Below are 41402 nucleotides of genomic sequence, written 5' to 3'. Positions count from 1 at the left end.
GAAAGACTTAAAAAAAACTTAAAAAAAGTTTAAAAACATAAAAGAAAAATAAAAATTTAAAAATATTTAAAACATTTATATATTGATATCGAAGTTACCACCGGAATACTCATTTAATGATTTAACATTAATATCTGTTTTTATAGCTGCTTCAATAGCTTTTAAAGTAGCCCTTGCACCAGATAAAGTAGTTACATATGGAATTCCAAGTTCAATTGCAAGACGTCTGATGATATATCCATCAAGTGCAGCTTGCTTACCATATGAGGTATTGATAATCAAATCAATTTCCTTATTTAAGATAGCATCACGAATATTTGGTGTTCCCTGTGAAACCTTTTTAACCTTTTCAATCGGTACGCCCTCAACTGCATCAGCAGTACCTGAAGTTGCACAGATTTCAAATCCTAAATCATGGGCCTTCTCCATAAGAGGCTGTATTTTCTTCTTATCCTTATCGCGAACACTTATAAATATCTTACCTGATTTTGGAAGATCCATACCTGCTGCAAGTTGTGATTTATAAAATGCAACACCAAAGTTATCATCAATACCAATTGTCTCACCTGTAGACTTCATCTCAGGTCCAAGAATGGTATCTGACTCAGGTAGTTTTAAGAATGGGAACACTGATTCCTTAACAGCCACATGATCTATTTTGATAGGTTTTGTAAGATTAAAGTCCTTAAGTTTGTAACCGATCATAAGTAAAGTTGCTATTTTTGCTATTGGAACGCCTATAGCCTTACTTACAAATGGAACTGTCCTACTTGCACGAGGGTTTGCCTCAATAATATATACCATTTCTGTATCCAATTTTACGGCATATTGAATATTCATTAAACCTACAACATTAAGTTCTAATGCAAGTGCACGAGTATCCTCCCTAATTTCATCAAGTAAATGTTTTGGTATGGTATGAGGAGGAATTATACATGCAGAATCTCCGGAATGAACACCAGCTTCCTCGATATGTTCCATAATACCTGCAATAAACACATCTTCACCATCACATAAAACATCCACATCAAGTTCTACAGCATCCTCAAGGAATTTGTCCACCAATATAGGATGTTCCGGTGAAACCTTTACAGCCTCCTGCATATATTCCTCAAGCTCATCGTTATCGTATACAATCTCCATTGCACGTCCACCAATAACATATGATGGCCTTACAAGTACCGGAAAACCAATTTCAGATGCAACTTCCTTAGCCTTTTCAAAGGAATGGGCAAGTCCAAACGGTGCTTGATGTATTTTAAGCTTGTTTAAAAGTTTTGTAAATCTTTCCCTATCTTCTGCAATATCAATACTATCATAAGGAGTACCCAATATTTTAACACCTGAATTTGCAAGAGGAACTGCAAGATTGATTGATGTCTGACCACCAAATTGTACAATTACACCATCAGGTTTTTCTCTTTCGATGATACCCATTACGTCTTCAAAGGTCAAAGGTTCGAAGAACAGTTTATCAGAGATATCATAATCAGTACTTACAGTTTCAGGGTTATTGTTAATAAGAATTGTTTCAATGCCCTGTTGTTTTAAGGCAAGTGAGGAGTGTACACAGCAATAATCAAACTCAATACCTTGACCAATTCTGATTGGTCCTGCACCAATAATGACAATTTTTTTATCCTTATCCTCACTTAACTTAAGCTCATCACCCTTATCGTAGGATGAATAGTAATATGGGGTTTTAGCCTCAAATTCTCCACCACAGGTATCTACCATCTTATAGGAAGGAAGTACTTTTAAATCCTCTTGAAGCTTACATATGTCATCTACAGATTTATCTGTAAGTTTTGCAAGTTTTGTATTAGTAAATCCTAATTGCTTAGCATGTCTGAAATAGTCTTCATCCTGAAGCTTTTCAAAACTAACCTCATTTTCAAAATCAACAATGTTTTTAATTTTATCTAAGAAGAATGTGTCAATATCGGTTAAATCTGAGATCTTCTCAATGTCCATTCCATCCTTAATAGCTGAGTATACCTGAAGAAGTCTCTCATCGGTTGGATGAGATAGGGCATATTCATCATAGTCAAAGTATTCAAATCCGTCATAGCCTAAATCAAGGGATCTTAAAGCCTTTTGAAGAGCTTCTTCCAATGTTCTTCCAATAGCCATAACCTCCCCTGTTGCTTTCATTTGAACACCAATTTCCCTGTTTATTCCTTTAAATTTGTCAAAAGGCCATCTTGGTATTTTAACAACAACATAATCCAAAGTTGGTTCAAATGATGCAGGTGTTTCCTTTGTAATATCATTTTTTATCTCATCTAAAGTTAATCCTAATGCTATTTTAGAGGATATTTTTGCAATAGGATATCCTGTAGCCTTAGATGCAAGAGCACTACTTCTACTTACCCTTGGATTTACTTCAATAACCTTATATTCACCGGTTTCAGGTTTTACTGCAAATTGAATATTACATCCACCTTCAATACCTAGAGCCCTTATGATTTTAATAGATGCATCCCTTAGATTCTGAGCATATTTATCTTCAAGATTCTGTGCAGGAGCCACTACCACACTTTCACCAGTATGTATACCCATCGGATCTATGTTTTCCATATTACATACAATAATACAGGTATCATTGGCATCACGCATAACCTCATACTCGAATTCTTTCCATCCAATAACAGACTCGTCTATAAGAACCTGATTAATAAAACTCATATCCAAACCATGTCTGGTGATTTTAATAAGTTCTTCTTCATTATGAGCTACTCCACCACCTGTACCTCCAAGAGTGAATGCAGGTCTTACAATAGCAGGATAACCGATATCCTCAATAGCCTTCAAAGCCTCTTCAATTGAATTTACAGCATGACATTTTGGAATAGGCTCATTAAGTTTTTCCATAAACAATGCAAATAAATCCCTATCTTCCACATTCTTAATGGTTTCTAAATCAGATCCAAGAACTTCAATATCATCTAAATATCCAAGTTCCCCAAGGCCTGTTGCAATATTAAGACCAGTTTGACCTCCCATGGTAGGAAGTATTCCATCAACATTCTCTTTTTTAATAATTTTCGCTACAATTTCTGGAGTTAAAGGCTCTGTATATACTACATCAGCCATATCCATATCGGTTTGAATAGTTGCAGGATTACTGTTAACCAAAACAGTTTCAATACCCTCTTCTCTTAATGATTTACATGCTTGAGAACCGGAGTAATCAAATTCTGCAGCTTGACCAATTTGAATAGGACCTGAACCAATAATAAGTACTTTTTTAATATCCTTCCTTATAGGCATTTTATCCTCTCTCTTTTTAAAAAAAAATGATATCTATAATTTTAAAAGTTCTATATTTAAAAAACTAATAATTTTAATTAATAATCTCTTCTTGATAAATGATTCAAACTAATATTTCTCAATAGTTTCCTTAAATTCTTCAAATAATGATCTAGTATCATTTGGGCCAGGTGAAGCTTCTGGGTGATATTGAATACATTTAAGTGGCAACTCTTTATGGGCAAATCCCTCAGGAGTACCGTCATTTAGATTAATCTGAGTAAGTTCCAAATCACTATCTTTTAAAGATTCTGCATCTACAGAAAATCCATGATTTTGACTAGTAACAAATACTTTACCTGTTTTAAGGTCTTTTACAGGTTGGTTAGCCCCCCTATGTCCAAATTTCATTTTAAAAGTCTTTGCACCAAAGGATTTTGCAATTAACTGTTGACCCATACAAATTCCGAAAACAGGAAGTCTATTAGATAGTTTTTTAATATTTTCAACAGTAGTGCCCATTCTCTCAGGATTTCCCGGTCCACATGAAACCATCAAACCATTCACATCATAATCTAAAATATCCTTATAATCCATATCATAAGGTACACGTACTACACCAACTCCCAAATCAAGGAAATTGTTAATAATACTGTTTTTAACACCACAATCAATAATCGCTACATTAGTTTTATTGTATTGTCCATATATTTGGGTTTCTTTTGTAGAAACCTCAGGTACAAGATCCAAGTCAGTAATGCTTTTCTGGTTTCGAGCAAGTTCTAGTAGTTCTTCATCTTCAATATCCTCAGTACTAATTGCACCTTTCATAGAACCATGATTTCTTATTTTTAAGGTTAAATCCCTTGTATCTACACCACTAATACCTGGAATCTCGAATTCCTCCAAGAAATCATTTAAGGTTTTCTGGGCAGTATATCTTGAAGGTTTCTTACAAACCTCCCTTACAACATATCCTTCAGCCTGAATCTTATCAGATTGATAATGTTCCTCTGACACTCCATAGTTACCTTCTAAAGGATAAGTAGACATCAATATTTGACCATTAAATGATGGATCGGTTAAGGATTCAGTATAACCAACCATACCTGTGGTAAATACTACTTCACCTACTTTAGTTGTTTCATAACCAAAGGATTCACCTTTTACAATAGTACCATCTTCTAAAGCTAATTTGGCCCCATTTTTCATTAAATCACCATAAGTAAAATAATTCATCTGCTAATTATTAAATCTAAAAATTTTTGATGAACATCATATTATTTTAATATTTGTAAAAATTATTATTTTAAGTTAACTATAATTAGTTGATTTAATTTAAGAAAAATAGGTTTTTAATGAAAAATAGTAAATTTTAATTTTAAGATTCCCCTTAAAAAAAATTCCCATAAAACCAAATATTTTAAAAACAGATAAAAGTTATTAAAATTTTTATAAAAAAAGAATTTACAATACCTAATTTTATCTTATCTTAAAAAAAATGAACATTAACTAGATTTCAGCTTAAATTTTAAAAACAGACTTAGAAATTATAATCTGAATTATGATAAGTTTAAAAAAAAATAGAGGAATAGTCAAAAGATTGACTATCTTAAAAAAAATCCGATTTTATTTTCTTACAGTTATCTTACTGTTCATTGTCTTAGCATTAAAGGTACCGTCACCTGCAAATGCAGTCTTAATGGTATAGGTACCTGCCTTGGTAAATCTAACTTTTAAGGTAGCTTTACCATTTTTATCAGTCTTTAAGGTATATGTCTTACCATTGACACTAACCTTTAATGTTCTACCCGCAGCATTAACATAAGATGATTTATCAGTTGCCTTGACACCTTTTAAATTGAAGGTTAGGGTCCTGTAAGATCTAACTTTAACAGGATTAGTACCACTAACAGTGATAGTGGAGGATTTTTTAGTAACTGTAATCTTATTTACAACAAAACTACCGTTACACTCATCATCCCCTAAAAATGCAGTAGCAAAAGTATAGACACCCACATTTGCAAGGTTGATCTGAAGACGAGCACCACCGTTTTCATCAGTTGTACGATTGTAAACCTTACCATTAAAACCAATACTAATATGTTTACCAGCTAAAGCATTACCCTCAGAATCCTTAAGTGCAACAACAAAGTATCCACCACGCTCACCTTTATAATAATCAACAGCAGTCTGACTAAAATCAGATGAGACGATTTGAGTAGCAATTCTTTCTGGTTTAGGAGCTACTACCACATATATTGAAGAGTTAGTTCCTAAATAATCGTCATTACCTTTATATATTACAGTAATATTATTACTTCCTGTTAAATTATTGATTTGAGCATTACCGTTTTCATCAGTTACTAAAACAGTACTAACCATATCACCATTAATTAAATAGTCAATAGTTGCATTATTAATTGTAGTACCATTAATACCAGTTAAAGTTATAATGATATTTCCATTTTTATCTGAATTAAAAGAAAATTTAGAATCTGATTTAGGAAGGCTAGTTGCATTAACATAGCTTATATTTTTATCTTCTTCACTAATTATATCAGTAGTAGCAGTAAAATCATAATGACAGTTTTTAATACCAATGTAATCAAGACTGTCTGTTGGAATACCGACAATTCCTTTTACATTAAGATCTGAGAAGTCACAGTCTTCAAAATAAATACCATCATCAAGAACAAATGGACTAGATTTATTTACAATTGAGTCTGCTGTAATGTTTTTAAAAGTACAATTAGTAAAATTAATACAACTGTAAGACCAACTGTCCATGAATAGAGTACTGTTTACATTTTCAAATATACAATTTTCAAAGGTAAAATTACGTGTACATTTTATACCATACTCTTCAGGAGAAGTATCATCTTTAACATTTAAAGCGAAACCAAAAGTACCGTCTCTAAATGTACAATTAATAAAACGTGAATTTATACTAAAAGAACCTTTTAAAAAAGTCATATTTATAAAAGTGTGTAAATTGGTTGGTTCAGTGTAATAAAGTGCCATAGGGAAATTAACCCATATAGTATTTGGTCCTTGTCCAATGAGAGTAGTGTTGAATTGAGTATCCAAACCTCGTTTCTTTCTAGAATAATTTCCATCTGCAAGATAAACCACTCCCTTATGATTCATTGCCACATATACACTACTGCCACCATATGCAGTTGCCCAACTTTTACCATCACCATTTGTGTTACTTGATGAAACATTAACATATACTGCATCTTCATTGTTGTCTTTAAGTATGTTGTTATCAGACACATTAATTTCATTATTGTTTTTTGAAGTTACAAGAGTATTTGCGGATATTGGATTATTGAAGATATTATTTGTTCCAATGTTTGTTTGATAACAATTATTAAATGTGTTATTTTCAAATGTATAATTTCCATTTATACTTACTGTATCTGTTAAAGTTGATGTATGATTAATAAAAGTATTGTCATAAACTTTGAGATTTGGTATTCCTGCGGAAATATTTTCAAATGATTGACTGTATGCTGCTATTGCTTGTCCATTATCTGCACTATTAGCTATAAATGTTGAATTATGGACATTTAATGCACCACTATTCATTGCAGTGATAGCTCCTCCAGATCCATTATTACAAAGATTAGCATTTTCTTTAAAGGTACAATTTTCTATAGTAATATTATAATTACCCATAAACCATCTAGATGCACCAATAGCTCCACCACCAGTGCTAGTGTTACATGTATTACTGTCAAAAATAGAATTGTATACATTTAATTTACTATAAGTGTATAAAGCTCCACCATTCCATCCAGCATTATTGTTAGTAAAGTTAGAATTATTTATAAGTGTCTGTGAGTTATAATGTGTGTGTATTGCACCGGCCCACCATGTAGCAACATTATTTCTAAATTCAGAATTATTAACACTTAAAATTCCACAATTATTAATAGCACCAGGTTCAACAGCCGCAGAATTATTAATAAATTTTGAATTATCAATACCCATTACAACATTTGTTCCATAATTTGTTATAGCACCATATCCTGTAGAACAGTTTATAAAATTAGAATTAATAATGCTCATATTTCCCTGGAAATTATAGATTACTGAATTTCGACCAGTGCCAGTTGTAATATTAATAAAATTACAATTTTCTATTGTATTAGCACCAGATAATCTTAAAAGGTTTTCAACATTCATATTAACAAATGTAACATTAATAAAATTAATAGTTAAACTAGAGTCATCTGAACTAAATGGTGTACCATTATAAGTTCCTGTAAAATAACTACCACCAGTACCAATTATATTAACATTACTAATAAATTTAATACCACTAGTTGGTATATATTCGTTTCCAGTTAATATAATAGTTGCATCATCTTCAGAACTACATTTATTATATAATTCACTCCAGTTACTTGCTTCTTGTTTATTTTCAGTATCTAATTTTAAGTTATTTTTATCATTAATTTTAGTAACCGTATTGTTTTGAGATTGTGAGTCAAGAGCTCTTTCACCAACGTTCTCATTTATTGTAGTGTCATTTACATTAGTTTCAGTGACAACACTATCATTAACATTATTGTCTACATCAGCAGCACTAACAGTACCAAGTAAACAACAAATAGCTACTAAACAAAGAATAAAAACAAACAATTTACTCTTTTTTATTTTCATATTAATTTTTACTCCCTAAAATTATTTAAAAATTAAAAACAAGTCTACCTTAAAATAAAACATATCATAAAAGAATACCTAAAAAAAGAAAAAAATAAAAAAGTATAATAAATTAAAATATATTTTATAACAATTAAAGTACACTTGAATTATTGTTACTATAACATTACTAATAAAATTTTCCAATTGATTTTAAAAAAATTAAAATATGATTTAAAATTCATCATTAAAAAAATACAAAAAATAACAATAATCAATCAAAAAAAAAAATCAATAAAATTAATCTCATGTTTAAACTCACAATATCCAATAAGCATATTTTTGACCAAATAACCCCTAACAAGGAAATAGGAATCAATACGTAAAGTTAAAATAAAATAAAAATTTAACATTAATATATTTTAAAATTAAACCCCATATTATTTTAGTAATTAAAATAAATTTAAATTAAAGGTCATATTTATAAAAAATAATAACCATCAATCCTACATAGAAAAGATAAACCTTGTTTTAAAGGATTTTAAGATAAAAAAAACCAACTAAAATATACAATATAAAATTTTAAATAATAAACATATCATATATTAAAGTATATCTTAAAAAAAATAAAATATATTTTAATTAGAAAATAATAATAATACTTTTTCATCATGAGAGTATTAAAATTAATACTTTCCGATAACCTATTATTTTCTATTTTTTTTAAAAATACAATCAATTGTTCTTTAAAAAATAACAAGAGTTTTTGATAAATACTCAAAAGGTTAAAAAAACTGGTTTAGAGTAAATATTTTTATAAAAATTAAAATATTCTTTTAAGATATTGAATGTGAAATTTAAGAATAATTTAATAGAGCAGGAAAACATCTTTTAAAAAGATAAAAATTATCTATAGAATAATTATTAGATAATGAATTCCTTAGAAATTAGATTATCAAGATTAAGAAATAAGAAGGTATCTTAATGAAAAAATCAATAATAATTTTTACATTAAGTCTGATTATTTTATCCTGTTGTATAAGTGCTATTAGTGCTAGTGATACAAATAACAACACTTTAGCAGATAACCATAACAATATTCTAACATCTACCAGTAACAACACTATTAATAATACTGTAAAACAGGAGAATAATCAAAATCTTTCTTTATCTTTAAATCAAAGTGAAAATCCCGACCATTATACTGTAAATTCAAGTAATTTTCATGATTACTTCGATGATAATAATAACCTAAAACCAGATTATGGTGGTAAAGTCATGGTATTTGAAGGAGAGTTCAATGATTTGGATACTCTTGTAATTTACCAGGACAATACCGTTATAGTTGGTAATAATTCATTATTAAAAAATACTGCATTCGGATTATATGGTGAAAACATTTATCTTAAAAACTTAAACTTCCAATTAAATAAAAGTTTTAGTGATAATAAAGATTCAGGTATTTACGTTGGATCCGATAATGTAACCATTGATAATATTACAATGGATTATACTGTTCCAGAAGGAAATAATGGTATTGGAATATATGTAGGAGACACTGGTTATAAGAACATCTTTAGATTCAACCTATATTACAGTACAGTAAATCTTACAAGTACAAATCCAGATGGATTCTACAAATATGGAGTTCTTGTAAGAGATACAACACTTGGTTTAATCTATGGAAATAAAATTAATTGTAAATTACCGTTAATGGCCGTTAATTGGGCTGGTGGAATCTTTGGTGGAGTGAGTATGGATTATGTACTTGGATTTGGTGCCGAGGATTCAAAATACATTAACTTTGTAAATAACTATGTAAATGTATCTGCAACCGCATTAGGTCAATCATTTCCTACATTAGATGCTTGCATGTTTTATAAATGTGATAAAGCAGTTATTAAAGGAAACAAAATCTATGAAGAGGATTTATTGACTAAAAAAGGAACTAATAACTACCTATACGGTCTAGATATTTACATGATGAACAATGTAACCATTGCAAACAATGAAATCCATATGAAAACCTATGGAGGACAAGATTCAAATGGTGCCGCATATCCAATTCAAGTCAATGGACCTTCATCAGATATAAAAATCGCATATAACAATTTAACAAGCATAAACAATGGTCCTAATCTTGGGATATATTCAAATAATTACTATGGAGCAGTGAAACTCTATATCCTCAGTAATTTTATAAATGTTACAGGTTATGCAGGTAGAAGCAATTGGGCATTAGTTGCAGGTATTGAAGTACAAGACAGTGACGATGTAATATTAAATAACACAATCTATGCCCAAAACGTAAATAATGATAGCAATAATAGAAATAACAATATTTATGGTATCAGCTATTCACAGTCTACCTCTGGAAACCACCAATACAACATACAATACAATAAAGTTATAACTAATGGATATAATGCAGTAATGTTAGATGCATATCATGGAGTTACAAACAGTAAAATTGGAAACAATGTATTGATAACAGACCACTCACAAGGAGATGACGCCGTTGAAATCAAAGGCAATACTAAAAGATACAATAACCAAGTTTTCAACAATACTGGAAACCCTGATGAAAAACAGGATATGCCTGAGGATTTAGTTCCCAATGATGTTATAAATGCAATGAGCAATCCATATACTCCAAATACTAGAAATTTCTTCAATACCAATACTGATGGAAATGGAAACAATCCATTTAATGGAAATGGAACTGGAAACAGTACAAACCCATTTAACATCAATGGTAGTGGAAACCACAATGGACTCAATGGAAACTCATCACAAAATGGTAGAATCCATAATGGAAACGGTATAATAAATGGAAGAACCATGTTTAACAGCAATGGTAATTCAATACAAAACAATAATGGATCAGTTAGAACCGTAAGTAATTCAACAAATGCAAATACAGGTATGTCAAGTGAAGATTTAGCAAGTGGATCAAGTTCATCTGCTGGAGATAGCAGTCAATCTGCATCCAAAGCATATGCTATTTACAAGAACACCAATAATCTTAAAGACACTAACTACACATTACCATTTGGAATAATTGCTATAATTATAATTATATTAATTATTACAGGATATGTATATAAAAAAGATAAAGAAGAATAAAATTTAAGGTTTAATAAGGATAATTAAATATTACGTTTACAAACTAATATTTACATTATCTATTTACTATTTTTAAGAAGGATTTTTTTCTAATTAAATCAGTATTCATTGTAATTCAATCCGAAATTACAAAGTTTTTCAAGACATTTAAAATTTCACTCTATTTTTTAAGTATTTTTCAACTGTAAATCTATAAAAATTTTTTTACTATTAACCCTTGTTTTAAGTATTGTTTCGTTGTAAATCTATAAAAAAATTTTTTATTATTAATATTTGTTTTATGTATTATTCCATGAAAACTGGATTTTAACCAACCCATTTTATAAGAAAATGGTTTTAGAATAAATAGTTTCCAAATGCTCTCGGACTTTTTTTATATTAAGCAAACTAAATAGATAAAAATGTTGAAATAATAAAAGGAGGAGTGAGAATTAGACAAAAAACCATATTTGATGTGATTGAAGATGAAGGAACAATCTTCAAGGACAAATCTGTTTTTACAACAGAATACATACCTGAGATATATCAATATAGAGATCACCAACTAGATTCTATGGCATTTCATTCAAGAAAGGTAAAATCTGGATATGCACCATATAATATGTTACTTAAAGGCACCAATGCTACAGGAAAAACCACAACCCTAAAGAAATATTTCCAACTTATTAAGGAGGCATATCCTAATGTGTTTACAGTATATATTAACTGCAAGATTCATAGAACAGAATACCAGATATTTTCTGAAGTGTATAAAAGACTGTTCCATGAAGATATTGCAACGTTAAATACATACAATTTCTATAACAGGATAATGGATTATCTAACCGAGAATAAGATAATATTGATTCTTGGTCTTGATGAGTTTGATAATATTAAAAATTCCATAGAACTCAATAGAACATTGTATGATTTTTTAAGAGCTCATGAGGAATATCCTGATGTACAGATATCCGTAATTACTGTAAGCTCATCAAAGAATATCACTGCAACAGATTTGAATGTTTCAACCATACACCTTCCAATTGAGATAGGATTTCCATTCTACACCCAACAAGAAGTTTATAGTATACTTAAACAGAGGGTGGACTTAGGTTTTTATCCTGGTGTTATTAGTGAAGATCTAATTGCAGATATAAGTGAAAGGGCTTATAGATTAGGTAATTTACGTATTGGTATTAAAAAACTAGAACACGCCGGAGATAAAGCAGAATATAAAGGGCGCTGTAAAATAGAAAAAGCAGATTTAATGTAAATGATTATAGTTTACATAGATAGGGTTTGGTAATTTTTTTTATAAAAACATGAACTAATTCTACAAAAAAGATGATTTAAAAACATTGAAACTTAGAAAAAATAAAAACAGCTGATAATAAAATAGAAACTATAAAACTTCTTATAAAAAATAGATAATATTACCTGATTTTATATTTTAAAGATTTTAAACCGTAAAAATCGAATTTTAATAAAACACCATAATTAAAAAAAAAATAAAAATATAAGTTTAGAACTTATAGCTTTTTTCAACCGAATTAATCCATGGATTCTAATTCTTTTTTAACCTCATTCATGAATCTCAATTCACCAACACGTTTCATTGTACTAGCTACTCTTTCTTTTTGAGGTTTTTCACCTAACCTGTTATAGACCTTAAGGGTTGCCTCAATTAGTTTATATATTGTTTCCTCATCTTCAACGTTAAGTGTTAAACCTTCAACAACCTCACGACCACTCATTCCACCAATGTATAAATTAAATCCGTCATATTTGAGTTCTTTAGCTTTATGAGGACATGCATTAACACATTTTCCACAGCCAATACATACATCATAGTCGGTGTATGCAATATCCCCTGTAATTTCAAGTGCGTCTACCTTACATACATCGGCACATCTTCCACAACCGTTACATTTCTCTTCAACAGTATATGGAACCTTATAACCATTAATACCAAAATCGGAAATTTGTGGTCTTATACATTTATTAGGACAACCACTAATAGCTATCTTAAATTTATAAGGTGCTGGCAATTCTTTAAACCTTTCCTCACATTCCTTTGCAATTCTAGTAGTATCAATCAAACCTAACATACAATTCTGATTACCGGGACATGCAAGTGGTGACCTTACAAGAGGTCCCTCCCCACCATTAATAAATCCAGCTTCCCTTAACTCCAGAATCGCATTTTCAACATCAATAGGTTCAAAGTCATGTAATTCAAATTCTTCCCTATTTGTAACTTTTATTCTGGCACCATATTTTTTAGTAATATCCATTACAGCCTGAACTTCTTCATGAGTATAGAATCCGGATGGTTTGGATCTTAATCTAATGAAATATTTCCCATCAGTTCTTAAACCTACTCCACCATAATCATCAATCCAATAATAGGATATGAATTCATCATTATCTTTACGTTGTTTAAGTGCTTTCTGGAATTTTTTCTCTTTAAAGTCTCTTAGGAACTGAACTTTACTTACATCCACTCCATCTTTTACAGGAATAATGTTTTTAATATCTTCACCTTTTTCAGTTCTTATAATAATAGTGGAATATCCCTCTTCACTTCCAACAGATCCAACAGATACATCTGCAAGTTCTGAATCAAAGTCCCTGCACATTTTACAACCTGGAGCTACTTTGATATCCTTAACTGGAAGGTGTAAAACATCATCATTAGTTTCAATAGTGAATTTACCATTAATGACATTGAACTTTTTAACGTCATTGATATCGATATTATGCTCATCTAAAATTTCATCAATGGTTTCCTTATCGAATTTCTCGGTACAGAATAACCCGATGAAATATTCTATCTTAGGTAATTTTTTAGCCTTACCATCCCATCCTCTTTCAGCTGAATGTTTTGCGTGGTATGGATGATATTGTATCTTTCTCAAACCTTGAATTTGACAAGGAAGACCTACTACAGCAACTTTTCTAAGACCCTGATTATAAGCTTCGGACAATGCCTCTAATGTTGATATTGTATATTTGGATTTTACGGTTTTTGAAAGTTCATCGGGAGACTTGACAATCATGGACACAGGTTTCCATTTCTCGTCACCTACAACAATTGCACCATCAATCTTCTCAGATTCAATTAAATATTTTAAAAATGATGATACAACCCCACCGTCCTGTCCTTCTATTGTACCTTTACCATAATAATATTCTTCTTTAAAGTTTTCCCTAACCTCAATCATATGTTTAGCAGAGTACATTCTAGGACATACCTCCATACACATACCCTGACCGTCACGTCTACATTCTGAGGTAAGCTGTGGCCTGTCTGTAAACTCTAAAATATCATTAGGACATACAACGGTACAAGAACCACATTTAGCACACATGTCAGTTTCCACAATTTTATTCAATGCCCATTTATATTCTTTAGGCTCCTTTAAATTCTTATCAATAAAGTCTTGAATGGAACCCATCCCATTAATGACTTCACCTATAATGTCTTCGGTAACCTCGACATGTCTTTGTTTAGCAATTTGATAAGATTCCTCATCAATATACTCTTTGATTTTATCTTTAACATATTGTTTATCTTCTTCTGGAATATCCTCAGTTAACTTATTCAAAATCTTAGATATCATTTTAATACCTCTTATGTAATACCATATAAAATTTCAGATATATAAGTTTTAATACAAAATAATTACCCATTAAATCCCCATATTAATAAAAATATCAACAATAATTAATAAAACGGTTATCTGACTCATTTAATAATATAAGATTATTAAATTTACACATATAAAGTCAAAGTATCCAAATATAAACCAGATAGCTTAAAACAAAAATCAATAATTTTGGACCCGAATAATGACTATTTAATAAAAAGATAAAAAGACAATTGATTGCTATTTTTAAATCAAAAGTATTTATTTAAATATTTAAAAAAATATAATAAAATAGAAGTAATATTTATTTTTATAAATGGAAGTTAGGTTTGATTATGAAGGAAGAAGAATTTCTTAAAGATAAAGATCCTGAGGAAAGTGGTAATAAGTTTGTTAGGGATTGCTGTATTGGTCTTATAATAATAATTATTGCTATTGTAGGAATTAATTGGATAATTGGAGAACTAGGACCAGAATGTACAATGATAAACAGTGAATTCGATGTACCAAGTAGCCTTTCACTTCCAGACAATACAGAGGTATCACATACTGCTTACTTAAAAGATAATAATTATACACTTTCAATAACTGAAAATGTAAATAGCCAATCCATCAACAAGGAAATAGACGGACAGAAAATATTATCAAATACAAGCAGAAATATAAATGGAATTAATGTAACCATTATTAAAACAAATGATAATGATAAATATTTAAGTCATAATTATACTTATTACTCATTTACTAAAAACGACAATAGATATCTAATTAAATCCGATACAGGATTTAATGAAGATAAGATATTTGAAACCATTGGAAATATTAAGAGGAAATCTTAAATTTCTAATCTTTTTTTAATTTAATTGGTTATTTTATTTGAACCTTACTTTTCTAGATTAAACTATTTTTATTAATACAATTGATCTTAAATTATTTTAAATTAAACTATTTTTTATAAATAAATGAAATAGACATCGAAAACAAATACTACCAATAACTAAAAATGAGAGATACTATAAAAAATTTAATAATTAAGAATAAATAGCCAAAGGTCCATTTTAATAAGAAAGATTATAAAAAAACTAAAAAAATAGCCAGAAATAATAAAAATAATAAAAATAACACATGAAAAAAATTAATAAAAAATTATAAAAATAAAAAGAAGATGAATAGTAAATGACTAAACAAAACAAAATCTATTTTTTAACATTGCCAACGTCAATTGGCTCTTTTGAGTTCTTATCCTCTTCAGTATCAATCCAAAGTTTTTTAAGATTATCAATTTTGTGATTCTTCTTAATCTTTAAAACGTCAACATTAACCTCTTTATCCTCAACAACATCCTTAGGTATATTGATCTTGACCTGTTTATTTAAGTCACTTGTTGGGATTTTAATGTTAATGTTCTTTCTATTCAATAATAGTTTCCAGATGGAAACGTTTTGAAGCTCATCATTAATACTATCAACCATACTATTGATATTACTTGCAATAGCCCTGTTTCTTTCAGTGACTTCCTTTTCACTTTGGCTTACGGCATTATTGATCTTTGCACGTGTGGTTTTATTGCTAGCATTTACAATATCGTTAGTTTCCTTTACTGCATCAATAATAGCCTCTTCCATTGTTTGGTTAATATTATCTGTAACTTCAAATAACATCTCATTTCTCTCGTTAACCTTATTCTGAAGCTTATACAATTCCTCATTTTGAGCTTTTGTCTGTGGTAGGAATTCGGTACTTACCTTATTTGATTCGGCCTCTAAACGTTCACTTAATGTAATGACTTGATTTTCTAAATCAGAAATCTCATCATCCTTTGATTTAATCTCGGATTTTAAATCTTCAAGTTCTTCATCCTTTGCCTCAAGTTCAGATATTTTTGATTTTAAATCTTCAATCTCATTATCTTTAGATTCGGAAACAGACAATAAAGCTTTTAGTTTACTGATTTCCTTATCTTTAGCATCCATATCCCCAAGTTTAGATTCAAGTTCAGAGATGTTGGATTTTAAAATACCGATCTGTTCATCTTTGGCACCGATTTCCTTATCTTTTTCTTGTTCTATAGCATCAACATTAGAACTTTTATCCTTAAGATTTTCATTTTCAAGTTGAAGATCGATAATATTCTTCTTTAAAGATTCAATCTCATTATTTTTAATTGAAATTTCCTTAATGCTTTTATCTTCCAAATCAGACAATGAATTTTTCAGACTATCAATTTCAATATCCTTCACTTTCAAATCTTCACTGTTATTTCCTAATTCATCTATTTTTTCAATCTGTAATTCATATTCCTTGATTTTATCTTGAATCTCCTCATATTCAGAATTACTGAAAACAACTACCTTATCTCCCTTTTTAAAACCATCATCTGGACTGAATAGAGCAAGATTGTATTTTTTAATATCACCTTCAAGAGGAATATCATCAGTTACAGAATGTATTGTTTTACTAACCTGTTCAGTCATTTCACTCACTATTTTATAATATTATATTAACTATTAAATAAAATTTATTAAATAAAATAATAAATAAATAGTAATAATATTAAAAAAATTTTTCAAATTTTAAGACAATATTTAAGTTGGAATAGTTTACTGGAATCATGATGGTTTTCATGTAAATGATTTTAAGATGCATATCCATATTTTAGGCATCATATTTTGAAGAATCGGGATTCAACATTGTAAAGGTCCATGCATTATACATTGCTAAGTTGAGAATTGAAATTCGACATTTATAAAATATAAAAAAGATTAGGGATTAAAATGAAGAAAAAAGCTACGGTTATAGTAATTGTTATAGTATTAATTGCAGCGATTTATATTTTAGCTTATTTTCATGATGTAGATAAAGACAAACAGGAAGCTATGGAAAACCTTAAGCTTGAGGAGAAATACAACATAAGCAGTATTGCCGATGCAAAGTTAATCGAGAAGGTTGAGGAAAACAAATCAAACGGACCAAGTATCAGTTATAAAGACGATAGAAACTTTGAGGCAATAAGTAACATCTATTATGCCAATGAAGGCAGCATACCTGAGAACATAACAAAATATTATAAAAAATTAAACAAGGACAGTAAACACATTGAATGGGTCAGATACAAATATAAAAATGGATTAATAGACCGTGATAATTTTACAGCGGAAATAAATTATTATGCAAATAAAAACCCGTTGAACCATTATTTATTAAATTATTATGGATTCTATGAACCTATGAGTTTCTGGTCTCCATTTTAAACTATTTTTTTTATAAGATGGCCACTTCAAATCCAATTAACTATTTTTTTATATGATACAGGAATGATATTATGAACAGTAAAGATGGAATTATAGGATTAATTATAGGGGATGCACTTGGAGTGCCTGTTGAATTCAAGTCAAGGAAGGAACTTGAGAAGAATCCGATAGAAAAAATGATAGGTTATGGAACATATAATAAAGCTCCGGGAACCTTTTCAGACGACAGTTCCTTAACCCTTGCAACTATAGACAGCATAATAAAACATCCGGAAATCGATTATGAGGACATGATGACGAAATTCTCCAACTGGTACCATAATGGAGACTATACATCTGACGGTGAAACCTTTGATGTAGGCCATACTACCGTTCTAGCCATATCAAGATATGATGATGGAGTAAATCCTCTAAAATGTGGAGGAGGCTATGAACATGATAACGGTAACGGATCCCTCATGAGAATATTACCAGTAGCCTATCTGATTAATGAAAGGATGAGCAGCGAGGATGTGGAATTAATATACAATGTATCTGGACTTACACATAACCATAAAAGATCAAAGATTGCATGTCACCTTTATTGTCAAATAGCTGTTAAGTTATTAAACAATGACATAAGTCTTAGGGATTCAATTAACCAATCCATTGATGACATATTAAAATATTATAAAGATGACAAGGAGTTCGATATGGAAAGGGGAAGATTTGAAAGGATTTTCTCAGGGGAAATATTTGATTTAGACATGGATGACATCAAGAGTTCAGGTTATGTGATAGATACCCTTGAGGCTGTGCTATGGACATTAGCAAATACAAATTCATATAGGGAGGCATTGCTTAAAAGTGTAAATTTAGGATCTGACACCGACACAGTAGGAGCAATATGTGGAGGACTTGCAGGTATTTATTATGGCTATGATTCAATACCTAAAGAATGGTTAAATACCATAGCACGTAAAGAGGATATCTTAAATCTTTTAGACGATTTTGATAAAACCATAAACAAGGAGTAAAAAGTGAGATAATGAAAACGACAGAGGAAATTCAAAAAAGATCAAATTATCTTAATGAAAGCACGAAAAATATTCTAAATTCAAATGAAAGACTCGATAAAGAAAAACAGATAGTAAGCGTTGAGAGCCAAGTTGAGGAAACCTTTTTAAAGACACTTATTGGAAAGGAAGAAGAAGAACTAAAGGAGTTACTTATAGAACTTGAGGCCAAATCAAGAGTTTTAAATAGCTCTTTAGAAAAGCAAAATGACAGTAAAAGCAAACATAAAAGCCAGGCAAAGGTATGGACAAACAACATAAAAATAAATGCCATTAAATGGATTTTAAAAGACCAATAAAGGCCATATTCTTTGTTTTAATCCCATATAAAATTTTATAATAGAACTCAGATATTTTAAATACAAAGTTATAAATACTAAAAAAACAAATATAATTAGTTGGATAAAGAGAAAAATAAAGATTATTTAAAATAATCTTTTTTTGTTTTTTATCTCATTTTTTAACACACAGTAGGTAGAGTGAAAAAAACACTTTACTTACATATTTTATAAAAACATAAGAATACTCTTTTTAATCTAAATTAACTGTATAATATAAATACTATCTAAACATAAATAATTCTAATTAGATATGGTTGGTGCTATTTCTTGACAAAAATTTGTCCTATTTGTAAAACAGAAACAGAAGGTCCTGAAAAGTTCTGTAAGGAATGTGGTGAAAGACTAGTAGATAAAGATTCATACTATAAAAATTCCTTAAACTATAAGGAACTTACAGAAAAAAGAAGAAACACCTCTAATTCCAAAACAAATAATGATGAAGACAATCCTGATGAGTATCATATGCCTATTTCTCAAATAATAAGAGAGAATAGTCCTAGACCAATTGAGGAATACAATTTAGATGATACTTATGTTAAAGAAGATAATGATGATTATATAATCAAGGAAGATACCGGTTATAATCATGAGGATAGTCCAATTGAAAATGATAGAGATTACGGATTAGACAATACAGACTATACAATCAAAGAAGATACAAACTATAACAAAGATTATTCAATTGAAAATACAGATTACAGAGCAAATGAAGACTATACAATCAAAGAGGACACTGACTATATACCTAGTGAGGAATATTATCCAAACCAGGAAGGGGAATATCAGACAACAAACACATACCAACCCTCAAGGGAAGAATATCCCGAAATAAATAGAAACCAGGAGCAAGAAGTAGAGGAAATAATCGAAACAATGGAGATGGAAGAGTCCAATACAATATATCCAATACACACCATTGAAGAAAATCCATACTCAGAATATACCAAAAGTGACATGGAAAGTGTTGAAGAGTTTATTGAAGAGAAGGATTTAAAGGAAAGAGAGAATAGACGATTAAATAAAAAACACTTTAAAGTCCTACATAAACATGGAACATTAATATTAGTCATACTTATAATAATAGCTATTGGAGCGACATTCACATTTAATTACATTAATGAAAATTCCCTAAACTACATTAATCCGACAAATGAGCCTGGAGAATACTCCAATAAGATAATAACATTTAAGCTACCAACCACATGGGAGGAATTTAACGAGTCAGAAACTAATGTTATTGGAAGTTATGCAGGAAGAGACAATGGACATAATATAGTACTGAGTGTATATCAGTCAAAAGATTCCAATAGAAACCTAAATCAGATTAAAAGTTCCACGGAAAATTTAGATTTAAGAAATGGAGCTTTAATAGAAAATAGTACCATAAAAGAAGTCAATGGCATACAGATGTATGATGTCATAAGTAAAAATGGTACAAAGAATTACGAGTATCGTACATTTGGATTTATAAAGGATAAAAAAGAATATGGATTCCTGTTTGTATCTGATGATATAGATTCATATAATGATGAAATTGAAAATATTGAGAAAAGTATTAAATATATAGACAAAAATCCTTTTCCTTTTTAAAATATCAAACATCAAATAAAATCAACAATAATTATTTTTCTTTTTTAGATGTTTTGTAAAAATACTTAAACTTTTAAATAAAACCAATAATAATTAAATAATATTTATTATAAAATTATAAATAATTTAAGAATAATTCAATAAAATACTAATTTGTTAAAAATTATTAAAAAAGGGATAAAATGGCGAAGTATTGTCCAAAATGTGGTAAAGAACATATTAACAATGAGGAATACTGTTTAGATTGTCATACTAAATTACCCGATGAGAAAATAGAACTTCAAGACAAGGCAGTAAATATATTCAGTAAAAACGATGATACTGAATCAGATACAGATAAAAAGAAGAAAGATGCAAGTCTTGGAAATATATTTACCTATGAAAGATCTAAAATAAGTAATCCTGAAAATAATAATGCTAATAATAAAAAGGATAAACCTAGAAAGAAACCGAACTTAATGGAGTCAAAACCAGAATTAAACATTAATAAAAAACATGTAATCATAATTGCTGGAATTATCCTTCTTATTTTAGTTGTAAACTATGCATATGTACTTTCAAATGAAAATGCTACAAATACAAACGAAACTAATAACACATATAACTTCACAGCATATAGCTTAACTATACCTCAGGAATATACCCATGCAGACAGTGACAGATATATGGCTGTTTTTAATGGAGATAATGTAAGTGTAAAGTTATATAACAACAGTCTAGTTCCTGGAGAGGAACATTCCATCAGCGGTATGATTTCAACGATAACAGCAAATGTTGAGGCAAACCAAGAGGGAAGTCTTATATATTCAGACTATATTAATATAAGTGGCACTACAGGGTATAACATAACCTATAGCGAATATGACAATATTACAAGAGATATCGGATTTATAGTAAATGATACAGAGTATGATATCATATTTACAACAAATACAAGTGATACAAGCGTATTGAATGCTGCCGAGGCTAAGGTTATACCAACAGTTCAAATTAAACAATAGATTTAGATAAATTAAATCTATTACTTTTTTTATTATTTTTTATTAAATTTTTTACATCTTTTTTTAAAATATTATTAAATATCATAAGAATCAAATAGATAATAAATTTGATTTTAATAGAGGAATGTTATGAGGTTTAAAAAACTAAGTGTATTTTTAATTTTAACAATACTGATTCTTGCACCAAGCATAAGTGCCGTTAGTGCAACAACAGTATTTTTAACTTCGGATTCAATCTTTGGACAACAGGGTGAAGAAGTTAAGATGATGAATGAAATTAAGAATTATATCGAATCAGATAGTAATGGTGATATAACCGTGATTGTTGATTCCCAGTCACCTGCACCTGGTGAGGGAACACGTGCAATGGAATCAGATACCGATGTCAGTGTAAACATCGCATTTGCAGATGCGGCAAATTACTACGAGCTAGCCAGATATTCTTCACAGGTTTCTAAACAGGTCATAGTTGTTAATGTAGGATCACTTGATTTGAACAATCTAAGTAACCTACGTAGAGCATGGGATGATAACTGGTCTAGTGAGAGTTTCCTATCTATCAAAAATCCGGGACAGTTCCTATCCGAAGCAGGGATATCCACAATACAACCTGCACAGGCATATCCGGATAAAACAGATTCATCAGGAGACATATACTATAGTGACAGCCAGGTGAATAAATATATTGCAGATCAGATAATAGAGGATGTAAATAGCTATGACTCATCAAGCAAAACTCTCAACAATGATTATGTCGTAAGGGGACAACTTAATGTAAGTACAATAGGTGACATATCACAGGATATCCTTTTTGCACAGCAAACCGGACAACTAAAAGATAGCTATAGTTCATATACAACACCTCAAGCATTATACCTACTGTCATCATATCTGGCAGGCAGTAGCTTAGAAAGCCCTAAAGAGTATAAAGCTCCAGACAATCCTCAGAATTACTCAACAGGTACAAACTCCTCCTATAGTATTTATGATTATGAGGCTATGGCAGAGGAGGTTGTAAATTATATGGATGAACATAATCAAGCGCCGGACTATATTGAGTATAATGGGGCTAAAATAGGATATGCAGATTTATTATAACTTTGCAACAATTACATCAGACGACAAAGATTCAAGCACTATGAATTTACCTGCAACTAGTGAATTCAAATCATTTAACAATATGGATTTATTATTCTATGGAATTCCTATACTGGTAGCTATTGGATTAATATTATTATTTATAGGATTAAGACACAGAAGAAGATAAGATAAAATAGGGAGGATAATATGAAAACATTAGGCATTATTGGAGGAATAGGTCCCATATCCACAATAAAATACTATAAACAGATAATTGAAGAATTTAAAAATTCCCGATTTGACGAATATTATCCCCATATCCTTATTGAAAGTTTAAATATGGAGGAAGTGATAGAGCAGATAGACTATGAGAATTTCACACAGGTAGAAAAGATACTTCTTAAATCAATAAGAAATCTGGAATCTGCAGGTGCAGAGATAATAGTAATAGCATCAAGTACATGCCATATAGTAATAGATGATTTAATTAAGAAATCACCACTTCCCATAATAAACATTCTTGACTGTGTATACGACAAGGTGGTAAGGAATAACTATAGAAAGGTTCTACTTATTGGAAACTCATTTACATTGACACATAACATATATCAGGAAAGATTAGGACGATATAAAATTAAGTCAATAATACCAGATTCCATGGATATCCAGGAAATACAGGAGATCATATATCCAAATCTTGAAAATGGAATAGTATTACCGGACAAAAAAGAGAAAATCCTAAAGATTATTAAAAAAACAATAAATCAGGAAAGGGACATTGACTGTTTAATAATAACCTCAACAGAACTTAGTTTAATTATTGATGAGGAAGAAATACCGATTCCAGTGATAGACAGTGCCAATGTCCATATAGATAAAATCGTAAATGAGATCTTAAAAAAATAGAATACCTAAAAGCCTATTACTTAAAAATAGAAACTATCTAATAAATTAAATTTTAGATAAAAAAACAATAGAAAGATATAAATGTTAATTTAAATAGACTATTAATTTAATATAAAGCTTAATGAATTATAGGACAATTATAAAAAAACAGAGATGTATTGAAATGGAAATGAAAAGATGTCCAAAATGTGGAAAGGTGGATACTGCAGGATATGGATTTTGTGTATACTGTGGAACAGAATTTACAGAGGAAAATCCGGCAGAGACTATTAAAATTGACGATAAATTTTCCAAATACGTTGAAGATAATTTAAATAATAATCCTAACAATTCTCACAATACAAATCAAAATTATAGCAATGATAGAAACAATTCCGGACCATATATACAAGAGCAAAGTACCCGTTCTGGAAAAATGAATCTTCTCATAATAATTGGATACATACTTGCAATATTAGGTAATATCCTTAGCATTATAGTCGCAATCTATTTATTAACCCGTAAAGACCCGGAAATAAAAAGACATGGAGTAATACAACTTGCAATAATAACATTCTATATAGCACTTATAATAGCTATGTTTGCAAGTGGTACAATTGATATGAACACAGTCGAACAAGTGGGCCAAATGGAAATGAATAACTTAACTCAGATGATGAAATAAAGACTAAATAATTAGTCTAAACTATTTCTATTTTTTATTTATTGTATTAAGATCTATTTTTTAAAAAACTACTTTCCATTATAAAATAAAGAAGATTCTACACACATACTATTTTTAAATAGAAACCAAACCTTCTTTATAAAAAAAACTATTTTCATTATAGATAAAGAAGATTCTACACACTATTATAAAATTAAAAACAAGTTTTAAATAAAAACCAACTTTTTCTATAAAAAAATACTTTCCATCATAAAATAAAAAACATTCTACATAATACTATTTTAAAATTAAAATTAATTGTTAGTTTTATCCTTAAATCTGTAGAACATGATTAATGCAGGATTACCATTCTCATAATAATTAGGTACCTTCCTATCAACCTTAAAGCCAAATTTTTTATAAAATCTCACAGCACCCTCATTTTCAGCATCCACCTCAAGTGAGACATAATCAAGATCACATTCCTTAAGAACCTTAACGGCCTTAGCTAAAAGTCCCCAACCAATACCAATACCTCTGTAGTTTTTATCAACTGCAAGGGAAATGATATGACCTTCACCTTCCTGCTTAATCCAAAAGATAATATAACCTACAACATAATCATTAATCTCTGCAACCAAAAAACCAGAACCGATTTTATAGAGTTTCAAAATTATATCATTTCCATAACTATTTTCAAAGGACATGGCTTCTATTTCATAAATCCTTTTAAAATCCCTTTCTGTAAATTGACGAATTATCATGAAAAATACCCCTATAAAACCTAATCTAATAAAAAAATCTCAATAATTAATTATATATTAATGTTTAAAAAACTTTTCTAAAAAACATACCACTAAATAAACAAAAATTTAAACATTTTAAATATAAATAAGAAAGTATTAAAGAATAATTTTTTTTGGAGAGACAATAATGTGGAAGGATTTTGGAGAATATATTGCAACTTTTATACCTGATAGAAAGTTTAATGTTGGAGAGGTAGCCATTGGTCATTTCTATTCTGTAAGCGATTATCTCAATAAAAAAGACAATGTGAATATAATCAAAACAGACATTGAACCTTCAAGGGATGATATAATAAAAGATGACTTAACAAATCCTGATTATGATTTGTATAAAAACCTTGATTTAATATACTCAATAAGACCCCCACATGAGCTACAACCATATATACTTGATTTAGCAAGAAACATTAAAAGCTATTTAATAATTAAACCATTAACCGGCGAAAATTTAAACCCGAAAATAGACATTATGAAAATGAAAAACTATAAAAAAGCTAGTTTCTATGTTTATGATTTTAAAGACAATGAATAAAAAATACCAGTAATTAAAATAATATTAAATAATAAGATAATTAAAGAATATATAGAAATTTATTTAGTTAATCTATTTTTATAAAATCTGTAAAATGGGACATTATGAAAATACAAGATGCAATCTTATCCAAATATGACACAAATTTAGAAGGTCTATCCTTAAACCAAGTAAATGAAAGACAAGCTAAATTTGGTCCAAATGAACTTAAAGAAAAGAAAAAAAAGAGTAAGATCCAAATTTTCCTAATGCAATTTGCAGACATACTTATAATACTTCTTATTCTAGCGGCTATTGCATCATATTTTATTGGAGATATAATAGATTCATTAGTTATTCTCTTTGTTGTTGTATTAAATGCAGTTGTAGGTTATAGACAAGAGTATAAAGCTGAAAAAGCAATGAATGAATTGAAAAATCTCGTAAATAAAAAGGCAGTTGTTAGAAGAAAAGGACAAATATCCAAAATTAATGCAAAAGATCTTACAATTGGAGACATAGTACTTGTTGAAGAGGGAGACAAGATACCTGCAGATCTACTTTTATTAGAAACTGCAGAGCTTAAAATAGACGAATCATCATTAACAGGAGAATCAGATCCCGTAAATAAAACAGCCAAATATAGGGATAATGTTGATTTGGATGTTGAAAATAATATTAATGAAAATATTAGAGACAATCTAGTTTATATGGATTCAAATGTAGTTTCAGGAAGAGGTGTGGGACTTGTATATGCCATTGGAATGGACACATCCATTGGTAAGATAGCATCAGTCATACAAGAGGAATCACCAGAAACGCCACTTCAGGAAAAGGTGGACAAACTTGGAAAAATCCTCGGTTTCATTGCCATAATTACCTGTGTATTTGTGTTCATACTTGAATCCTTCGAAGGAATGGGTCTTGTAGAAAATTTTATGACTGCTGTTGCACTTGCAGTAGCTGCAGTTCCAGAGGGATTACCTGCAGTATTGACCTTAACCCTTGCCCTTGGAATGGAAGAGATGGCGAAATCCAATGGAATCATTAGAAGATTGCTTGCCGTTGAAACTCTTGGAAGTTGTAATATCATATGTACAGATAAAACAGGAACACTTACCCTTAATCAAATGACTGTAAGGGAAAGTGAAATCTATTCAAACAAAACATATGAAGGAGCATATCTTTGTAATAATGCTGTAATCAAAGAAGGTAAATTAATTGGAGATTCTACTGATGGCGCAGCTTTACAGTTTGCAGAGGAATCTGATTATAAAACAGAAAACCTAAAAGAAAGATATCCTCGTATTAAGGAAATCCCACTTACAAGTGATAGAAAAAGAATGACCACAATTCACAGTATTAACGAGGATAGCAGGACAAACGATATATTAAAGCAAATAAAAATCATTGAAGACAAAGAGTTTGACTTAAATGATAAAAAACTAATAGCATTTACAAAAGGTGCGCCTGAAATCATACTTGCAACCTGTAAATACATAGACAATAATGGTAAAATCGAAAGAATTACCAAAAAAACACGAAGCAGAATTAACAAATCAACTAAAGACATGACCCAGTCAGCATTAAGAGTCCTGGCCATTGGATATAGGATTATAGACGATAAAGAACTTATTGAGGATAGGAATAATTTAACAGAGAATAATGTTGAAAAGGAATTTATCTTTAGTGGACTTATTGGAATAATGGATCCGCCTAAAAAAGAGGCAAAAGAGGCTATTAAAAAATGTAAGACTGCTGGAATCAAGGTGATAATGATTACAGGAGACCATAAAGATACTGCTGCAGCCATAGCTTCCGAACTTGAAATATTAACCGACGGTAAAATATTAACAGGTGATGAATTAAATAAGTTAAGCAATGAGGAATACCTGGCTATTGCAGATGACATTCAAGTTTATGCAAGGGTTTATCCGGAACAAAAACTAAGAATTGTTGAGAGTTTAAAATCAAAAGGCAATGTGGTTTCAATGACTGGTGATGGTGTAAACGATGCGCCAGCACTTAAAAAAGCATCCATTGGAGTGGCAATGGGTAATGGAACAGATGTTGCAAAAGAATCCTCCGATATGATTTTACAAGACAATAATTTTGCAACCATTGTAAAGGCAATTGAAGAGGGACGTAAAATATTTGACAATATCAAAAGGTTTGTGAAATTCCAGGTATCCACCAATGTAGGTGCAATACTCACCATTGTTGGAGCAACGATAATAGACATACCATTACCATTTAATGCCATACAGATCCTTTGGATCAATATTATAATGGACGGACCACCTGCACAGTCACTTGGAATGGAAGGGGCTGAGAAAAACATTATGGAAAGAAAACCTGAGAATGGCGATATTCTGGAGAGAAAAGACTATATAAGAATATTAATCTCAGGTATTGTAATGGCAGTAGGTACCTTAGGAGTATTTATTTATGAATTAAATACAAATACCCGCCTTGGAACTAAATTATGTCTTGAAAAATCCATGACCGTTGCATTTACACTGTTTGTTGTATACCAATTATTTAGTGCATACTGTAATAGGTCCGACTCAGAAAAGAAAAACAGATATTTTGCCTTTGCAATGCTACTTTCCCTTATACTCCAAATATGTGTAATATATATTGGACCCCTTCAAAAAATATTCAAAACAGCATCCATTGGAATAATGGATTGGATTTTAATATTTGTTGTAGCAGCTACCATATTTGTAGCTGAGTTCATAATGAGAAAAACATTACTTAAAAAGAGTATTTAATAGAAATACTCTAAAACTTTTTTTAGATGATTTATATGAAAATTTTCATAGTTGGCGGAACAAAAGAATCCATAGATATAATTGAATTCTTAAAGGAAAGATATCCCGAAATTTCAATTGTTACAAGTACCACTACAGAATATGGTGGAAATATTGCTAAAAATGCTGGAAGCGATAAGGTTATTACAAGACCCCTTCCAAAAGAAGATTTAATACAAGTCATAAATGGGGAAAAGGTTGACCTGTTAGTTGATGCAAGCCATCCATTTGCAGAGCATATTACAAATACATTATGTTCCATTGTTGATGAGATGAAAATACCATTTATTAGGTTTGAAAGGGAACCGATGTATATTGAGGATATGGAAAATATAAATCTTAGTAATGTCTTCCATGTAGATTCATTTGAAGATGGAGGATTATTAATTAAAAATAATTTTACAAAAGGAAATATACTCCACCTTGGAGGAATCAACACTGCAAGTGATGTTCTAAAATATGTTTCAAAAGATAGGTTCTACATAAGGGTTCTTAAGGTAAAATCTTCAATGGACAAATGTAAGGAACTTGGAATTATAGAGGATCACATTTTTCCAATGACTGCAAGTAAAAATAAAGATAAGAAAATCCACATAAATGAAAACTTAGAATTATTTAAAAAAGTAGATGCAAAGATAATTCTTACAAAGGAAAGTGGAGACACCGGTGGATTTAAGGAGAAAATCATTGCAGCTGACCGATTAGGAATTAAAATGATTATTATAGATAGACCCCATATAAAAGGTTTAGATGATAAAATACAGGTAAGCAATCTTAACGATTTTGATGGAGAATTAAATAGATTATTAAATCTCTAATCAATATTTTTAATAAAAGATCTGTTTTTAAAAAATCTAAAAAAAATGGAATAATAAACTAAAATTAGATTCTTAATTCCAATAATTTTAATAAAACACCTATTTTTAGAATATTTAATAAAAATAAATAAGAACCAATATTTTGAGATTATATAAATTTGATTTAATTTAAATTAATTTAATTAATTAAATACTAAATTACCTCTCGCTAATTTTTAAAATAACAATAATAAGAGAGAAAAATCTATTCTTATTTAATAAAATAAAGGAATAAAAAATGAGTAGAATAAACTATCCCAATAACCATTAGATAGAACAAGAGACAGAATTAGAAAATGCTTAAAAAATCCTGTTTTATATAAATAGTTTTTGAAGATAAAAAAATTAAAAAAGAAGGTTTAAAATCATATCTTGGATATGTAATTAATATTAAAGTTTAAGCTTTCATCTTCAACTCTTCTTAATCTTTGACGATTATGTGGTTCTTCACTTAACTCACCATGGGACAAACGGTCATTTTTCTCAATACTAACATCTGAGATGGAACCTGGATTATTTAAAAAAGCAGAACAAGAGATATCGCTACCTGGTGAGTCCATTACAAAATGTTTATCATGTACATCTACAGCATTTACTGATGATATTAAAATCATTAAAAACAAGAATCCCAGTGAGGATGCTGCAAATGAAGATTTACTAAAATTCACATTATTTTTAATAGTTTCAAACATACAATTAATTTTATGGTGAACTTTATATATAAATGTTATGATTTTATTGATTAGTTAAATATCAAAATTAAAATATTATATTTAGATATTCATAAAAAATATAAAAAATATATACAGTTTAACAAACTTCCAAATATTTGGAAAATGAATCAAGTATCGGGTAAAAGCATATTTTAATAAATGAAATTCATTGAATTAAATTAAAAGTAAATGAGAATAAAACAATATCAGATAGATTTTAAAATGAATCATTACAGGAGTTTTAAAAATAGTTATATAAAAAAAGAAACTCTGTTTATAAAAGTATGAAGATGTATATTTAGATAGCAAATATATGGAAAAACACCGTTTTTTAAAAATCATTGAACAAATTGGAAATGAAATGATCTGAATAAAACAATAGAAAATCCCATAAAATGTATGAGTACATCAAACAAGAAAAATAAGAATATCTAAAAAAAGGTAAAAATCTAACTAAAATATTATAAAAATGTTATAAAAAAGAATAACGCCGAGACTGGGATTTGAACCCAGGCGGAGAAAGCTCCACAGGATTTCAAGTCCTGCGCCTTACCAGACTAGACTATCTCGGCACATAAATAAAATATGTATTAAAAAACTATTACAAGTTAAATATAAAAGTATACATAAATTTGTATTTTAATATATAAAAATATAACTATTTTTCTTTAAAACAAATACAGTATACACTAATTTTATAAATAAATAATATTAACAAATTTACTAAAAATAGCTTAAATATAAGCTAAAAAATTAAAAAAATTAATTATTTAGCTTTTAAGCTCAATTTCAATACTTACATTATCAGGTACGTTGACCTTCATAACTTGTCTCATAGCCCTTTCGTCAGCATCAATACTGACTAAACGTTTGTGGATACGGAGTTCCCATCTTTCCCAAGATGCTTTTCCTTCACCATCTGGAGATTTCCTAGTAGGAACTACTAATTTTTTAGTTGGAAGTGGGATAGGACCAGAAAGGTCTACACCAGTTCTTTCAGCGATTTTTTTAATTTGATCACAAACATAAGCAAGTTTTTCTGGATCTGTACCAGTAAGTTTAATTCTAGCTTGACTCATTAATTTTCCTCCAAAAAATAAACGAAAAAATAATAGTTAATAAGGAAACTTCTAAGAAAAAAATCCGAAATTCTCCATAAAAAAGAAAAAATCAAATTAAAAACAACAATTCAATAATATTTATGAAAAATTTATAAAAAAATAAATAATCAAATTAAGTTTTAAAAACTTAAAATGATTTTTTAAATACTTAAAAGTTCTAGATTATTAAATCTATTTAGCTGGTTCAATACCAATACATAAACCTGCAGCAACAGTTTGACCCATATCACGAATAGCGAACCTACCCATTTGAGGGATTTCTCTAGCGTTTTCAATTACCATAGGTTTGGTTGGTCTAACTTTTACAATAGCTGCGTTACCGGTTTTTAAGAAGTCAGGGTTTTCTTCATCAACTTGACCAGTAGCAGGGTTTAATTTTTTAGATAATTCCATGAAAGTACATGCAATTTGTGCAGTGTGACAGTGGAAAACAGGAGTGTATCCTACGGTGATTACACCAGGGTGTTGTAAAACAACAATTTGTGCATCAAAGGTTTTTGCTACGGTAGGAGCGGAATCAACATGTCCAGCTACGTCTCCTCTTCTGATATCGTTTTTACCTACACCTCTTACATTGAAACCGATGTTGTCTCCAGGTTCAGCTGAAGGCATGTTTTCGTGGTGTTCTTCGATAGATTTAACTTCTCCACTTGCTCCGGAAGGTTCGAAGATAACGTTTTCACCTTGTTTCATAATACCAGTTTCTACTCTACCTACAGGTACAGTACCTACACCAGTAATTGAGTATACATCTTGAACAGGAATTCTTAATGGTTTGTCAATTGGTTTAGGTGGTACAACAAGTTTGTCTAATGCAGGGATTAAAGCGTCTCCTTTGTACCATGGAGTATTACTACTGTTTTCTTTAATGTTGTCTCCTTCAAATGCAGAGATAGGGATGAAAGGAGTTTCACTAGGTTTGTAACCGATAGATTTAATTAAAGCTGAAACAGCATCTTTAACTTCATTATATTTATCTTCTGAGTAATCTACAACATCCATTTTGTTAATAGCAATAATGAGTTGGTTAATACCTAAAGTTTTTGATAAGAAAATGTGTTCTTTGGTTTGAGGCATTACACCATCATCAGCAGCTACTACAAGTACAGCTGCATCTGCTTGGGAAGCACCAGTGATCATGTTTTTAACGAAATCTCTGTGTCCTGGGCAGTCTACAACAGTATAATCATATTTATCGGTGGAGAATTTTTGGTGAGCTAAATCGATAGTTACTCCTCTTTCTCTTTCTTCACCTAATTTATCCATAACAAATCTAAATTTGTTTTCTCCATCATCTAATTGTTGTTCAGCGATTGCTCCAGCTTTTAATAATAAATGTCCAACTAAAGTGGATTTACCATGATCAACGTGTCCAATAAATGCTAAGTTTAAATGTTCTTTTTGTTTTGCCATTATAATTGACCTCCAATATATATTATAATCATTAGTTTTAGCTTATCAATATAGCATAATATAAAATTGTACTTTCAAATATAAAAAGATAATGATTTTTTGCAAAATTTTTTCATATCTTTCATTAAGTTTGAAAGAATTAAGTTTTCAAAAATTAATAAACCTGATAATATTTTATAAAATCAAATTTAAAATTTAAGTTTTGAATCAATTAACATATAAATTTAATTCGAAAATTTAAAAATAAAATAAAATAAATTAAATTAGATTATTTTATTTATTTAAAATCAGATCTATTCTAAGTAATGATCTGGACCATAAGGTTCTTCAGATAATCCTTTTCTTTGTCTGATTTCTTTAATAATATTTCTTTGTAATTCATTAGGTAATCTTTCGAATCCAGAGTTTTCAGTAGACCATAAACATCTACCTTCTGCAGCTGAACGAATATCACCAGCGAATCCAAACATTTCAGCAACAGGTACTTTAGATTCAATAGTAACCATATCGTTATGTTGTTGCATATCTACAATAGTACCTCTTCTGTTTTGAACTTCCCTAGTACAAGATCCCATGTAGTCTTGTGGAACATTAATGAATACTTTTTGCATAGGTTCAAGTAAGGTAGGTTTAGCTAACATCATAGAACCATAGATAGCTTTTCTGATAGCGGGTAATACTTGTGCTGGTCCTCTGTGAACAGCATCTTCGTGAAGTTTTGCATCGACTAATTTGAATTTTAATCCCATACAGATTTCATCTGCAATAGGACCTTTATCCATAGCTGATTCGAAACCTTCAAGTAATAATTCTTTAACCTCATCTAAGTATTGAATACCACGAGTCATGTTAATGAACATACTTTTACTGTATACATCCCATACTCTTCTAGCTTCTTCTTTTTCCATTCCATATTCCATAAAGTCATTTGCTGCTTCTTTACCTTTAACTCTTCCTTCTTTAAGGTCACCAGCTTGGTAAGCTGCAAATAATTCAGGTTCCATAGGTTCAACTTCAAGATAGAATCTATTATGTTTGTTAGGAGATTTTCCTTCAACAGGTCCTGCTTTACCTGCAACGGTTTCTCTGTATACAACAATAGGTTCGGAAGTTGTGATTTCTACACCTTTTTCATTGATTCTGTAAGAAATAACTTCTAAGTGAAGTTCTCCCATACCGGATACTAAGTGTTCACCAGTCTCTTCATTAATTTCAACTTTAATAGTAGGATCTTCTTTAGCTACTTGTCTTAAAACCTCAATTAATTTTGGTAAATCTTTAGTGTTTTTAGCCTCAACTGCAACAGTAACTACTGGTTCTGAAATATGGTCTAATCCTTCAAATTCTACAATATGAGTATCAGGTGAACAAATAGTTTCCCCTGCAATAGCTCCACGAGCTCCAGCAATGTATACAATGTTACCTACAGGAACGTCATCAGTGTTAACTCTTTCTGGTCCGAAGTAAACACCTACTTGTTGAACTCTACTTTTACTGTGAGAACCAACTAAATATACTTCAGTACCTTTTGAAATGGTACCACCATATACTCTTCCGGTTGCAATTTCCCCTGCATGTTTATCAACAGATACATTAGTAACCATTACTGCAAGTGGTCCGTTTGGATCACATGAAATCATACCTTTACCTTCAGGACTTTCAAGATCTCCATCCCAGATATGAGGTACCCTGTATTCTTGGGATTCTTTTGGAGATGGTAAGTGTTCTACTACCATACTTAATAATACTTCAGATATAGGTACTTTTTTAGCTAATTCTTTTTGTTTATCTTCATTACAGTAATCAATGATATCTTTAAAGGTAATTCCTGTTTTTTGCATCATAGGAACATTAATAGCCCAGTTGTGATAAGCTGAACCAAATGCTACACTTCCATTTGCAACATCTGCTTTCCATTCGTCAACTTTATCCTCAGGAGCCATGTTCTTGATTAACTTATTTACTTCTGCAATGATTTTTACAAATCTGTTTTGTAATTCCTCAGGAGTTAATTTTAATTCGTTGATTAATCTGTCAACTTTGTTAATGAATAAAACAGGTTTAACATGTTCTTTTAAAGATTGTCTAAGTACAGTTTCAGTTTGAGGCATTACACCTTCAACAGCACAAACAACTACAACAGAACCGTCTACTGCCCTCATAGCACGAGTTACGTCTCCACCGAAATCAACGTGTCCAGGTGTATCAATTAAGTTGATTAAGTATTCTTGACCTTTAAATTCATGAACCATGGATACGTTTGCTGCATCAATAGTAATACCACGAGCTTGTTCTTGTTCATCGAAATCTAAAAATCTTTGATCTCCTGCAAGATCTTCAGAAATCATACCTGCACCTGCTAAAAGGTTATCAGATAAGGTAGTTTTACCGTGATCAATGTGTGCAACAATACCAATATTCCTAATTTGGTCAGGTTTATACATCAAATCCTTAATTTTTTCAATCATTTTTGAACGTCTACTCAAAATAATCACCTATATGATATAAAACATAATATTAGCTTTAAGCTTAGTGAGCTGCTTTAGCTACTCTTTCTTTTTCTTCTTTTTTCTGGATAGCAAAACTTCTTGAATCTTCGTTAGAAGCAAGGAGTAATTCATTTGCTAAACATTCACCTGCAGATTTTCTATTTTTAAATGCAGATCTGTAGGTACCATTAGTGATGAAACCTAATGATAAATCTACTCTCCTTTGTGGTGAAATATCTACAGCTACTTGGTAACCAATACCACCATATTTAATACGAGTAGTCTCTTCACGAGGTGCAGTGTTTTCTACTGCAGTAACTAAAATTTGTACTGGATTCTTTTTAGTTTTCTCATTAATGATATCTAAAGCTTCTTTGACAATATTATAAGCTTTATTCTTTTTACCAGAGTTAACATGTGATTTCATGATTTTATTCATTAATCTTTCAACAATAGAAACTTTGGATTTTGCGAATTGTCTTTTTACATGTCTACCTGAAGTATGAGGTACATCATTTTCTTCTAAACAGATGTAATTTACTAAACCTAAATCACTGACTTCCACTTCAGATAAATCCCATTTATCAAATAATAAATTAGCCATAGTATTCACCTTACTGGTTTTTCAATTTTACCTGATACCATTTCAGATAATGCAACATTGTTTACTTTAGATACTTTCCAACGAACTCCAGGAATATCACCCATGGATCTTCCTGATGGTCCTCCAATACCTTCAATCATTACTTCATCGTGTTCATCGATAAATCCAATTGCTCCATCTCCTGGTGCAAAAGCAGTTAATTGTTTACCGTTTTTAATTAATTGAACACGTACACATTTACGAATAGCAGAGTTAGGCTGTTTTGCTTCGATACCTACTTTTTCAATAACAATTCCTCTAGCTTGAGGAGCTCCTTCAAGAGGATCAGCTTTAACATCTAAACGTAATGCTTTTCTTTTATAGTCTACATCTTTCCACTTAAAATTTTGTCTATTCTTTTTAAGCTTACCTGCTGCAAAAAGTCCTGGCATTATATTTCCCTCTTTAAATTTTTTAGTAATTTTATAATAATAGAATAAACTAATTAATTAAAAATCCACCGCTGCGATTTACATTATACTGATGATTTATAATGCAATCTAAATTTTTAAATTAAATAGAATCATCATAAGACAAATAAATCAATTATTTTTGATATTTATCTGATAGATAAAGCCAATTAAGATAAAAAATAATATTCTATAGCAAAAAGCACACATAGCTATAGGTTCTATGTTCCAAATAAATACAATAATCCTTAAAAACATGAAAAAAATAGTTTTAAGAAAAAAACAACATAGAGATATATTTAGCAATATCTATTAGTATAATCTATAAACTTCAATACATATAAATGTAATGTTTATCATTAAGAAATAGAAAAAAATTTTATGATTTAAAAATTTTTAGAACCAATAAAAAAGTCAGGAAAATAATAAAATTACCCATATAATATTATATATTATTAATATAATGTTTCCTATTTTTAAATATATCCTAAAGGTTTTATAAAAAAAATCTTATAAAAATAATGGAATTAGTTAAATAAGAAACAAACAATAGTTATTAAGTTGTTTTTATTAAAACTGGAAAATAATTAACAGATAATTAAATAAACCATCAATTCATCAAGTTTAAGTGTTAAACTTAATAAAAGCGATGTAGATAAAGAACTATTAAAAATTACAATAGGAAAATAATACAATATTAAAAATTTTATAAAAAAGATAAAAAAAATTTAATTTGTATGATAAATCATCTTAAAACAATGGTTTTAAATAGCCAGAACAAAAAAATACCCTTTAAACATTCTTAATTAAAAAAAATAAAGTATTCTAACCAGATATTTTATTATTTAATAAAGCAGACAATACTTTTTTTATTGAAGAAAACTGTAAAAAATGTTTATATATTGACAAATGAACTCTTTTTAAGCTAAATAAAGGAATATCTAGGTGTTTTTATAAATGGAAATTTTTACATAAAATCTAATGAAAAATTAAGCTATTTAAATAGAATCTAAAAAAATCAAAACTAGAAATGCATTTATTTTTAATGTGTTTCTTGAAAACTAGAAAGGGTGAAAATATCAAACATATAAAATTTTCAATCTGCTTAGTTGTATTACTAATACTCTTTTTAAGTTTAGGGGGAATATCTTCAACAGACATAAGTGGAGACTCCCAAAAAGAAAGTGTAGAGATACAAGATAACGGAGATTTAAATGAAAACATGGTTTTATATGAAAACACAACGGTTTCTAATGATAAAAAATTGGATACCGTTGAAGACAGTCATAAAAACAGCAAAGACACAGCAAACGTTAAGGACAAAAACCTAAAAACAGCATCAAAAAACAATCCAGTACCAAAAAATCTAGAAACAAAAAACAATAAACCAGACAATACAATAACAGGAACAAATTCCAAAACTGATATTTTAAAGGAAGATAACCTAACTGACATATCCATTAGTGCTGAGGATTTGACAATGAAAAGATATGACGGATCATTATTCATTGTAAAGGTTAAATGTTCCAATGAAAAGGTGATTGGAAAATACATTAAAATTACAATCAATAATAAAACATACTGGAGACCTATTAACAACAATTATCAGGCAAACATGACTATTTACTTTGGAATTGGAAACTATACCGCAGAATGTTCCTTTAATTATACAGGATATACACCATCAAGATGTAGTGCCAGAATTCAAGTAAATGACAATAAACTTAAAACATCACTTAAGGGAAACAACATTACAATGTATTATCAGGACGGCAGTTCCTATTTCATAGAGCTTAAAGACGAGAATGGTCAGGCATTATCAAACAAAACAATCCATATAAAAATCAATGACCGTACTTATTACAAAAGAACAGACACATCAGGAATCGCCACACTTATAATAAATTATGCACCTGGAAACTACATAATTGAAGGAACATATAATGGAGATTATAACCATACAGGCTCTAGCACCAGAAATAATCTGACAATCTATTCCTATACTACCAAAATGGAAAGTTCCAATATTACAATGTACTATGCAAATGGCACACAGTTAATTGGAAGACTTACAGATATGGAAGGTATAGGCATTAAAGATTCATATATACGTATTCTTATAGGTGATCGTACTTATTATCGTAAAACTAATGATGAAGGTAAGGTAAATTTAAGTGTAAACCTTAAAGCCGGAGACTATAAAGCCACCATATTATTTAATGGTTCAAGAGGTTATCTTCCGTCAAACATTACAGTTTCCATTAATGTATTAAACATTACCAGTAGAATTACCAGTTATAATATTAGTGGGGAATATGGTGACGATGCCATACTTACAGCACATATTGAAAACCAGAATGGTGAGGCCATCGTCAATGGATATGTTAAAGTATTAATTAACAATAGAACCTATTGGCGCAATACGAATTCCACAGGGGATATAAACATTAGTTTAAACTCACTATATGTGGGAAATTATGATGCCATAATAACCTTTAGTGGAAGCACCGGGGTATCCCCATCAAATGGAACATTAGTAATAAGAATAAAACCTAAAGATATAATGATTGTGTCATTAGGTGCTACGATTAGAAGAAATGGAACTTATAAAGTTGAGGTTTCCGATTATAATGGTAGAAAGATTAAAAAATGTCCTTTAACCTTTAAGATCAACAATAGAACCTATTACAGAAGTACCGATAATAATGGAATTGCTTCCATTACACTTAATTTAAGCAATAACTTATATGACATAATAGTTACAGCAGGTAAAAACTATAGGTCAAATACTTTATATGAAACCATTGATATTGTAAAATAGTTCTTTAAATACTCACTAGTTTTACTAGTGAGTTTATTTCTTTTTTTTTAGATATTTTAGCTAAAATGCTGATTATAACTTAATAGTTAAATTCAATCTTTAACCACTGAACGATTAAAACAAAATCTAGAACTTAAAAACAATAATTAAAATCAATCTTTACACACAGAATGATTAAAACCCCACCTAAAACTTAAAAAATGATTGAAATCAACTTTTAATTTAAAAAAAAATTGAAAATAAAATAGAGCACCATAATTTCTTTTTTTATGAAAAATCCTATAATTCTACTATTGGATTTTAAAAAAATAATTCCGTTTTGTATTCCTATAAAAACCATATTATTAAATAGAGTATATAGTTAAAAGTAAAGATAAAAACACATTAACCGTCATAATTAGAAACAATCAAAGTGCTTGTACGATTATCAGAATCTGTAAAACTTAGATTTTTCTCTTCATCACCTTTAATGTCCAAGTTAACATTAACATATACCTTCTTGTCATTAAAACTAACGTTTGTATCATTTAAATGAGTTTCATTAATACTGTCGTTATCACTTGATGATATAAGATGATGGATATCATAAAAACCATATGAGAGTTCGGAAATAGCCAAAAAACAGGAAAAGATTACAATAACAAGTATCATGAAAAGGATAATGGTTAAAGCCTTTTCGCTTGCAGAACCTGTTCTAACTGCATTATCCTCCTTTCTAAAGACCTTATAATATAAAGAGTTAAATGGCAAAAATAATGGACAGCCCGTAGGGGTTAAAAGATCAAGTAAAATATGACTTAAAAATCCTATAAACATTGCCATGCCTATGATTGGATAAAAAACCATGATAATCAATGGAATGATAAGGATAGACAAAGTATGTAACTGACGTCTATGACTTGAAAGAAATCCCAACTCAATATAATCCAGAACAATCGAGGACAAGGATATGAAAATAAGATACAGTAACAATTCATAGAAATTATAGATTAAATTAAAATGAACAGCTTTAAAAACAAATAGAATTAAAAACCCAAACAATAGACCAGTTATAATATGAGTAAACTTCTCCATACCATTCACCAAACTAATGGAAAAAACAAAATTAGATTTCTTGAAAAGACTAATGAAAGACTCACATCTTATTTAATAAAAAGTTTTCAAATTTATACCATGATGTAGTAATCCATATAGATCCAAGAATAATAAAAGCATATTTAAATTCAATGACAAATGCAATCGCCAGATACAATATGCCAAAAAGAATAGCAATGAAAACCAAATAAGGTTGTTTAACGATAATCATCTTATTTTCCTCTTCATTAACCTGAAGAAAATTATAAAGTATACTTCGTTTAGCTTTAATTGAAAATTCATCATCATATGTGTTTGCAACAATGTAAATATTACTGAAATCAAAAAAAGTATCGAAAAGGATAAATGTATTTTCCTTAATACGGCTAAAGTTATCAAATAACAAAATAACAGTATCCTGATTAAAAACCGCATATGGATAGGAGGAAACATTATCCAAGGAAATATTGTTTTCATGATAACTCAATTTTTGACCATAGGACGAATCATTATAATAGATACTGAAAAACTCCTTTAACAGATCAACTAGAAAATCCAAACTTTTTGTTGTGATATCCTTATATTTTTTATCAAGACCAAATCTATGGAGAATTATCTTCATTATATGTTTTGAAGAGCTCGGATAAGTAATCTTTATAACCGTACCACATTCTGACAATATATCATATAATTCATTAAAATCACATTCATACAATAACAGATATTTATGTTGATATAGGATATTCGGAATATCCTCATATTCAAATTCCATAAAACCACCAAACCAATAAGGAAATTAATTATTATATTAGATTTTAAAATTAGAGATATATAAAAAGGGATAAAATCTTGAAAAAATCCGGAAAAAGATATGAAAATTAATATTAAAAAATATAAAAAAGTTTTAAAAGAAAATAAAAAAATCTGCAAAATTATAATAAATAATAAATATAAATAAAACTTTCTAGGAATCTTATAAAAAAATTATAAATTATTCATAAATTTAAGGATAATTTATTCTAAAAAATACAAATAAAACCTATTTAAAATATAAAGAAATTAATTAAAGAAAACAAATCATTACCAATTATAAAAATGTTTACTAAGTAAAAAATACAAAACAAATCATAATTATATACTAATTATCAAGAAATACACTAATTTTTTTGATAAACAATTTGAAAAATAGATGGAGTAATCTGAA

At 29.4% G+C, this 41402-nt stretch carries 30 protein-coding genes and 1 tRNA gene; 16 read left to right on the top strand and 15 right to left on the bottom strand.

Going from position 1 to position 41402, the window contains the following annotated elements; translation table 11 throughout:
• Positions 1-75: 75 nt before the first annotated feature.
• The 3 genes from carB to ON24_RS07315 all read right to left on the bottom strand — a co-directional run bounded on the left by carB (position 76) and on the right by ON24_RS07315 (position 7926).
• Entirely contained in the window at positions 76-3273 is a 3198-nt protein-coding gene (gene carB, locus ON24_RS07325) for a carbamoyl-phosphate synthase large subunit (RefSeq protein WP_040682475.1), read from the bottom strand.
• Between the two features lie 108 nt (positions 3274-3381).
• Entirely contained in the window at positions 3382-4464 is a 1083-nt protein-coding gene (carA, locus tag ON24_RS07320) for a glutamine-hydrolyzing carbamoyl-phosphate synthase small subunit (protein WP_040682474.1), read from the bottom strand.
• 417 nt (positions 4465-4881) lie between these two features.
• Positions 4882-7926, bottom strand: coding sequence for an Ig-like domain-containing protein (locus tag ON24_RS07315; protein WP_040682473.1), 3045 nt, complete (start codon positions 7924-7926; stop codon positions 4882-4884).
• Between the two features lie 963 nt (positions 7927-8889).
• Between ON24_RS07315 and ON24_RS09005 the strand changes: the two genes are divergently transcribed.
• Positions 8890-11031 (top strand): hypothetical protein, encoded by a 2142-nt coding sequence (locus ON24_RS09005; RefSeq protein ID WP_050553594.1) that lies wholly within the window; start codon positions 8890-8892, stop codon positions 11029-11031.
• Between the two features lie 424 nt (positions 11032-11455).
• The gene (locus ON24_RS07305) at positions 11456-12283 is read left to right on the top strand and encodes an AAA family ATPase (protein ID WP_040682472.1); all 828 of its coding nucleotides are present in this window, start codon (positions 11456-11458) and stop codon (positions 12281-12283) included.
• 277 nt (positions 12284-12560) lie between these two features.
• Here ON24_RS07305 and ON24_RS07300 read toward each other — a convergent pair whose 3' ends face one another.
• Positions 12561-14633: a Coenzyme F420 hydrogenase/dehydrogenase, beta subunit C-terminal domain gene (locus tag ON24_RS07300; protein ID WP_081585256.1), complete on the bottom strand. Its 2073-nt coding sequence runs from the start codon at positions 14631-14633 to the stop codon at positions 12561-12563.
• 362 nt (positions 14634-14995) lie between these two features.
• Between ON24_RS07300 and ON24_RS07295 the strand changes: the two genes are divergently transcribed.
• The gene (locus ON24_RS07295; RefSeq protein ID WP_040682471.1) at positions 14996-15499 is read left to right on the top strand and encodes a hypothetical protein; all 504 of its coding nucleotides are present in this window, start codon (positions 14996-14998) and stop codon (positions 15497-15499) included.
• Positions 15500-15856: 357 nt separating this feature from the next.
• On the opposite strand, the gene ON24_RS07290 is transcribed toward ON24_RS07295, so the two are convergent.
• On the bottom strand, positions 15857-17134 hold the full coding sequence (locus tag ON24_RS07290) for a coiled-coil domain-containing protein (RefSeq protein ID WP_040682470.1): 1278 nt from the start codon (positions 17132-17134) through the stop codon (positions 15857-15859).
• A gap of 300 nt (positions 17135-17434) precedes the next feature.
• On the opposite strand from ON24_RS07290, the gene ON24_RS07285 reads away from it, so the two are divergent.
• From ON24_RS07285 to ON24_RS07250, 9 genes are all read left to right on the top strand, one after another.
• Positions 17435-17911: a hypothetical protein gene (locus ON24_RS07285; RefSeq protein WP_016357983.1), complete on the top strand. Its 477-nt coding sequence runs from the start codon at positions 17435-17437 to the stop codon at positions 17909-17911.
• A 71-nt stretch (positions 17912-17982) separates the two neighbouring features.
• A complete protein-coding gene (locus ON24_RS07280) occupies positions 17983-18927 on the top strand; it encodes an ADP-ribosylglycohydrolase family protein (RefSeq protein WP_040682469.1) in 945 nt (314 codons plus the stop codon).
• A gap of 11 nt (positions 18928-18938) precedes the next feature.
• Entirely contained in the window at positions 18939-19265 is a 327-nt protein-coding gene (locus ON24_RS07275; protein ID WP_040682468.1) for a hypothetical protein, read from the top strand.
• 309 nt (positions 19266-19574) lie between these two features.
• Positions 19575-20897: a hypothetical protein gene (locus ON24_RS07270; protein WP_016357980.1), complete on the top strand. Its 1323-nt coding sequence runs from the start codon at positions 19575-19577 to the stop codon at positions 20895-20897.
• A 182-nt stretch (positions 20898-21079) separates the two neighbouring features.
• The gene (locus ON24_RS07265; protein WP_016357979.1) at positions 21080-21898 is read left to right on the top strand and encodes a zinc ribbon domain-containing protein; all 819 of its coding nucleotides are present in this window, start codon (positions 21080-21082) and stop codon (positions 21896-21898) included.
• Between the two features lie 129 nt (positions 21899-22027).
• Positions 22028-22996 carry a hypothetical protein gene (locus ON24_RS07260; RefSeq protein ID WP_050553593.1) on the top strand — a complete coding sequence of 323 codons (969 nt, stop codon included), beginning with the start codon at positions 22028-22030 and terminating at the stop codon, positions 22994-22996.
• Positions 22980-23165: a hypothetical protein gene (locus tag ON24_RS09000; RefSeq protein WP_050553592.1), complete on the top strand. Its 186-nt coding sequence runs from the start codon at positions 22980-22982 to the stop codon at positions 23163-23165. Before ON24_RS07260 ends, ON24_RS09000 begins: the two co-directional genes overlap by 17 nt.
• 20 nt (positions 23166-23185) lie before the next feature.
• Positions 23186-23884, top strand: coding sequence for an aspartate/glutamate racemase family protein (locus ON24_RS07255; RefSeq protein ID WP_040682467.1), 699 nt, complete (start codon positions 23186-23188; stop codon positions 23882-23884).
• 163 nt (positions 23885-24047) lie between these two features.
• On the top strand, positions 24048-24548 hold the full coding sequence (locus ON24_RS07250) for a zinc ribbon domain-containing protein (RefSeq protein WP_040682466.1): 501 nt from the start codon (positions 24048-24050) through the stop codon (positions 24546-24548).
• 293 nt (positions 24549-24841) lie between these two features.
• On the opposite strand, the gene rimI is transcribed toward ON24_RS07250, so the two are convergent.
• On the bottom strand, positions 24842-25291 hold the full coding sequence (gene rimI, locus ON24_RS07245) for a ribosomal protein S18-alanine N-acetyltransferase (protein WP_040682465.1): 450 nt from the start codon (positions 25289-25291) through the stop codon (positions 24842-24844).
• Positions 25292-25460: 169 nt separating this feature from the next.
• Between rimI and ON24_RS07240 the strand changes: the two genes are divergently transcribed.
• The 3 genes from ON24_RS07240 to cobK all read left to right on the top strand — a co-directional run bounded on the left by ON24_RS07240 (position 25461) and on the right by cobK (position 29475).
• Positions 25461-25865, top strand: a complete 405-nt coding sequence (locus ON24_RS07240; protein ID WP_040682464.1) for a UPF0146 family protein — start codon at positions 25461-25463, stop codon at positions 25863-25865.
• A gap of 104 nt (positions 25866-25969) precedes the next feature.
• Complete coding sequence (locus ON24_RS07235) at positions 25970-28618, top strand: cation-translocating P-type ATPase (RefSeq protein WP_040682463.1); 2649 nt, start codon at positions 25970-25972, stop codon at positions 28616-28618.
• Positions 28619-28653: 35 nt separating this feature from the next.
• On the top strand, positions 28654-29475 hold the full coding sequence (gene cobK / locus ON24_RS07230) for a precorrin-6A reductase (protein WP_050553591.1): 822 nt from the start codon (positions 28654-28656) through the stop codon (positions 29473-29475).
• 404 nt (positions 29476-29879) lie between these two features.
• On the opposite strand, the gene ON24_RS07225 is transcribed toward cobK, so the two are convergent.
• The 7 genes from ON24_RS07225 to ON24_RS07195 all read right to left on the bottom strand — a co-directional run bounded on the left by ON24_RS07225 (position 29880) and on the right by ON24_RS07195 (position 36285).
• Positions 29880-30206: a hypothetical protein gene (locus ON24_RS07225; RefSeq protein ID WP_152411900.1), complete on the bottom strand. Its 327-nt coding sequence runs from the start codon at positions 30204-30206 to the stop codon at positions 29880-29882.
• Between the two features lie 509 nt (positions 30207-30715).
• Positions 30716-30799 (bottom strand) — tRNA-Ser (locus ON24_RS07220).
• Between the two features lie 198 nt (positions 30800-30997).
• Positions 30998-31306, bottom strand: a complete 309-nt coding sequence (gene rpsJ / locus ON24_RS07215) for a 30S ribosomal protein S10 (RefSeq protein WP_016357970.1) — start codon at positions 31304-31306, stop codon at positions 30998-31000.
• Between the two features lie 213 nt (positions 31307-31519).
• On the bottom strand, positions 31520-32761 hold the full coding sequence (gene tuf / locus ON24_RS07210; protein ID WP_016357969.1) for a translation elongation factor EF-1 subunit alpha: 1242 nt from the start codon (positions 32759-32761) through the stop codon (positions 31520-31522).
• Positions 32762-33054: 293 nt separating this feature from the next.
• Entirely contained in the window at positions 33055-35247 is a 2193-nt protein-coding gene (locus tag ON24_RS07205; RefSeq protein WP_040682460.1) for an elongation factor EF-2, read from the bottom strand.
• Positions 35248-35290: 43 nt separating this feature from the next.
• Positions 35291-35854: a 30S ribosomal protein S7 gene (locus ON24_RS07200; protein WP_016357967.1), complete on the bottom strand. Its 564-nt coding sequence runs from the start codon at positions 35852-35854 to the stop codon at positions 35291-35293.
• 5 nt (positions 35855-35859) lie between these two features.
• Positions 35860-36285 (bottom strand): 30S ribosomal protein S12, encoded by a 426-nt coding sequence (locus tag ON24_RS07195; RefSeq protein WP_016357966.1) that lies wholly within the window; start codon positions 36283-36285, stop codon positions 35860-35862.
• Between the two features lie 1072 nt (positions 36286-37357).
• On the opposite strand from ON24_RS07195, the gene ON24_RS07190 reads away from it, so the two are divergent.
• Positions 37358-39124, top strand: a complete 1767-nt coding sequence (locus tag ON24_RS07190) for an Ig-like domain repeat protein (protein WP_040682459.1) — start codon at positions 37358-37360, stop codon at positions 39122-39124.
• Between the two features lie 384 nt (positions 39125-39508).
• Here ON24_RS07190 and ON24_RS07185 read toward each other — a convergent pair whose 3' ends face one another.
• The gene (locus tag ON24_RS07185) at positions 39509-40198 is read right to left on the bottom strand and encodes a metal-dependent hydrolase (RefSeq protein ID WP_076621413.1); all 690 of its coding nucleotides are present in this window, start codon (positions 40196-40198) and stop codon (positions 39509-39511) included.
• A gap of 61 nt (positions 40199-40259) precedes the next feature.
• Positions 40260-40970 (bottom strand): hypothetical protein, encoded by a 711-nt coding sequence (locus tag ON24_RS07180; RefSeq protein WP_016357963.1) that lies wholly within the window; start codon positions 40968-40970, stop codon positions 40260-40262.
• Between the last annotated feature and the right edge of the window lie 432 nt (positions 40971-41402).

This window comes from Methanobrevibacter boviskoreani JH1 (assembly GCF_000320505.1).
GTDB classification, from domain to species: Archaea; Methanobacteriota; Methanobacteria; order Methanobacteriales; family Methanobacteriaceae; genus Methanarmilla; species Methanarmilla boviskoreani.
This window is presented reverse-complemented; position numbering and strand designations above follow the sequence as displayed.

Bases quoted from the DNA above. Each gene is read 5' to 3' on its own strand.
- carB (WP_040682475.1), bottom strand. From the start codon at position 3,273: ATGCCTATAAGGAAGGATATTAAAAAAGTACTTATTATTGGTTCAGGT.
- carA (WP_040682474.1), bottom strand. From the start codon at position 4,464: ATGAAAAATGGGGCCAAATTAGCTTTAGAAGATGGTACTATTGTAAAA.
- ON24_RS07315 (WP_040682473.1), bottom strand. From the start codon at position 7,926: ATGAAAATAAAAAAGAGTAAATTGTTTGTTTTTATTCTTTGTTTAGTA.
- ON24_RS09005 (WP_050553594.1), top strand. From the start codon at position 8,890: ATGAAAAAATCAATAATAATTTTTACATTAAGTCTGATTATTTTATCC.
- ON24_RS07300 (WP_081585256.1), bottom strand. From the start codon at position 14,633: ATGATATCTAAGATTTTGAATAAGTTAACTGAGGATATTCCAGAAGAA.
- ON24_RS07295 (WP_040682471.1), top strand. From the start codon at position 14,996: ATGAAGGAAGAAGAATTTCTTAAAGATAAAGATCCTGAGGAAAGTGGT.
- ON24_RS07290 (WP_040682470.1), bottom strand. From the start codon at position 17,134: ATGACTGAACAGGTTAGTAAAACAATACATTCTGTAACTGATGATATT.
- ON24_RS07285 (WP_016357983.1), top strand. From the start codon at position 17,435: ATGAAGAAAAAAGCTACGGTTATAGTAATTGTTATAGTATTAATTGCA.
- ON24_RS07280 (WP_040682469.1), top strand. From the start codon at position 17,983: ATGAACAGTAAAGATGGAATTATAGGATTAATTATAGGGGATGCACTT.
- ON24_RS07275 (WP_040682468.1), top strand. From the start codon at position 18,939: ATGAAAACGACAGAGGAAATTCAAAAAAGATCAAATTATCTTAATGAA.
- ON24_RS07265 (WP_016357979.1), top strand. From the start codon at position 21,080: ATGGCGAAGTATTGTCCAAAATGTGGTAAAGAACATATTAACAATGAG.
- ON24_RS07260 (WP_050553593.1), top strand. From the start codon at position 22,028: ATGAGGTTTAAAAAACTAAGTGTATTTTTAATTTTAACAATACTGATT.
- ON24_RS09000 (WP_050553592.1), top strand. From the start codon at position 22,980: ATGCAGATTTATTATAACTTTGCAACAATTACATCAGACGACAAAGAT.
- ON24_RS07255 (WP_040682467.1), top strand. From the start codon at position 23,186: ATGAAAACATTAGGCATTATTGGAGGAATAGGTCCCATATCCACAATA.
- ON24_RS07250 (WP_040682466.1), top strand. From the start codon at position 24,048: ATGGAAATGAAAAGATGTCCAAAATGTGGAAAGGTGGATACTGCAGGA.
- rimI (WP_040682465.1), bottom strand. From the start codon at position 25,291: ATGATAATTCGTCAATTTACAGAAAGGGATTTTAAAAGGATTTATGAA.
- ON24_RS07240 (WP_040682464.1), top strand. From the start codon at position 25,461: ATGTGGAAGGATTTTGGAGAATATATTGCAACTTTTATACCTGATAGA.
- ON24_RS07235 (WP_040682463.1), top strand. From the start codon at position 25,970: ATGAAAATACAAGATGCAATCTTATCCAAATATGACACAAATTTAGAA.
- cobK (WP_050553591.1), top strand. From the start codon at position 28,654: ATGAAAATTTTCATAGTTGGCGGAACAAAAGAATCCATAGATATAATT.
- ON24_RS07225 (WP_152411900.1), bottom strand. From the start codon at position 30,206: ATGTTTGAAACTATTAAAAATAATGTGAATTTTAGTAAATCTTCATTT.
- rpsJ (WP_016357970.1), bottom strand. From the start codon at position 31,306: ATGAGTCAAGCTAGAATTAAACTTACTGGTACAGATCCAGAAAAACTT.
- tuf (WP_016357969.1), bottom strand. From the start codon at position 32,761: ATGGCAAAACAAAAAGAACATTTAAACTTAGCATTTATTGGACACGTT.
- ON24_RS07200 (WP_016357967.1), bottom strand. From the start codon at position 35,854: ATGGCTAATTTATTATTTGATAAATGGGATTTATCTGAAGTGGAAGTC.
- ON24_RS07195 (WP_016357966.1), bottom strand. From the start codon at position 36,285: ATGCCAGGACTTTTTGCAGCAGGTAAGCTTAAAAAGAATAGACAAAAT.
- ON24_RS07185 (WP_076621413.1), bottom strand. From the start codon at position 40,198: ATGGAGAAGTTTACTCATATTATAACTGGTCTATTGTTTGGGTTTTTA.
- ON24_RS07180 (WP_016357963.1), bottom strand. From the start codon at position 40,970: ATGGAATTTGAATATGAGGATATTCCGAATATCCTATATCAACATAAA.